Source organism: Actinomadura citrea (assembly GCF_013409045.1).
GTDB lineage: Bacteria > Actinomycetota > Actinomycetes > Streptosporangiales > Streptosporangiaceae > Spirillospora > Spirillospora citrea.
In genome coordinates this window covers 1-53095 of sequence record NZ_JACCBT010000001.1, presented here as the reverse complement: position 1 = coordinate 53095, position 53095 = coordinate 1, and the positions used below count along the sequence as shown (strand labels likewise).

The 53095-nt window shown below is 71.4% G+C and carries 58 protein-coding genes, 2 tRNA genes, 1 other RNA gene and 2 pseudogenes (1 of these 63 cut by a window edge); 32 read left to right on the top strand and 31 right to left on the bottom strand.

Features of this window, described 5'->3' with window-relative positions:
- Positions 1-499, top strand: partial view of an alkaline phosphatase family protein gene (locus tag BJ999_RS00300; RefSeq protein WP_179831378.1) — the final stretch only. It extends 821 nt beyond the left edge of the window; the window shows 499 of its 1320 coding nt (coding positions 822-1320); the start codon falls outside the window, past its left edge; the stop codon is at positions 497-499.
- Between the two features lie 24 nt (positions 500-523).
- Here BJ999_RS00300 and BJ999_RS00295 read toward each other — a convergent pair whose 3' ends face one another.
- Together BJ999_RS00295 and BJ999_RS00290 are read right to left on the bottom strand one after the other, a co-directional pair.
- On the bottom strand, positions 524-1009 hold the full coding sequence (locus BJ999_RS00295) for a tRNA adenosine deaminase-associated protein (protein WP_179831377.1): 486 nt from the start codon (positions 1007-1009) through the stop codon (positions 524-526).
- A gap of 154 nt (positions 1010-1163) precedes the next feature.
- Positions 1164-1490 (bottom strand): hypothetical protein, encoded by a 327-nt coding sequence (locus BJ999_RS00290; RefSeq protein WP_179831315.1) that lies wholly within the window; start codon positions 1488-1490, stop codon positions 1164-1166.
- 77 nt (positions 1491-1567) lie between these two features.
- On the opposite strand from BJ999_RS00290, the gene upp reads away from it, so the two are divergent.
- The 7 genes and pseudogenes from upp to BJ999_RS00255 all read left to right on the top strand — a co-directional run bounded on the left by upp (position 1568) and on the right by BJ999_RS00255 (position 7831).
- A complete protein-coding gene (gene upp, locus BJ999_RS00285; RefSeq protein WP_179831376.1) occupies positions 1568-2206 on the top strand; it encodes a uracil phosphoribosyltransferase in 639 nt (212 codons plus the stop codon).
- Between the two features lie 165 nt (positions 2207-2371).
- A complete protein-coding gene (locus BJ999_RS00280; RefSeq protein ID WP_179831375.1) occupies positions 2372-2632 on the top strand; it encodes a hypothetical protein in 261 nt (86 codons plus the stop codon).
- 101 nt (positions 2633-2733) lie between these two features.
- Complete coding sequence (locus BJ999_RS00275) at positions 2734-2892, top strand: hypothetical protein (protein WP_179831314.1); 159 nt, start codon at positions 2734-2736, stop codon at positions 2890-2892.
- A gap of 7 nt (positions 2893-2899) precedes the next feature.
- A pseudogene (locus tag BJ999_RS00270) lies at positions 2900-3409 on the top strand (PH domain-containing protein); the annotation flags it as partial.
- 654 nt (positions 3410-4063) lie between these two features.
- A complete protein-coding gene (locus BJ999_RS00265; RefSeq protein ID WP_179831373.1) occupies positions 4064-5506 on the top strand; it encodes a helix-turn-helix domain-containing protein in 1443 nt (480 codons plus the stop codon).
- Between the two features lie 213 nt (positions 5507-5719).
- Entirely contained in the window at positions 5720-6418 is a 699-nt protein-coding gene (locus BJ999_RS00260; RefSeq protein ID WP_179831372.1) for a FadR/GntR family transcriptional regulator, read from the top strand.
- A 165-nt stretch (positions 6419-6583) separates the two neighbouring features.
- Positions 6584-7831, top strand: a complete 1248-nt coding sequence (locus tag BJ999_RS00255; protein ID WP_179831371.1) for a CynX/NimT family MFS transporter — start codon at positions 6584-6586, stop codon at positions 7829-7831.
- On the opposite strand, the gene BJ999_RS00250 is transcribed toward BJ999_RS00255, so the two are convergent.
- The 3 genes from BJ999_RS00250 to BJ999_RS00240 form a co-directional block, all read right to left on the bottom strand.
- On the bottom strand, positions 7832-8140 hold the full coding sequence (locus BJ999_RS00250; protein ID WP_179831370.1) for a type II toxin-antitoxin system VapB family antitoxin: 309 nt from the start codon (positions 8138-8140) through the stop codon (positions 7832-7834). It abuts the gene before it with no gap.
- Positions 8141-8279: 139 nt separating this feature from the next.
- A complete protein-coding gene (locus BJ999_RS00245) occupies positions 8280-8669 on the bottom strand; it encodes a cytidine/deoxycytidylate deaminase family protein (protein WP_179831369.1) in 390 nt (129 codons plus the stop codon).
- A 58-nt stretch (positions 8670-8727) separates the two neighbouring features.
- Positions 8728-9666, bottom strand: a complete 939-nt coding sequence (locus BJ999_RS00240; protein ID WP_179831368.1) for an SMP-30/gluconolactonase/LRE family protein — start codon at positions 9664-9666, stop codon at positions 8728-8730.
- Positions 9667-9742: 76 nt separating this feature from the next.
- Here BJ999_RS00240 and BJ999_RS00235 point away from each other — a divergent pair, with 76 nt between their 5' ends.
- Complete coding sequence (locus BJ999_RS00235; RefSeq protein ID WP_229810061.1) at positions 9743-10195, top strand: Lrp/AsnC family transcriptional regulator; 453 nt, start codon at positions 9743-9745, stop codon at positions 10193-10195.
- Between the two features lie 140 nt (positions 10196-10335).
- Here BJ999_RS00235 and BJ999_RS00230 read toward each other — a convergent pair whose 3' ends face one another.
- Complete coding sequence (locus BJ999_RS00230; RefSeq protein WP_179831367.1) at positions 10336-11085, bottom strand: class I SAM-dependent methyltransferase; 750 nt, start codon at positions 11083-11085, stop codon at positions 10336-10338.
- A gap of 136 nt (positions 11086-11221) precedes the next feature.
- On the opposite strand from BJ999_RS00230, the gene BJ999_RS00225 reads away from it, so the two are divergent.
- The 3 genes from BJ999_RS00225 (at position 11222) to BJ999_RS00215 (ending at position 14570) form a co-directional block, all read left to right on the top strand.
- Positions 11222-12427 carry a cytochrome P450 gene (locus BJ999_RS00225; protein WP_179831366.1) on the top strand — a complete coding sequence of 402 codons (1206 nt, stop codon included), beginning with the start codon at positions 11222-11224 and terminating at the stop codon, positions 12425-12427.
- Between the two features lie 41 nt (positions 12428-12468).
- Positions 12469-13212, top strand: coding sequence for a class I SAM-dependent methyltransferase (locus BJ999_RS00220; protein WP_218934876.1), 744 nt, complete (start codon positions 12469-12471; stop codon positions 13210-13212).
- Positions 13213-13823: 611 nt separating this feature from the next.
- Complete coding sequence (locus BJ999_RS00215) at positions 13824-14570, top strand: tRNA-dependent cyclodipeptide synthase (RefSeq protein WP_179831365.1); 747 nt, start codon at positions 13824-13826, stop codon at positions 14568-14570.
- Positions 14571-14727: 157 nt separating this feature from the next.
- On the opposite strand, the gene BJ999_RS00210 is transcribed toward BJ999_RS00215, so the two are convergent.
- The 3 genes from BJ999_RS00210 to BJ999_RS00200 all read right to left on the bottom strand — a co-directional run bounded on the left by BJ999_RS00210 (position 14728) and on the right by BJ999_RS00200 (position 15813).
- Positions 14728-14802, bottom strand: a tRNA-Met gene (locus BJ999_RS00210).
- 568 nt (positions 14803-15370) lie between these two features.
- Positions 15371-15458: transfer RNA gene (locus BJ999_RS00205), tRNA-Ser, on the bottom strand.
- 10 nt (positions 15459-15468) lie between these two features.
- A complete protein-coding gene (locus BJ999_RS00200; RefSeq protein ID WP_179831364.1) occupies positions 15469-15813 on the bottom strand; it encodes a DUF952 domain-containing protein in 345 nt (114 codons plus the stop codon).
- A gap of 58 nt (positions 15814-15871) precedes the next feature.
- Here BJ999_RS00200 and ffs point away from each other — a divergent pair.
- From ffs to BJ999_RS00175, 5 genes are all read left to right on the top strand, one after another.
- An RNA gene (gene ffs, locus BJ999_RS00195) (signal recognition particle sRNA small type) lies at positions 15872-15967 on the top strand.
- Positions 15968-16052: 85 nt separating this feature from the next.
- On the top strand, positions 16053-18332 hold the full coding sequence (locus BJ999_RS00190; RefSeq protein ID WP_179831363.1) for a DNA polymerase III subunit gamma and tau: 2280 nt from the start codon (positions 16053-16055) through the stop codon (positions 18330-18332).
- Between the two features lie 187 nt (positions 18333-18519).
- On the top strand, positions 18520-18888 hold the full coding sequence (locus BJ999_RS00185; protein WP_179831362.1) for a YbaB/EbfC family nucleoid-associated protein: 369 nt from the start codon (positions 18520-18522) through the stop codon (positions 18886-18888).
- Positions 18889-18929: 41 nt separating this feature from the next.
- A complete protein-coding gene (recR, locus tag BJ999_RS00180; RefSeq protein WP_179831361.1) occupies positions 18930-19529 on the top strand; it encodes a recombination mediator RecR in 600 nt (199 codons plus the stop codon).
- Positions 19522-20079, top strand: coding sequence for a DUF5063 domain-containing protein (locus BJ999_RS00175; RefSeq protein ID WP_179831360.1), 558 nt, complete (start codon positions 19522-19524; stop codon positions 20077-20079). Before recR ends, BJ999_RS00175 begins: the two co-directional genes overlap by 8 nt.
- Positions 20080-20095: 16 nt before the next feature.
- On the opposite strand, the gene BJ999_RS00170 is transcribed toward BJ999_RS00175, so the two are convergent.
- Both BJ999_RS00170 and BJ999_RS00165 read right to left on the bottom strand, forming a co-directional pair.
- Entirely contained in the window at positions 20096-20398 is a 303-nt protein-coding gene (locus tag BJ999_RS00170; protein ID WP_179831359.1) for a hypothetical protein, read from the bottom strand.
- Between the two features lie 342 nt (positions 20399-20740).
- Positions 20741-21304, bottom strand: coding sequence for a TetR/AcrR family transcriptional regulator (locus BJ999_RS00165; protein ID WP_179831358.1), 564 nt, complete (start codon positions 21302-21304; stop codon positions 20741-20743).
- Positions 21305-21415: 111 nt separating this feature from the next.
- On the opposite strand from BJ999_RS00165, the gene BJ999_RS00160 reads away from it, so the two are divergent.
- Together BJ999_RS00160 and BJ999_RS00155 are read left to right on the top strand one after the other, a co-directional pair.
- Positions 21416-22585 (top strand): FAD-dependent monooxygenase, encoded by a 1170-nt coding sequence (locus BJ999_RS00160; protein ID WP_179831357.1) that lies wholly within the window; start codon positions 21416-21418, stop codon positions 22583-22585.
- Positions 22586-22627: 42 nt separating this feature from the next.
- On the top strand, positions 22628-23476 hold the full coding sequence (locus tag BJ999_RS00155; protein ID WP_179831356.1) for an LLM class flavin-dependent oxidoreductase: 849 nt from the start codon (positions 22628-22630) through the stop codon (positions 23474-23476).
- Between the two features lie 60 nt (positions 23477-23536).
- Here the strand turns inward: BJ999_RS00155 and BJ999_RS00150 are convergent, their stop codons facing one another.
- Positions 23537-24031, bottom strand: a complete 495-nt coding sequence (locus BJ999_RS00150) for a winged helix-turn-helix transcriptional regulator (protein WP_179831355.1) — start codon at positions 24029-24031, stop codon at positions 23537-23539.
- A gap of 92 nt (positions 24032-24123) precedes the next feature.
- Between BJ999_RS00150 and BJ999_RS00145 the strand changes: the two genes are divergently transcribed.
- Complete coding sequence (locus BJ999_RS00145; protein WP_179831354.1) at positions 24124-25566, top strand: MFS transporter; 1443 nt, start codon at positions 24124-24126, stop codon at positions 25564-25566.
- 77 nt (positions 25567-25643) lie between these two features.
- On the opposite strand, the gene BJ999_RS41630 is transcribed toward BJ999_RS00145, so the two are convergent.
- On the bottom strand, positions 25644-25904 hold the full coding sequence (locus tag BJ999_RS41630) for a peptidoglycan-binding domain-containing protein (RefSeq protein ID WP_229810060.1): 261 nt from the start codon (positions 25902-25904) through the stop codon (positions 25644-25646).
- Positions 25905-25917: 13 nt separating this feature from the next.
- The gene (locus BJ999_RS41625) at positions 25918-27156 is read right to left on the bottom strand and encodes a hypothetical protein (protein ID WP_229810059.1); all 1239 of its coding nucleotides are present in this window, start codon (positions 27154-27156) and stop codon (positions 25918-25920) included.
- Positions 27157-27429: 273 nt separating this feature from the next.
- Here BJ999_RS41625 and BJ999_RS00135 point away from each other — a divergent pair, with 273 nt between their 5' ends.
- Both BJ999_RS00135 and BJ999_RS00130 read left to right on the top strand, forming a co-directional pair.
- Positions 27430-28704, top strand: coding sequence for an aspartate kinase (locus BJ999_RS00135; RefSeq protein ID WP_089310728.1), 1275 nt, complete (start codon positions 27430-27432; stop codon positions 28702-28704).
- 175 nt (positions 28705-28879) lie between these two features.
- Positions 28880-29974 (top strand): aspartate-semialdehyde dehydrogenase, encoded by a 1095-nt coding sequence (locus BJ999_RS00130; RefSeq protein ID WP_179831352.1) that lies wholly within the window; start codon positions 28880-28882, stop codon positions 29972-29974.
- Here BJ999_RS00130 and BJ999_RS00125 read toward each other — a convergent pair.
- A complete protein-coding gene (locus tag BJ999_RS00125; protein ID WP_179831351.1) occupies positions 29964-30383 on the bottom strand; it encodes a nuclear transport factor 2 family protein in 420 nt (139 codons plus the stop codon). The two genes, BJ999_RS00130 and BJ999_RS00125, sit on opposite strands and share 11 nt — an antisense overlap.
- Positions 30384-30476: 93 nt before the next feature.
- On the opposite strand from BJ999_RS00125, the gene BJ999_RS00120 reads away from it, so the two are divergent.
- On the top strand, positions 30477-31145 hold the full coding sequence (locus tag BJ999_RS00120; RefSeq protein ID WP_179831350.1) for a TetR/AcrR family transcriptional regulator: 669 nt from the start codon (positions 30477-30479) through the stop codon (positions 31143-31145).
- Here the strand turns inward: BJ999_RS00120 and BJ999_RS00115 are convergent.
- From BJ999_RS00115 to BJ999_RS00100, 4 genes are all read right to left on the bottom strand, one after another.
- On the bottom strand, positions 31123-31851 hold the full coding sequence (locus BJ999_RS00115) for a hypothetical protein (protein WP_179831349.1): 729 nt from the start codon (positions 31849-31851) through the stop codon (positions 31123-31125). The two genes, BJ999_RS00120 and BJ999_RS00115, sit on opposite strands and share 23 nt — an antisense overlap.
- A gap of 147 nt (positions 31852-31998) precedes the next feature.
- Positions 31999-33762 carry a S9 family peptidase gene (locus BJ999_RS00110; protein WP_179831348.1) on the bottom strand — a complete coding sequence of 588 codons (1764 nt, stop codon included), beginning with the start codon at positions 33760-33762 and terminating at the stop codon, positions 31999-32001.
- Positions 33763-33920: 158 nt separating this feature from the next.
- Entirely contained in the window at positions 33921-35165 is a 1245-nt protein-coding gene (locus BJ999_RS00105; RefSeq protein ID WP_179831347.1) for an SUKH-4 family immunity protein, read from the bottom strand.
- Positions 35166-35271: 106 nt separating this feature from the next.
- Positions 35272-35652 (bottom strand): tautomerase family protein, encoded by a 381-nt coding sequence (locus BJ999_RS00100; protein WP_179831346.1) that lies wholly within the window; start codon positions 35650-35652, stop codon positions 35272-35274.
- Between the two features lie 63 nt (positions 35653-35715).
- Here BJ999_RS00100 and BJ999_RS00095 point away from each other — a divergent pair, with 63 nt between their 5' ends.
- Positions 35716-36204, top strand: a complete 489-nt coding sequence (locus BJ999_RS00095; RefSeq protein WP_179831345.1) for a MarR family winged helix-turn-helix transcriptional regulator — start codon at positions 35716-35718, stop codon at positions 36202-36204.
- A gap of 20 nt (positions 36205-36224) precedes the next feature.
- Here the strand turns inward: BJ999_RS00095 and BJ999_RS00090 are convergent, their stop codons facing one another.
- Both BJ999_RS00090 and BJ999_RS00085 read right to left on the bottom strand, forming a co-directional pair.
- Complete coding sequence (locus BJ999_RS00090; protein WP_179831344.1) at positions 36225-37100, bottom strand: serine hydrolase; 876 nt, start codon at positions 37098-37100, stop codon at positions 36225-36227.
- Between the two features lie 68 nt (positions 37101-37168).
- The gene (locus BJ999_RS00085) at positions 37169-37942 is read right to left on the bottom strand and encodes a MerR family transcriptional regulator (RefSeq protein WP_229810058.1); all 774 of its coding nucleotides are present in this window, start codon (positions 37940-37942) and stop codon (positions 37169-37171) included.
- A gap of 127 nt (positions 37943-38069) precedes the next feature.
- Between BJ999_RS00085 and BJ999_RS00080 the strand changes: the two genes are divergently transcribed.
- Positions 38070-38300: a hypothetical protein gene (locus BJ999_RS00080; protein WP_179831342.1), complete on the top strand. Its 231-nt coding sequence runs from the start codon at positions 38070-38072 to the stop codon at positions 38298-38300.
- Between the two features lie 11 nt (positions 38301-38311).
- On the opposite strand, the gene BJ999_RS00075 is transcribed toward BJ999_RS00080, so the two are convergent.
- The 3 genes from BJ999_RS00075 to BJ999_RS00065 form a co-directional block, all read right to left on the bottom strand.
- Entirely contained in the window at positions 38312-38455 is a 144-nt protein-coding gene (locus BJ999_RS00075) for a hypothetical protein (protein WP_179831341.1), read from the bottom strand.
- A gap of 13 nt (positions 38456-38468) precedes the next feature.
- Positions 38469-38741, bottom strand: coding sequence for a hypothetical protein (locus BJ999_RS00070; protein WP_218934873.1), 273 nt, complete (start codon positions 38739-38741; stop codon positions 38469-38471).
- Between the two features lie 95 nt (positions 38742-38836).
- Complete coding sequence (locus tag BJ999_RS00065; protein WP_179831340.1) at positions 38837-39772, bottom strand: LysR family transcriptional regulator; 936 nt, start codon at positions 39770-39772, stop codon at positions 38837-38839.
- Between the two features lie 88 nt (positions 39773-39860).
- Between BJ999_RS00065 and BJ999_RS00060 the strand changes: the two genes are divergently transcribed.
- Both BJ999_RS00060 and BJ999_RS00055 read left to right on the top strand, forming a co-directional pair.
- Positions 39861-40979, top strand: a complete 1119-nt coding sequence (locus BJ999_RS00060; RefSeq protein WP_179831339.1) for a diaminopropionate ammonia-lyase — start codon at positions 39861-39863, stop codon at positions 40977-40979.
- 136 nt (positions 40980-41115) lie between these two features.
- On the top strand, positions 41116-41568 hold the full coding sequence (locus BJ999_RS00055; RefSeq protein ID WP_179831338.1) for a PucR-like N-terminal domain-containing protein: 453 nt from the start codon (positions 41116-41118) through the stop codon (positions 41566-41568).
- 299 nt (positions 41569-41867) lie between these two features.
- Here the strand turns inward: BJ999_RS00055 and BJ999_RS00050 are convergent, their stop codons facing one another.
- Positions 41868-43844 (bottom strand): AfsR/SARP family transcriptional regulator, encoded by a 1977-nt coding sequence (locus BJ999_RS00050; RefSeq protein WP_218934872.1) that lies wholly within the window; start codon positions 43842-43844, stop codon positions 41868-41870.
- A gap of 33 nt (positions 43845-43877) precedes the next feature.
- Here BJ999_RS00050 and BJ999_RS00045 point away from each other — a divergent pair, with 33 nt between their 5' ends.
- Positions 43878-44741 carry an alpha/beta fold hydrolase gene (locus BJ999_RS00045; protein WP_179831337.1) on the top strand — a complete coding sequence of 288 codons (864 nt, stop codon included), beginning with the start codon at positions 43878-43880 and terminating at the stop codon, positions 44739-44741.
- A gap of 26 nt (positions 44742-44767) precedes the next feature.
- On the opposite strand, the gene BJ999_RS42770 is transcribed toward BJ999_RS00045, so the two are convergent.
- The 4 genes from BJ999_RS42770 to BJ999_RS00030 form a co-directional block, all read right to left on the bottom strand.
- The gene (locus BJ999_RS42770) at positions 44768-44896 is read right to left on the bottom strand and encodes a hypothetical protein (protein ID WP_268247764.1); all 129 of its coding nucleotides are present in this window, start codon (positions 44894-44896) and stop codon (positions 44768-44770) included.
- An 82-nt stretch (positions 44897-44978) separates the two neighbouring features.
- Positions 44979-45764 (bottom strand): N-acetylmuramoyl-L-alanine amidase, encoded by a 786-nt coding sequence (locus BJ999_RS00040; protein WP_179831336.1) that lies wholly within the window; start codon positions 45762-45764, stop codon positions 44979-44981.
- A 110-nt stretch (positions 45765-45874) separates the two neighbouring features.
- Positions 45875-46546: an esterase/lipase family protein gene (locus BJ999_RS00035; protein WP_179831335.1), complete on the bottom strand. Its 672-nt coding sequence runs from the start codon at positions 46544-46546 to the stop codon at positions 45875-45877.
- Between the two features lie 193 nt (positions 46547-46739).
- The gene (locus BJ999_RS00030) at positions 46740-47552 is read right to left on the bottom strand and encodes an AAA family ATPase (protein ID WP_179831334.1); all 813 of its coding nucleotides are present in this window, start codon (positions 47550-47552) and stop codon (positions 46740-46742) included.
- Between the two features lie 202 nt (positions 47553-47754).
- On the opposite strand from BJ999_RS00030, the gene BJ999_RS00025 reads away from it, so the two are divergent.
- The gene (locus BJ999_RS00025; protein WP_179831333.1) at positions 47755-48501 is read left to right on the top strand and encodes an alpha/beta hydrolase; all 747 of its coding nucleotides are present in this window, start codon (positions 47755-47757) and stop codon (positions 48499-48501) included.
- A gap of 32 nt (positions 48502-48533) precedes the next feature.
- Positions 48534-49289 carry an SDR family oxidoreductase gene (locus tag BJ999_RS00020; RefSeq protein WP_179831332.1) on the top strand — a complete coding sequence of 252 codons (756 nt, stop codon included), beginning with the start codon at positions 48534-48536 and terminating at the stop codon, positions 49287-49289.
- 158 nt (positions 49290-49447) lie between these two features.
- Here BJ999_RS00020 and BJ999_RS43940 read toward each other — a convergent pair whose 3' ends face one another.
- Positions 49448-49690, bottom strand: coding sequence for a DUF6411 family protein (locus tag BJ999_RS43940; protein ID WP_360610500.1), 243 nt, complete (start codon positions 49688-49690; stop codon positions 49448-49450).
- Positions 49691-49890: 200 nt separating this feature from the next.
- Positions 49891-50772 (bottom strand): phosphorothioated DNA-binding restriction endonuclease, encoded by an 882-nt coding sequence (locus BJ999_RS00015; RefSeq protein WP_179831331.1) that lies wholly within the window; start codon positions 50770-50772, stop codon positions 49891-49893.
- Between the two features lie 209 nt (positions 50773-50981).
- On the opposite strand from BJ999_RS00015, the gene BJ999_RS00010 reads away from it, so the two are divergent.
- Together BJ999_RS00010 and BJ999_RS00005 are read left to right on the top strand one after the other, a co-directional pair.
- Complete coding sequence (locus BJ999_RS00010) at positions 50982-51887, top strand: LysR family transcriptional regulator (RefSeq protein WP_179831330.1); 906 nt, start codon at positions 50982-50984, stop codon at positions 51885-51887.
- 139 nt (positions 51888-52026) lie between these two features.
- A pseudogene (locus BJ999_RS00005) lies at positions 52027-53095 on the top strand (hypothetical protein); the annotation flags it as partial.

Below are 53095 nucleotides of genomic sequence, written 5' to 3'. Positions count from 1 at the left end.
CCCGCTCGCCGACATCCGCTTCGGCCAGGCGTTCCTCAACGAGGTCTACACCGCGCTCGTCACCTCGCCGAACTGGCCCCGGACCCTTTTCGTCATCAACTACGACGAGTGGGGCGGGTTCTTCGACCACGTCCCGCCGCCGGAGGGACCCGACCCGCGGCCCGACCTCGGCACGGGGCTGCGCGGCTTCCGCGTCCCCTGCCTGCTGATCTCCCCGCGGGCGCGGCGCGGGGCCGTCGCGCACGAGGTCTACGACCACACGTCCGTCCTGAAGGCGATCGAGTGGCGCTGGGGCCTGGAGCCGCTGACCGTGCGGGACGCCGCGGCCCGCAACATCGCCGAGGTCCTGAACTTCACCGACCCGCCCGACACGCACGCGCCCCGCTACGACGCGAAGCGCCCGATCAGCCTCGGCTGCCTCGACCCCCGGCACAGCCACACCGGCGACGACTGGGCGGGTCTGAGCGACTACGCCCGGCGCAACGGCTTCCCCCGCTGACCGCCCGTCATGGCGGCGGGCGGGTCAGGGGACGGCGTCGAGGGCGCGTTCGAAGGCCGGGGCGAAACCGATGCGGCCGGCGATGCTGAGGAGCATCTCGTCCGGGTAGAGCTCCAGGTCGCCGGAGATCGCGCCGAGCTCCATCTCGTCCAGCCCGAGGTCGGCGAAGATCGACATGTCGCCGACCGGGAGGACCTGGTCGAGCTCCTCCTCGTCCGGGATGGGGATGTCCAGGTAGTCCAGCACCTGGCGGGCGAGCGGCCAGTCGACCGAGGCGGTGACGTCCGACAGGAACACCATGACCTCGTCGCCGAGCAGGCGGATCGCGACGAAGAAGTCGTCGCCGACTGAGACCAGCCCGACCGTGCCGCCAAGGCTCGGCTGCTGGCGCAGGGCATGGATCAGCCCCGCGAGGTCCTCGGTCAGCGCGACCGGAAGGATCTCGGCCTCCCAGCGCTCGTCTTCCCGATACACCACAACGGCGAAGTCCGTCGCGTCCACATCCGTCATTTCCACCCCACCGGCACGTCTCCTGCCAGGGCATGGTCGCAGATGCGGCGCGCACGCGCGTGCCCCACCACCAAACTCGCCGCCGCACCCGGAGGTGAGACCGGGAGTCAGCGCCGATCACGGTGCCCGGCGGCATGAACCTAACCGATCCGGATCAATTGATGCGGAACGTGCGGCGGCGAAGTGCCGCGTGGATCCGCGCGCGGCGCGACCGGTGCGGCGTCACGCGGCGGCGCAGCTCGCGGGCCTCGGCGAGTTCGCGCAGGAAGACCGCCCTGCGGCGCAGGTGCTCGCGCACCTGCTCGGGAGAGATGTCGCCCTGGGGCCCGGGACGCCGCGGGGCGCCCTCGGCTGTGACTTCGGTCACCGCGGAGTCGGGGGCCGGGGGGTCGCTGTCGGGAGCCGAGGCGGGAGCGGGCGGATCGGGCGCGGATTCCCGGGCCCGCGAGCCGCTCGGCTGCTGATCGCTCTCGCTGTTCATACCGCCATCCTGCCCAGCTCAGCGGCGACCTATCCTGGCGCCCCGAACCGCCCGGCGGGGTGGGCTACCGTGAGCGCATGCAGACCCTCGCCGTCGACCACCCGCTCGTCGCGCACAAGCTCACCACCCTTCGGGACGTCCGCACCGACTCCCCCACGTTCCGCCGCCTGGCCGACGAGCTGGTCACCCTGCTCGCCTACGAGGCGACCCGCGACGTCAGGGTCGCCGAGGCCACGGTGCAGACGCCCCTGGTCCCGGCGGAGGGCGTCCAGCTCGCGAGCCCGAAGCCGCTCGTCGTGCCGATCCTGCGCGCCGGCCTCGGGATGCTGGACGGGATGACGCGGCTGCTGCCCACCGCCGAGGTCGGCTTCCTCGGGATGATCCGCGACGAGGGCACCCTGCAGGCCCAGACCTACGCGACGCGGCTGCCGGACGACCTGTCCGGGCGGCAGTGCTACGTCCTCGACCCGATGCTCGCGACCGGCGGGACGCTCGCCGCCGCCATCCGGCTGCTGTTCGAGCGCGGTGCCGACGACGTCACGGCGCTCTGCCTCCTCGCCGCGCCCGAGGGGCTGAAGTACCTGGAGCAGGCGTTCACCGACATCTCGGCGCCCATCAAGGTGGTCACGGCCGCGATCGACTCCCACCTCAACGAGCAGGGCTTCATCATGCCCGGCCTCGGCGACGCGGGGGACCGGCTCTACGGCGTCGTCTGACCCCTCCGGCAGGAGTCGGTTTCCCCGACGTGACCTGCGATGTTCGTTCCTGACGGCAGGGGGTACCACCACCTCTACGGAACGCGAGCGCGCGTTCCCCTCCGCCGTCCCGGCACAGGGGACCGTCACGGACCGGGCGGCGCGAGCGAGCTTCGGGGACACATGATGGCTCACCCAGGGGACGGCGACCTGCCGCGCTACACCGAGATCGGGGAACGGCTCACCGAGGAGTTCCACGAGGTCCACAGTGCCGACACGGTGGAACGGTGCGTCTCCGCCGCGCGTTACGGCGCCGAGGAGGTGACCGGATCGGCTCCGCCCGACCTCGTGGAGCGGATCGCGCGCCGGCATCTGGAGGTGCTGGCGACGGTCGCGGCCGAGAAGCGCCGCAAGGCGCGCCGCTCCTCGCTGGACAACGCGCCCTGACCCACGGGCGGGCGCCGCGCGCCGTCGCGCTGCTTTGCCGCCCGTGTGGGCTGTGCGAAACTGAAACCGGGGTCCGTGGGTCAACGCTCCGGGAGGCAGTTGTGCCGGCCAAGAAGTACATCACGTGGGCCGCCATGGCTTTCGTGGCGTTCTACGTCATCACGCAACCGGACGGCGCGGCCCAATCGGTGGAGAACGCGGCAACGGGCATCTCCTCCGCCGCAGACTCCCTCGCCACTTTCGTCAACTCGCTCGCCTGAGGTCGGCATGAGACTCGTGACCCCCGGCGACTCCGCGCCGGCGTCCGTCAACAAGTACCTGCTCCCCCACGAGAACCAGGTGATCACGGTGCGGCGCCACCCGGCCGTGCTGATGGTCCCGGTCGGCCTCCTGCTCGGCGGCCTCATCCTCGCGGGCCTGCTGAGCCAGACGCTCGCCGAGAACGGCGGCTCGGTCTTCAGCTGGGTCTGGTGGGGCTGGCTGATCCTGCTCGCCTGGTTCGTGTGGCGGGTCGCGGAGTGGTCCGTCGACTACTTCGTCATCACCAACCAGCGGATGCTGCTCACCACCGGCCTCATCACCCGCAAGGTCGCGATGATGCCGCTGGCCAAGGTCACCGACATGAGCTTCAAGCGGACGATCGCGGGCCGCATGCTCGGCTACGGGGAGTTCGTCCTGGAGTCCGCCGGCCAGGACCAGGCCCTCACGAACGTGCCCTTCCTGCCCTACCCCGAGCAGCTCTACCTCGAAGTCTGCGAGATGATCTTCCCGAACAAGAACCCGGCTCCCGAGGAGGCGCTCCCCCCGCCCCCGCCGCCGCGCCGGCGTCCGGCGGAGGACGCCTCCGACGCCGACGCGCAGGACGCTCCCACCGCCACGCTGCCCAAGGGCGACGACCCCGACGGGGAGATCTAGCTCCGCGCCGTTCCTGACACGGGAAAGCCGGGCATCACGGTGCCCGCCTTTCCCGTTGCCGCGGGGGCCGATGAGGCGTCTGTGGTGATCTGAGACCATTGAGGACGGCCGGACGCCCCGGAAGCACGTCAGCGACCGGCACGCCGGACCCCGGGCCCCGGCGATCCGCAGGCGGCACCCGTCCGGCACCGGCCGATACCGCTGGGAGCGATCCCAACCTCGCGAAACGTGCGGCCGATCGTCCGGTACTGGCCGGAAAGCGCGGTCGGCTGATCAATATCGGCGGACTCTGCGATCTTGCCCGGACGGTCGGATACCGTCGGCGAATGACAGACGTCGCGATCGACGGGAGGGCCCGCCGGCGCGAACCGGTGAATCTCACCGAAGCGCCGTTCGCGCGGGCCTTCCGGCCGGTCTCTTCTCCTGCCGCTTCCTTGCTCTCGATGTGTGATAACCCGCAATGTGCAATCATGTCGGCACCCCAGCCGCCTGTTTACTTCCGCTAAGTGAGTCCACATGCCGGGTCCAGGCAACGTCGGCGAACGTGTCCGCAACCTGCGGCTGACCAGACGCTTGTCGCAGGCACAGCTCGCCGGTCACGACCTTTCCGACAGCTACATCTCTTTGATCGAGTCGGGCAAGCGCACGCCGACGCCGACCGTCCTGCGCATGCTGGCCGAGCGTCTCGGCTGTACTCCCGAGTACCTCGCCGAGGGCGTCGAGCCGGAGCAGCGCGCCCATCTCGAGGTGCGGGAGCGGCACGCCCATCTGGCGCTGCTGCGCGGCGACCCCGCCACGGCCGAGGCCGGGTTCGACGAGGTGATCGCCCGCAGCGACGACCCCGACCTCACGGCCCGCGCCCGACTGGGCCGCGCCCGCGCCCTTGAGGAACTGGGCCGCACCGACCGCGCGATCGAGCTGTTCGAGGAGCTGCGCGAGCAGGCCGAGCGCGACCCGGGCAGGGCGAGCTGGCTGCCCCCGGTGATCGCGCTGGCCCGGTCGTACCACACCGTCGGCGATCTGGGGCAGGCCGTCGCGCTGGGCGAGCGCGCCCTCGAACGGCTGGAGCGGCTCGGCCTCCACGCCGGCCACGAGTACACCGAGGCCGGACGCATCCTGCTGCTCGCCTATGTGGATCGCTCCGATCCGGTCCGCGCCCACGAACTCGGGCGGCGCCTCCTGCACCCCGATGGGTCCAAGGACGCCGAGCCGCTGAGCGTCCACTACCAGCGGGCCAGCATGCGGGCGCTGGACGAGGGGGCGGTCGGCGACTCCCTGTACTTCGCCGACCAGGCCCTTGCCGCCCGCACGGACACGACCCCCACGCAGGCCCACGCACGCCTCGCCCTCGCAGGAGCCAAGGCGCTGCTCAGGGGTGTCGAGCCGTTCTCCGTAGCCGCGCCGCCCGGCGCCGCACCGTCCGGTGAGTACGGGTTCGAGCGCCCGCGCCAGGAAGGGACCCGCGAAGCGGCCCACGAGGCGCTCACCCTCCTCCAGGACGTGACCGGTCTCGACGACGCCGAATCCACCGAAGGCACCATCGCCAAGGCCCGCGCGCTCGTCCTCGTCGGCGACCTGGACGAGGCGATCGCCGCGCTCGAACAGTTCCTCGACACCGGCATGGCGCTCGCCGCCCCCACGAGCGAACACACCATGGCGCTCCAGCCCGCCAACGAGCTTGGCGTCCGCACCCAGAAGACCGTTCTGGCCCGCTTGGTCCTGGCTCGCGCACGGGTGGCCCAGGGCAACACCACGGCCGCCCAGGTCGTGCTTCGCGCCGCCTCGGAACAACTGTCGACCCTTCCCGAGGGACGTCCCGCGGCGCACCTCTACAGGGAACTCGGCGAACTCTACGAACTGATCGAATCTCCCGACAACGCCGCCACCGCCTACCGTCAGGCCCTGGAGGCGGCCGGTCTGTCGGTCTTCAACCGCGTCGCCCTGAGCGCCCGGCACTAGATCGTTCGCGGGCAGGGCGAGGCGGCCGCGACAACGCGTGCCGCCTCGCCTCGCCGTCGGGTGTGCCATTCGATCACCGAGCGCGGAGCCATGACCGCTGGGATCGGCGCTGCCCGAACGTCTCCATGACCCTGAGCGGTGGGGCCGGAATAAACCGAGGGTCATGGATGTCGTATGATTAAACATGGGATGACTGGTTGACTGGAGGTTCGGGTGACTCTGCGGACGGCACGGCGGTCGTCGCTGGTCGACCAGGTGATCGACCAGCTCAGGGGGGAGATCACCGGGGGCGGGTGGCCGGTGGGCGCCAAGATCCCGCCGGAGCCGGTGCTGTCGGAGACGCTCGGGGTCGGGCGCAACACCGTCCGGGAGGCGGTGCGGGCGCTGACCCACGCGGGGCTCCTGGAGAGCCGCCAGGGCGACGGGACGTACGTGCGCGCGACGAGCGAGCTTTCCGGGGCCGTCCGGCGGCGGCTGGAGACCGCGGAACTCGTCGAGATCCTTGAGGTCCGGCGGGGGTTCGAGGTGGAGGCGGCCAGGCTCGCCGCCACCCGGCGCACGGACGCCGACATCGCCGCCATCGCGGTCGCGCTCGCGCGCCGGGACGCGGCATGGGCGGCGGGCGAGCACTCGGCGTTCGTCGAGGCGGACCTCGAATTCCACACCGCCGTCGTCGAGGCCACCCACAACCGCGTCCTGACGGACCTGTACCGCGACTTCAGCGCGGCGCTCCGGGCCAGCATCGGCGCGGCCGGGAGCCTGCTCGAACACGCCGACGTCCCGCACGGCCCCATCGCCGCGGCCATCGAGGCGGGCGACGCCGACGCCGCCACCCAGGCGACCCACGCGTGTCTCGACCAGATCCTCGCCTCGACCGTCCCCCTGTCCGGAACGGCTCCGCAGGAGACCTAGCGCGGTAGGCGCAAGCCCGCACCATGACCGGGGGCGTGACCCGCCCACCTCATGGGGCGGCCGTCAGGGTGCCCGGCGACCGGCAGGGCACGGGCACCGGAACGCAGCAGAACCAGCTCGGCGCAGCAGAACCTGTGCTCGAAGCGACCGAACAACGAAGGTGACATGAACAGCTCTACGACTCCAGGTTCCCGGGCCGCGGCCGTGTGGTCGCTCGTCGGCCTGGTGCTGCTGACGATCAACCTGCGTGCCGCGATCACGGGGATCTCGCCCGTGCTCGGCGACCTGCGCGACGCGTTCGGGCTGTCGGGCGCGGAGGCGGGCGTCCTCACCACGCTCCCGGTGCTGTGCCTGGGCGTGTTCGCGGCCGTCGCGCCGGTCGTCGCGCGGCGGTTCGGCACCGAGACCGCGATCGCCGGCTCCCTCGTCATGATCACGACGGGGATCGTGCTGCGGGTGGTGCAGTCCCCGGTCTCGCTGTTCGTCGGAACGGTCCTGGCCGGCGCGGGGATCGCGATGGGCAACGTGCTCATGCCGGCCGTGATCAAGCGCGCGTTCCCGTCCCGCCTCGGCTCGCTGACCGGGCTCGCGATGATGCTGATGGCGGCCAGCGGTGCGATCGCCGCCGGGCTCGCGGTGCCGCTGGAGGAGGCGGGGGGCTGGCGGCTCGCGCTCGCCGTCTGGGCCGTTCCGTCGCTGGTCGCAGCGCTCGTATGGGGCCCGCTCGCCCTGCGCGGCCGCCGCGCCCCGACGCCGCCGGTCACCGCCCCGCGCGCCGGAGGATCACTGCTGCGCTCCCCGACGGCCTGGTTCGTCGCCGGGTTCATGGGCCTGGCGTCGCTGATGTTCTACGTGCTGATGTCGTGGCTTCCGGAGGTCATGCGCGACGCCGGCTATCCGGCCGCGACCGCCGGGATGATGGTCTCCACCATGATGATCGTCGGGATCCCGCTGGGCTTCCTGGTGCCGGTGTTCGCGGCCCGCCTGCGCGACCAGCGCCCCCTCGTCCTCGCCGTCGCGGCCACGATGGTCGTCGGCCTGGTCGGGCTGCTGCTCGCCCCCGGGTGGACGTGGGTCGTGATCATCGGCATCGGCACCGGCAGCGCGTTCCCGCTGGCCTTCACGCTGCTCAGCCTCCGCTCACCGACCCCGGCCGCCGCCGCGAGCCTGTCGGGGATGGCGCAGACGGGCGGCTACCTCCTCGCCGGAACCGGCCCGCTCGCGGTCGGCGTCCTGCACGAGGTCACGGGTGGCTGGAACGTGCCATTGGCCCTGCTTCTCGTCCTGGTGGTCCCGGAGGTCGTGGTCGGCCTGCTGGCCGCCCGCCCCGGGTTCGTGCGCCCGGCCCACCCGGCGACGCCGCTGGTCGAGCCCAAGGCCCTCCGAGCACCGGAGCCCGCCCGTTCCCGCTGATCAGGACATGTCGACGGCGTCCAGGTCGAGGACGCGCGCGTGCAGGACGAGCCGCTGGTGCAGCGCCGCCCGGAGCGCCCGGTGCAGGCCGTCCTCCAGGTAGAGCTCGCCCTGCCACTGGACCACGTGGGGGAACAGGTCGCCGTAGAACGTGGAGTCCTTCGACAGCAGCGAGTGGAGATCCATCTCCCGCTTGGTGCTGACGAGCTGGTCGAGGCGGACCTGGCGAGGGGGGATCTTGGCCCAGTCCCGGGACGAGAGACCGTGCTCTGGATAGGGCCTTCCTTCACCCACCGCCTTAAAGATCACCCTTCGAGTCTACGGGCTCGCCAGTGCGCGGAGAAGGCGCGCAACAACATGCGTCACTCTGCTTTCCGGATTCGGTAAACCAGTTACCGCCCAGCTCAATACGTCCGTGACTTAGTACCGAACAGATGGGTGCGGCCGCTCACGACTGGTGGTCAGACCAGATGTAGGCGCCGGGAAGCAGTTCGGTCACGGGCACGGCGCGCAGACCGCCGTCCATGTCCACGATGACGCGGATGGTGGGGAAGTAGTCGAGGAGGATCTGCCGACACCGACCGCAGGGCGACATCACTCCGCGGTCGCCGTCCCCCACCGCGACGACCGTGTCCAGTTGGTGGGCGCCCTGGGCGGCGGCCGCACCGATCACGGCCAGCTCCGCGCACGGGCCGCCGGTGAAGTGGTGGACGTTCATCGCGGTGACGATCCGCCCGTCCCGCGCGCGAGCGGCGGCCGCCACCGTGTGCTCGTCCCCCCGGCTGTTCTCGGCGGCAACGCGCCCGGCCGCCCGAACAAGCTCCTGGTCGACCGTCATGTCCGCCTCCAGATGTCCAGAAGACCAGTATTGCCGGAAACAGAGCGGGACGGCGGGGTCAGCTCTCGATCACTTGCGGGGTTCTCGGGAGGCCGGTCACCGAGGTCACCGCCGAGTACAGGCCGGTCGTCGCGGTGATGAACAGGCGGTTGTTCTTGGGGCCGCCGAAGGTGATGTTGGAGACGGGCTCGGGGACGCGGATGCGCCCGATGAGGGTGCCGTCCGGGGCGTAGCAGTGCACGCCGCCCTCCAGGGCCGCCGCCCACAGCCGTCCGTCCCGGTCCAACCGGATGTTGTCGAACCGGGCGACGCCGTCGCGGGCCGCGGCGAAGACGTCGCCGTCCGAGAGCGTGCCGTCGGCGCCGACGTCGAAGACGCGGATGTGCGCCGCGCGGGTGTCGGACACGAAGAGGCGGCGCTCGTCCAGGGAGAACACGAGGCCGTTCGGCCCGCCGAACCCGTCCGCGACGAGGCGGACCTCGCCGGTCGCCGGATCGGCCCGGTAGACGTTGCAGGCGCCGATCTCGCTCTCGGCGCGGTGCCCCTCGTAGTCGCTGGTGATGCCGAAGTCGGGGTCGGAGAACCAGACCGACCCGTCGGAGCGCACGACCGCGTCGTTCGGGCTGTTGAGGCGCCTGCCCTGGTAGCGGTCGGCGATGACGGTGACGGTGCCGTCCGGCTCGGTCCTGGTCACCCGCCGATCGCCCTGCTCGCAAGTGATCAGCCGGCCCTGCCCGTCGAGGGTGTTGCCGTTGCTGTGCCCGGCCGGCGCGCGGAACGTCGAGACGGCGCCGGTCGCCTCGTCCCAGCGAAGCATGCGGTCGTTGGGGATGTCGCTCCAGACCAGCTGCCGCCAGGCGGGCAGGTAGAGGGGGCCCTCGGCCCAGCGTGCGTCCGAGTGCAGGCGTTCGAGGTGCTGGTCGCCATGGCAGCAACGTCCGGTGCGGAAGCGTTCGTCCAGAACCTCGTACATTCCGTCGGCTGCTTCCTTGGGCATGGTTTCCTCTCGCGCCTACATGACTGAATCTAGTTCAGAGCTACTTCGGGATGATCATACGCGATACAGTCATCCTGTGAGGAACGTGGATGACATCGATCGTCAGCTGCTGGAACTCCTCCAGCAGGACGCCACCCGGTCCTATGCGGCGCTCGGCACGGCGGTCGGCCTGTCGGCCGGGGCCGTCCACGAGCGGGTCCGGAAGATGCGCGAGCGGGGCGTCATCCTGCGGACCAGCGTGGACGTGGAGCCGGCCGCGCTCGGGCAGGGCGTGCTGGCCTTCGCCCTGATCGACTCCTCGGTCTGGATGGGCGACCGCGCAGCCGAGTTCGCCGCCATACCGGAGGTGCAGGAGGCCCATGTCGTCGCGGGCAGCGCGTCCGTGCTCGTCAAGGTGCGGACGTCGACGACCGCGCGGCTCCAGGACGTCCTGCGGCGGCTCTACGACATCCAGGGCGTCAGCGGGACGAAGGCGACGGTGGTCCTGGAAACGTTCTTCGAACGCCCCATCTCCCCGATCGGCCAGTGACGCCGTCCGCCGGACATGCAAGGCCGGTGCCCGCGTCGGGCACCGGCCTCGGTGTGGCGGAGGATGCGAGATCCGAACTCGCGAGCGCCTGCACGCAACACGCTTTCCACGTCTGCGGGCCAGGCTGTTGTTACCCGTAGTCAGGCGCCGGCTTCAAGGATCAGCGCGTGGGGGCGGGCGAGGTAGCGGGCCCAGTAGTCTTCCGGATGGAGCCGACGTCCCTCATCCGACAGGGTCGGACGGACCCAGGTCGCGGCACTGAACCCGCCGGCCCGGAGCGCCCGCTCATGCGTTGGCTTTGACCAGCGGTAGCCGTGCAGCAGGAAGTCGTGATCGTCGATCGACCCCGACAGGTCCACCGGCGCGCCGTCCGCCTCGTCGTCGGGCTCGCAGATGATGTCGAACCCGTACCGCTGGTAGTAGCCGGGTGCTCGGTCGTGGCCCGGATTGAGCACCGCCGCGACGAACCGGCCGCCGGTGGGTTTGAGCGCCTGCCTGGCCGTCCTGAAGATGCCGGTCAGCTCCTCCGCCGTCGCGGCGTAGGGGGTGAGGTAGACGCCGACGACCAGGTCGAAGGCGCCAGAGAGGTCCGGGCCCAGGCCGAGAGAGGCGTCGGCGGCGGCGTAGCGGACACCGAGCGGCTCGACCCGCTCCAGCTTCTCGGCGTGTTCGATCATGCCGGCGGAGGCGTCGACGCCGACCGCGCGGGCGGCGCCGAGGCGCCGGAGCCTGCGGGCGTAGACGCCACTGCCGCAGCCGAGGTCCAGAACCGCCAGGCCGTCGAGCGGCCCGATCTGGTCGAGGAGGCTGTGAGCCTCGATGTGCTCGCGGAACGGGAACCTCCGCGTGGTCTCCTCGTACGCCTCGGCGAGCGTGTCGAACTGGCTCATGATCACCTATCTCCCCCTTCGCTCACGTATAGTATCCCCTTGGCAACTCTAAGTGATAACCTTGGGATGGGATACCCCGCCGCGCCCCCCGATCGCCCCCGACACCATCGGATCACCCCGACGGCAAAGGACGCTGATGGACGACCACGCTCCCCCCGACCTCCCGCTTCGCTATCCCTTCGCCCTCGGCCCGCACGGGACCCCGCCGCCCGTCCTGGCCTGGGCCCGCGAGAACCGACCCGTCTGCCCCGTTACCCTGCCGAGCGGCGATCGGGTGTGGATGATCACGCGCAAGGACGACATCGCCCAGGTCTTCACGGACCGCCGCTTCTCGCGAGACCTGACCTATCCCGGCGCTCCGCGCTTCGTCGGCGCCGACTTCACCGTCGTTCCCGGCGTGATCTTCAACCTCGACCCGCCCGACCACACCCGGATCCGCCGCGTCCTCAACCCCTTCTACACGCCCGCCCGCGTCGAGCGGTATCGGCCGATGATCGAACGGCATGCAGACTCGCTGCTGGAGGCCATGGCTTCAGGCCGCGGCCCCGCCGACCTCCTCCAGGTCTACGCCGCGCCGCTGCCTCTGCGGGTCAGCTGCGAACTGCTGGACATCCCGATCGAGCACCGTGTGGAGTATCTGCACGCCTTCCGGACCCAGATCGCCCTCAACGTCGAGGCCGACCAGGTCGCCGCCGCCACCAAGACCACTCTGGAGTTCACCGAACAGGTCATCGCCGCCAAGCAGGCAGCACCCGGCGGCGACGACCCGGTCAGCGCACTCGTCCGGGCGCATCGCAACGGGACCATCAGCGAGCAGGAGCTCCACGGCACTGTCAGCTACCTGTTAGTGACCGGCTCCGACCCGCTGGTCTCGCCCGTCGCGACCGGAGTCATCACCCTCCTGCGGCACCGCGAGCAACTCGGTCGGTGCATTGCCCAGCCGGAGCTGTGGCCCAAGGCCGTCGAGGAGGTGCTGCGCTTCCACCACAACGGGGTCTTGGGCTATCCGCGCGTGGCCACGGAAGACGTCATGCTCCACGGAGTGCGCATCGTCGAAGGGGACGGCGTCTGCGCGCCGATGCTCGGAGCCACCTGGGACGAACGCCACTATCCCGACCCGGGCAGGTTCGACATCCATCGCACCACCGACGCCACCGCCACCTTCGGCGCGGGCCCCCACTTCTGCCTGGGTGCGGCCTTCTCCCGCCTCTACCTCACCATTTCCTTCCGGGCACTGTTCGAGCGCTTCCCAGGCCTCCGGTTGGCAGTGTCCGAACACGACATTCCCTGGCGGAACGACCTAGGGCAGACCCGTCCCGACCAGGTCCCGGTCTCCTGGTGAGGCACTCGCAGAAGGGCGGATCGATGGGACCGACGAGGCCCATGGCGGACATGCCGCGTGGAGGACCCTGCGCCGGATGGTGGGACCGCCTGTACGAGACGGACCGGCTGGAATACCTCGACCGGCCCGAGACGGCCGACAAGGCACAGCGAGTGCTCCGGGGCCTGCACCGCCTTCAGCGTCTGGGTGGGCTGTACCGAATCTGGGGCCGGTGGATCCAGGCAGAGATCGCCGGGTTGCCGGAACCACGAATCCTGGAACTCGGTGCGGGCTCGGGCGGGCTGGCCGAGCACGTGCTGGCCCGGCACCCGACCGCCCGCTGGACCGCCAGCGACATCTCGGCGCGGACCGTGCAGACCCTGCAGGCCGGACCGCTGGGGCGCCACCCTCGCGCGGAGACGGCGGTGATCGACGCCACCGGCATCGACGCCGAGACCGGATCATGGGATCTGGCAGTGTTCGCCTTCTCCCTTCACCATCTGCCTCCCACCGCGGTCCGGGCGGTCTTGCGGGAGGGTACGCGGGTGGCATCCCGCCTGCTGATCATCGACGGCTGGCGCAATCCGGCGTGCCTGGTCACCGGCATTCCCGTGGGGTTGCTCCTGGGAGGAGGGCAGCCACTCCTGCACGACTGGGTGATCAGCGCCCGCAAGTTCTACAGCGTCGATGCGCTGCACGCCCTGGCCTCTGACTGTGGAGAGGCCGTCACCATCCGCTGCAGTGTCATCATGCCCTTCTGGACGGTGGTCCGCGCCCGGCGGACCGAACAACGCACCGGGCCCTGACCGGCTGTACCTGCGGCCCCTGCAGGGACATTTCGCTGGACCAGGGAATCTCCTCGGGCGGCACCGTCGCCCGCTGCCCGTGCAGCCGTGTGCTCAGAGCCGGCAGAGCGGTGCGCAGGTCGGTACGCGTCAGGTAGACGCCAATGCAGAAATGCGTGCCGGTGCCGAACGACGATGGCCGGAATCGGCGCGGCCGATGTCGAAATCGTGGGGGACGCCGATGTGCCGCGGATCCCGGTCGTTCAACATCCCGGCAAATCCACCAGCCTTGAGATCGTCTGATCGATATCGATCTCTCGTTGGAGGCCGCCGTTCCCAGATACCGGGCGCGTTCGCCACACAGAACGAATGCAGGGAAGACGGATCCGCCACATTAATAAGTCCGCTCGCCGCCACCGATTTCCACAAACACGCCTTACACTACTCACCGTGAACGAGACATCGCGATGGGCATCCGCGGGTGCGCGAGTGCCTCGGGATGGTCCGCGATCAGGCCCCACCACGGCCGATTCGGGACAATTCCACGGGAAGCCGCCACCACACCCCTGCCCATCCGAGGAGAGCCTCGAAACACGCCCGAAAACCTCCGCAACGAACTGGCGGTCCCCCAGATGAACAAGACCTCGTCCACCCCCGCGGTCTCCTGTACGTCCACCCCAGGGATACCGATCGACGCGCAACCGTACATGCCCGCCTGCCGGCGACTGTTCGAGCAGGGCGAGCATATCCTCATCGGTGTGAGCCCAGAGAACAGCTACTTCAGCCGCGAGCGCATCGCGGCCCTGGTGAAATGGGCTCAGCCACGCTTCACCGGAATCGACATCATCTATGTCGACCAGCACATCGACACCATGTACGTCGCCTCCGGTTATACCCCGCAGAAGGCCGCCTCGAGTGCCACCCGGACCATCCGGGACACCCGGCGCCGCGTTCGGCAGGCGGTCGAGAGAGCGGGCGGTCCGGGGCCCCAGGTCCGCGTGCGCGCGCTCTCCGAGTGCATGGACCTGCCCAGCTATCAGGCGACCCGGCGGCGGATCGAGGAGTGCCTCAGCGCGGACGACCAACTCCGGCAGGCGTGCGAAGAGCACGTGCGGTACATCCTGCGGTCGCGGACCGACGACTCGCCGGCCTCCGCTGGAGCGGAGGCTGAGAAACTTCAGGCAGGACTCGCCTACCTGTTCGCGGAGATGCCCGTTCTGTTCAACACCCCGGAAATCCTCGGAGTGTCATCTTCGGTGTTCTGCTACCACAGCATCATGCCAGTCCTGCGGCACCTTTACGACTCCGCCATCCGCCACCAAGCCCAAGGTTACATCGTGGTGAAGCCGATCGAACAGGAGCTGGAGACACGCTCCTGACTCGGCGGCGAGCCCACAACGGAGGCGAATGACCCGGCAAGCAGGAAAAGGGCACGATCTCAAGCCGGCGTGCCTCCCCGCTGGGCCCAGGGTTCGGCGGCTACCGCGCCGACTGCCGAACCCTGGGACAACGGTCAACGACACGCCCGAAGGGAAGTGGCGGAGACGGGATTTGAACCACGCGACCTCTGGATAATGAGTCCAGCGAGCTACCGAGCTGCTCCACTCCGCCTTTGCCGAACACTTCTCACTGTTCGGCCGATGACATCGTATCGTCCCCTGAACTGATCTACCAGGGCCAATCGGCCTCCAAATATCCTTTCGCGTCCAGCGTTGTTTATCCAGCTCGGATAGTACGGAATGCCTAATTTCGGCGGGATGTCGAGAAGGCGGAGTCTTGTTATCCGGCCGACACCACGCTCCGCGCCTTTACGCGAAGCAGTGCCGCACCAGGAGGAGTCCGACTCGCATCCGCCTGGCGCGGACAGCCGGCCGCTCGGGTTTGACGCTGTCTGTTCCGAGACGAGCGGGGACGTCGGGTTGCTGGCACGGGGTCCTCGAACGGAGCCCTGCGCACACCGCCGGACGGCATGATCGACGGGAAGCCCACGCGCGTCACGAGCCGCTTCGTCGTCGCCGCACCTGCGGCGTAGGCGCAAGGCGCTCTGACGGGGCAGGCGTGTGCCGCCGTGCCCAAAGGCACCAGCGGTGACGATCTATTGAGACTGACGCTGTGACTAGATGCGCTGAGGGCGACACCCTCTGGGTGCCGCCCTCAGCGTGTTGTGCCTGGTGAAGCGTGGCGGAGGATACGAGATTCGAACTCGTGAGGGCGTGAACCCAACACGCTTTCCAAGCGTGCGCCCTAGGCCACTAGGCGAATCCTCCACCGGGAATCCTACCGGTTCTCGGGCAGTGACCTGACATCAATAATCGCGTCGACCGGGATCGATCCGTAGACGTGGGGGAACAGCTCGTCGCCGGCAGGCTCGTAGCGGACGGGCGCGTCGAGGCGGGAGACGTCGATGACCAGCAGGACCAGGTCGTCGCGAGGGACGTCGCCGTAGAAGCGGCCCAGGACGCCTTCCACCTGGGCGATATCGGACGAGCAGTGGATGAAGCCCTCCTCGTCCAGGGTCCGGCCCAGGGTGGACATGGTGTACGCCACGCCGGTGCTCTGGGCGGATTCCCAGTGGGTTCGTTCGGCGATGTGCAGGAGCGTGTCCTGGGGAGAGGCGGGCATGGGCGGAGACTACGCCGAATGCGTGGCGCTCCTGGGCCGGGGATGCCATAGACTTTGGTCAGACCCCTCGCACGGCGTCACCCTGTGAACCTCCCCAGGGCCGGAAGGCAGCAAGGATAAGCAGGCTCTGGCGGGTGTGCGGGGGGTCCCTTTAGTTTGACGGCGACCGGTCCGCGACGACCGGTCCACGGCGACACGGCGCTTCTGACGCTCTGCTTCTCGAGGGAGGGCGGACCCCGATGAGTCTGGCTCTGTACCGCAAGTACCGGCCAGCGACGTTCGCCGAGTTGAAGGGGCAGGAACACGTCGCCGAGCCCCTCCAGCAGGCGCTGCGCAACGGCCGGATCAACCACGCGTACCTGTTCAGCGGTCCGCGCGGCTGCGGCAAGACCTCCAGCGCCCGGATCCTCGCCCGCTCGCTGAACTGCGAGGAGGGGCCGACCCCCGACCCGTGCGGCAAGTGCGACTCGTGCGTCGCGCTCGGACCGTCCGGGTCTGGGCACATCGACGTGATCGAGATCGACGCCGCGTCCCACGGTGGTGTGGACGATGCCCGCGACCTGCGGGAGCGGGCCTTCTTCGCCCCGGTCGCGGCGCGCTTCAAGGTGTACATCATCGACGAGGCGCACATGGTCACCCGCGAGGGCTTCAACGCGCTGCTGAAGCTCGTCGAGGAGCCGCCGCCGCACCTGAAGTTCGTGTTCGCGACGACCGAGCCGGAGAAGGTCATCGGGACGATCCGGTCCCGGACCCACCACTACCCGTTCCGGCTGATCCCGCCGGGCGTCCTCCAGGACCTCGTCGAGGAGATCCTGAAGAGCGAGGACGTCCCGTACGAGACGTCCGCGCTGCCGTTGGCCGTCCGGGCCGGGGCCGGTTCCGCGCGCGACACGCTCTCGATCCTGGACCAGCTCCTCGCGGGGTCGGACGAGAAGGGCATCACGTACGCGCGGGCCGTGTCGCTGCTCGGCTACACCGACTCCGCGCTGCTGGACGAGGTCGTCGCCGCCTTCGCCTCCCGGAACGGCGCCGCGGTGTTCGCCGCCATCGACCGCGTGATCGAGAGCGGCCAGGACCCGCGCCGCTTCACCGCCGACCTGCTGGAACGCCTCCGCGACCTGGTGATCCTGTCGAACGTCCCGGAGGCCGGGGCCTCGGGGCTGCTGAACTTCCCGCCCGACGAGCTGGAGCAGATGCGGCGCCAGGCGTCCTCGATGGGGCCCGGAGAGCTGACGCGCGCCGCCGACCTGCTGCACACCGGGCTCACCGAGATGCGGGGCGCCACGTCCCCGCGGCTGCTGCTGGAACTGATCTGCGCCCGGATCCTGCTGCCGGCGGCGTACGAGGACGAAGCGTCCATGTTCGCCCGCCTCGACCGTCTGGAACGCCAGGCCGGCCAGGGCGGTTTCGGCGGTGGCCAGGCCGGATTCGGGGGCGGCCAGGGCGGTGACCCTCTGGCGCAGGCCTTCGCGGCTCCGGCCCCTGGCCAGGGTGGTCCGGGCCAGGGCGGCGCAGGTCAGGGAGCTCCCGCTCAAGGATCTTCGGGGCAGGCCGGCGCGGCGCCCGGAACGTCCGGGCAGGGCGGTGCGACGCAAGGGACGTCCGGGCAGCCGACGCAGGAGGCGTCGGAGCAGCCAGGGGCGCCGGCGTCCCGTGACGGGGGTTCTCAAACGCCCGGAACCCAGTCCCCTCCCTCCCGGGGGGCCGACCCCACTTCCAGTGTCAACCCCACCCCCCGTACGGCGCCCGCGGAGTCCGGTTCTGTGGATAACCGCGCTGCCGCCCCGGCCACCGCCCCCCAGCCCACGGCCGCCCGCCCCACGGCCGCGCCGGCCAACGCGCGCCCCGCCCCCAGCGCGTCACCCGCGCCCTCCAGCGCGCCGCCGGCACCCGCCGCGTCCGGCGGAGGAGGCGGAGGGGCCGACTTCTCCACCATCCAGCGGCTCTGGCCGGACGTCGTCGAGGCCGTCAAGCAGAAGAGCCGCGCCACCTGGATGGTCATCATGTCCGGGGTGCAGCCGATCTCCCTCGACGGCAAGGTCCTCACCCTCGGCTTCGACGCGGAGGGACGCCGCCTCGGCTTCGTCAACGGTGGCCGCGACGCCGTCCTGCGCGAGGTCTTCAAGGAGCGGATGGGCGTCGACTGGCGGATAGAGACCGTCGTCGGCGGAGCGTCCGGCGGGTCTCCCCCAGGGGGAAGGCCGGGCCCTAGCGCGGGGTTCGGTGGGGCGGCCACACCGAACCCGGCACCGCAGCCGCGGCCGCCCTTCCAGCCGTCCGCGCAGTCGTCCGCACAGCCGTCCGCGCCGAGGGCCGACCGGTCCCCGGAGCCGCCTCCGCCGCCGCCGGACGAGCCCCCGCCGCCGCCCGAACCCTCTCCCGTGGACGAGAGCGAGGAGGTCGACCCGGAGGGCGACGCCGACGCCGACGGCACCGAGGCCGAGATGGGCGGGATGGCCCTCATCCAGCGCGAACTCGGCGGTCAGATCATCCGCGAGATCGACAACTCGGCTCTCTGACCCGGCGGCAGGGGGCCTCGGCGGGGGTCCGGTAGGGCGCCGAATCCCGGATGTGCTTCCGAAATGGCGCGCTGGGGGCCTCGCGTACCGAAACGGCCTGGGAACCCGTAGTCTCGTGGGACGGACGTCCGGTGGCTGGCGGAGCGCCAGAGAGAAGGCCCTCGGGGGCCGGAAGAGGGAGTGCACCGTGGAACCCGGTGGTCAGCTGAACATGCAGGAACTCCTCCAGCAGGCGCAGGCCATGCAGGAGCAGCTCTTCAACGCCCAGCGCGAGCTCGCGGAGACCGAGGTGACGGGGACCGCCGGCGGCGGGCTCGTGACCGCGACGGTCAACGGGCAGGGCGAGGTCACGGGGCTGTCGATCGACCCGAAGGCGATCGACGTCGACGACCCGGCCGACACGGCGGAGACGGTCGCCGACCTGGTGCTGGCCGCGATCCGCGACGCCGCCCGCGAGGCGCAGGAGCTCCAGCAGGAGAAGATGGGCCCGCTCGCCCAGGGGCTCGGCGGCGGCGGGGGCATCCCCGGCGGTTTCCCCGGCCTCGGCGGCGCCTGAACCCGGACGCGGGCAGAAGACGACAGTAAAGGAGGGGTCCGTTGTACGAAGGGGTGGTTCAGAACCTCATCGACGAGCTGGGCAGGCTGCCCGGCGTCGGCCCCAAGAGCGCGCAGCGGATCGCCTTCCACCTCCTCGCCGCCGATCCGGCCGACGTCGAGCGCCTCGGCAAGGCGCTCAAAGAGGTCAAGGACAAGGTCCGCTTCTGCAAAACCTGCGGGAATGTCGCAGAAGAAGAGGAATGCCGGATCTGCCGCGACGCGCGCCGCGACCCCCACATCATCTGCGTGGTGGAGGAGTCCAAGGACGTCGTCGCGATCGAGAAGACCCGCGAGTTCCGCGGCCACTACCACGTGCTCGGCGGCGCGATCAGCCCGATCGAGGGCGTCGGGCCGGACGACCTGCGCATCCGCGAGCTGATGCAGCGCCTCGCGGACGGGACAGTGACCGAGCTGATCCTCGCCACCGACCCCAACCTGGAGGGCGAGGCGACCGCGACGTACCTCGCCCGGCTGGTCAAGCCCATGGACATCACCGTCACCCGACTGGCCAGCGGCCTTCCGGTGGGTGGCGACCTCGAGTACGCCGACGAGGTCACACTGGGCCGCGCATTCGAAGGACGGAGGCTGCTCGATGTCTGACACCAACAGCCCGCAGGACTGGAACGCCCTCGCCGAACGCGTGGCGTGCCACGTCGACAACTACCTGAACGGCCTGGAGGCGGTCGCCCGCGGCGACGGCGGGACGCACACCGTCCCGCTCCTCCTGCTGGAGGTGTCGCAGGTCATCCTGGCGGGGGCGCAGCTCGGCGCCAGCGCCGACGTGATCCTTCCGGACAACTGGGAGCCCGAGGTGGGCGACGACCCCGACCTCGACTCGATCCGGCAGGGCCTGGCCGAGCGCCTCCAGGCCATGGACGAGTACGTCGAGGTCTTCGATCCCTACAAGGACACCGAGCCGACCTCCTACCGCCTGTCGGACGACCTTGTGGACGTCGCCAGCGACCTCGTCCACGGGCTCCGCCACTACAACAAGGACCGCCCCCTGGAAGCCCTCTGGTGGTGGCAGTACTCGTACTTCAACCACTGGGGCAACCACGCCGGCGCCGCTCTGCGGGCCCTGCACGCCTTCGTCGCCAACGCCCGCCTGAGCGTCGCCACGGAAGTGGCCACAGAAGCCGCCCCCGCCTGACCCGGCCGTGCCCCGCCTAGCCGGACGTGGCGGGGCCGGTGCGTGCGCCGAGTGCCCACGCGATCAGCTCGGCCGCCTTCTCGACGTCCGAGCCGATCTGGCCGCTTCCCCCGGAGTGCCACGCGAACTGTTCGAGGTCGTCGTCCCAGGCGACCCGGGCCTCCTGACCCCGGTAGGAGATGTGCAGTAAGCCCCCGCCGCCGTCCGGCCGCGCCGTCGCCACCTGCGGAGCCCTCCGCCGCAGCGCCGCGTAGAGGGACGGCAGCGGTCCCCGGCGAACCCTCGGCAACTCGTCGAACCCGCCCATCAGCTCTCCCATCAACTCCCTCACCGCCCGCGCCCGCCCCGGGCCGAGCCGTGCCATGGCACGACACGGCGAACCCGGTGGACGAGATGACCACCGCACCCCGTCGACGCCTGCCTTTACCTAGACGCTTGACCCCGCGTCCGGGAGGTCCGCGGAAATGATCTGTACGGTGACCGAAGAGGCGTCATACCACTTACGACGCAGCAACCCTCGTGTCACCAGCGCCGCAGCGAATCCCAGCACCACCACCGGCATTGGCGGGTTTCGCCCTGGCCTCCGCTCTCGGCCCACCGAGCAGGCGGTGCGCGTCCGGCGCGGGAGCGCCGACGCGCCGGGTGCCCCGCGAAAGCGGGTTCAGGGGGTTCGGGGGGCGTGGAGGGGGATCCTGGCGGCTTGGGCGGCCAAGGCGGCGATCTCGCGTACGTCCATGGAGGCCAGGGGCTCGATGCCCAGCAGGTAGCGGCCGTAGGCGATGCCGAGGGTCTGGCTCAGCAGCAGGGCGGCGCGCTCGCGGACGGCGGGGTCGTCCGGCAGGACCTTCTCCAGGGCGGGGACGATCTCCCTGTCGAAGATGGCCTGGACGCGGGCCGCGGCGTCGGGATGGGTGGGGGCCGTCCGCAGCAGGACGGCCTCGGCGGTGTTCTCGCCTGCCTCCCAGCGGGCCAGGAAGGCCTCGACGTAGGCGGCCGCCGCGTCGTCGGCGTCGCCGAGGTCGGGGACGGCGAGGTCGATGGCCGAGGCGGCGGCGTAGAGCTCGGCCTTGCTGCCGAAGTACCGGATGACCATGGACGGGTCGATGGCGGCGTCCGCCGCGATCGCCCGGATCGTCGCGCGCTCGTAGCCGTCCTCGGCGAACCGGCGCCGGGCCGCGTCCAGGATCGCCGTCCGGGTCGCCGCGGAACGCTCGGTGAAAGCCATGCCCGCCAACCTATGCCATCAAGCGTTGGCAAACACGGTGGCAACGGTCTAGAGTCCATCACAAGTTGGCCAACAGGTGTTGGCAAACGGTCATTGGCGACAGGAGTGATCATGAAGGCTGTTCCGGAGTCCACCGGCGTGCTCGTGGTCGGCGCGGGGCCCGTCGGGCTGTCCCTCGCCGCCTCGCTGCGGCAGAAGGGGGTGGACGCCGTCCTGCTGGACCGGGCGGCGGAGGGTGCGAACACCTCCCGGGCGGCCGTGGTCCATGCCCGCACGCTGGAGGCCCTGCGCGAGATCGACGTGACCGGCGAGCTGGTCGAGCGCGGGATCATCGTGCCGCGCTTCACCGTCCGTGAGCGGGACCGCGTGCTGCTCACCGTCGAGTTCGGCGACCTGCCGACCGACTTCCCCTACACGCTGCTCGTCCCGCAGAACGTCACCGAGGAGATCCTGCTCGGACGGCTGCACGCGGCGGGCGGCCTCGTGCACCGGCCGTTCGAGGTGACGGACCTGGCGCAGGACGAGGACGGGGTGACGGCGACCCTGGCCGATGGCGAGCGGATCCGCGCGGCCTACGCGGTCGGGACGGACGGGATGCACAGCACGGTCCGCGAGCATGCCGGGATCGCGTTCGAGGGCGACGCCTACCCGCAGTCGTTCATCCTCGCCGACGTGCACCTGGACTGGGCCGGCGGCAGCGAGGAGGTCATGCTGTTCTTCTCCTCGGAGGGGGTCACGGTCGTCGCGCCGCTGCCCGGCGGGCGGCACCGCATCGTCGCGACCGTCGACGAGGCGCCCCAGGACCCGACCGCCGCCGACGTCCAGGCGCTTCTGGACGCGCGCGGTCCCAGGCGCCACCCCGCGCTGATCAAGGACGTCGTGTGGAGCTCCCGCTTCCGCGTCCACCACAGGCTGGCGGCGCGCTACCGGGCGGGCCGCGTCTTCCTGGCCGGTGACTCCGCGCACGTCCACAGCCCGGCGGGCGGGCAGGGCATGAACACCGGCATCCAGGACGCCCTCGGCCTGGCGGGAAAGCTCGCCGCCGTGATCAACGACGGCGCCCCCGACTCCGTGCTGGACGAGTACGAGGCCGAACGCCGTCCCATAGCCGAGCAGGTCGTCTCGTTCACCGACAAGATGACCAACGTCGCGACCATGGGCAGCCCGGTGCTGCGCGGGGTGCGCAACACGCTGCTGCGCACTCTCGACTGGATCCCCGCCGTCCACCGCACGATGGCGATGAACCTCTCCGAGCTGTCCACCGACCCCACCCGCCGCTAAAGCGATTTGCCGCGGGCGCGGGGGACGGCGCAGCATGCGGGGATGCGGTACTCGATCAATATTCCGAACTTCGGGGACTTCGCCGATCCGCGGACCGTGGCGCGGGTCGCGGAGGCGGCGGAGCGGGCCGGGTGGGACGGGCTGTTCGTGTGGGACCACGTCGTCCACGTGAAGAGCGATCGCAGGTCCTTCGGGGATCCGTGGATGCTGCTGACGGCGGCGGCGCTGGCGACCAGCCGGATCAGGCTCGGCACGCTGGTCACGCCGGTTCCGCGGCGGCGCCCCGAGCAGTTGGCCCGCCAGGTCGCCACGCTGGACGTCCTCAGCGGCGGACGGGTGGTCTTCGCGGCGGGCCTCGGCGGTCCCGTCGCCGACGAGTACGGGGCCTTCGGGGAGCCCACCGACCCCGTCCTCCTCGCCGAGCGGCTGGACGAGGGGCTCGGCCTGCTCGAACGCTACTGGTCCGGCGAACCGGTCACCCATCACGGGCGGCACTACCGGGTCGAGGACGTGGCGCTGCTGCCCGCGACGGCGCAGCGGCCGCGGCCGCCGGTGTGGATCGCCGGGTTCTGGCCGAACCGGCGGCCGATGCGGCGGGCCGCCCGCTGGGACGGCGCCGTCCCGCTGTTCGGCCCCGGCTCGCACGGCCGTGCGCCCGCCGTCGAGGACGTCCGCGACCTGGTCGCCTACGTCCGGCGGCACCGGGAGGGCGACGGGCCGTTCGAGATCGTCGTGGGCGGCGCCAGCCCGGCCGACGCCCGCGACATGGTCGGCCCGCTGGCCGACGCCGGCGCGACCTGGTGGGACGAGCGCCGGATCATCGGCACCGAGGAGAACGAGCGCCTCGAACCCGTCCTGCGCCGCATCGAGCAGGGCCCGCCGGCGCTCTAGCGCCACAGCCCCGGCCGAGCAGGTTTCCCGTGAAACCGGCGGGGTGATCCTCGCGTGCGATCAGCGGCGGTAGGCGAGGACGTCGCGGGCCACGGCGTCGCGTTCGGCGGCCTCCTGCTCGGCCGCCCGCCGTTCGGCTTCGACGCGGGCGTCGTAGGCGGTCCGGGCGGCGGCGATCGCGCTCTGGTGCTCCTCCGTCCAGACCACGAGCGACCGGATCGTCTCGTGGAGGGTCGCGCCCATCGGCGTGAGCGCGTAGTCGACGCGCGGGGGGACGGTCGGGTGGACGGTGCGGCTGACGAGCCCGTCCCGTTCGAGGTGCCGGAGCGTCCGCGCGAGCATCCGCTGGCTGATGCCGTCGATCCGGCGGCGGAGTTCGGTGAAGCGCAGGGACCGCTGGTCGAGCAGAGCGATGACGAGCAGGGACCACTTGTCCGCGACGCGGTCGAGGATCTGCCGCACCTCGCAGTCGTTGCGGGTGTCCCACTGAAGAACGTCCTCGTCGGCGGCGGTGACTCCGCAGTAACCAGGGGACGCGAAAGTTCCGTCTTCCATGCTTACCGATGGTGTCGGACGATGCTGCCGGTAACAAGAGGGAACCGGCATCCATCAGGGGAACCGGTGCCTCGGAGGAGAGGAGCCGGGTCATGTCCACATCCGCGTCCCGTTTGGACGGCCGCGCCTGGGCGTCCCTGCTGGTCCTGTGCGGTGCGGTCTTCCTGGAGGGGATCGACATGGCGATGCTCAACCTCGCGCTGCCGTCGATCCGGGCGGACCTGGGGTTGTCGACCGGCATGCTGAGCGGCGTCATCAGCGCCTACGTGCTCGGCTACGGCGGGTTCATGCTGCTCGGCGGGCGCGCCGCGGACCTGCTGGGCCGGCGGCGGGTCTTCCTGTTCTGGCTGGCGGTCTTCCTGGTGTTCTCCGGTCTCGGCGGCCTCGCCACCGAGGGCTGGATGCTGCTGGTCGCGCGGTTCGTCACCGGGGTCGCGTCGGCGTTCATGGCCCCGGCGGGACTCGCGCTGGTGACCGCCGCGTTCCCGGCCGGGCCCGCTCGCACCCGGGCGCTCGGCGTCTACGCGGGGACGGCCGCGGGCGGCTTCTCGCTCGGCCTCGTCGCCGGCGGCCTGCTGACGTCGCTCGGCTGGCGCTGGGTCTTCTTCGCGCCGGTCATCCTGTCGGCGCTGCTGCTGGCGGCGGCCGTCCCGCTGGTCGCCGACCCGCAGGCCGCCGGGCCGAGGAGGGGGACGCGCGACTTCGACCTGCCGGGCGCGTTCGCGGTCGCCGGAGCCATGCTGCTCCTCACCTACGGGGTCGTCCGGCTGGAGCACCCCGGCGAGGGCGCCGCGCTCACCGCCGGCGTCCTCGGCGGAGGGCTGCTTCTCCTCGCCGTGTTCACCCTGATCGAGCGCCGGTCGGCGAGCCCGCTCGTCCGCCTCGGCATCCTGCGGTCGGCCGCCCTCGTCCGGACCGATCTGAGCGCGCTGCTGTTCATCGGCGCGTTCGCGGGCTTCCAGTTCCTGATGACCCTGTACCTGCAGGAACTCCGAGGCTGGACGACCTGGCAGACCGGACTGGGCATGCTCGTCGTCGGCCTCGACACCGTGCTCGCGCCGACCCTGACCCCACGCCTGGTGAACCGCTTCGGCAATCTGCGCGTCCTGCTGGGCGGCCTCGTCCTCGCGGCCGTCGCCTACGGGCTGTTCCTGCCGGTCGGGCTGGACTGGGCCTACACCGCCATGTTCCCGATCATCGCGCTGCTCAGCCTGGCGTTCGCCCTGGCCTACGGCCCGTTGACGATGGCCGCCACGGACGGCGTCGACGAGGGCGAGTACGGTCTGGCGGGCGGCCTGCTCTACACGGCGATCCAGTTCGGCGCGGCCCTCGGGCTTTCCGCCGTGACGGCCGTCCAGGTCGCGGCGCTCGGCGGCGACGACTCCCAGGAAGCCCGCCTTGAGGCTCTCCGCACGGCTCTGGCCGTCCCCTTCGCCGCGGCGGCCGGCGCCGCCCTGATCACCGCGTTCGGCCTCCGTGCCCGTGCCGCGAAACCCACCGAACCGGCACAGGACCCCATCAAGACCGCCGTCTAGGAGCGGACGGGAAGAGTCGGCACGGCGACGGGCGTGCCATGGCCGGGCACGCCCGTTCGACGGCAGCGCGAAGAGCGCTACGTGATCGGCGCCTTCCAGGTCGCCTCCCAGGTCCGCGGTCCGACGATGCCGTCGACGTTCAGCCCCTTCTCCTTCTGGAAGGCCACGCAGACCTCCTCGGAGTGGGGGCCGTAGATGCCGTCGACCACGAGGCTCGTCCAGCCGCGCTTGAGCATCTTGTCCTGCCATGTGCGGACGTCATCGCCCCTCAGCAGGGCGAGGAACCGACCCGGCCAGGGCGGGGCCTGGACTGTTTCCTGCACGCTTTGATCGGTCATGCCGATCGCCTCCTCATGGATGGATGGAGTGTTCGCCTGTCCGCGTTCCGGGCTGCCGATCGCCGTCGCTGCTCGGCACCGGTACCGATACCGGCACCGACGTCGTCGGCGTCGCCTGCGGGACAACGCTCTCCCGTGGCGTCCTGGCATCGGCGGTCCCATGAACGCCTTCCAGCACCTGGCGGCCCTGCTTGTCCACGAGGTTGGTGAACAGTTCCTGCGAATAGCCGAGCAGGACCGCCCAGGCGATGATCTGGCCTGAAGAGTCGAGGGCGCTCAACCCCGGAACGAACTCCCCGCGCAGGAGCAGGATCCCGAGGACGGCCACGAGCGCCCCGGTGGGAAGTTTCAGGAGGGCCAGCGCCACGGGGATGCCGAAGGAGACCGAGGATCCCCGGACCTTCCGCAGAGCGGAGGCCGCCGCTATACAGGCCGCGGTGACCCCGGCGATCTCGACGATGGCGTAGTCCCCGGGAGAGGCCACCGAGCCGGGGGAGGGCAGAGGCGACGAGCTCGCGGTCCTGCTGGGGCAGGCGATCTCGTTACCGGGCGTGAAGCACAGCGGCACGGCCGACTTCCAGATGGCACCGGCCACAGCGATGCCGCATGCCAGGCAGAACAGGCCGAATGCCGTGAGCCAGACGAGGCGCGCGAAGTTCACGGCGCGCAGCCTCTCTTTCAGTGAGGCCTCTCGTGCGGCGTCGACCGCGTCCAGCACGGCCGACAACTCCGGGACCGACGGCGTGGAAGGGCCGGCGCCGCGCGTCACCGTCCACCAGTGGTGCCGGCCTGCCGCTTCGTGGGCGGCATCGTTCGCCGCACATGCCTGCTGCAACTCCGACGCGGCCTTTTCGGCGGCGATCCGGCGGGTGTCGTCGTGGGGGAGATGCTGCTTGATGATGGCGAAGAGGTCCGGCAGGTGAGGAGCGAGTTCCTCGGGCGGAAGTGTCCGCAACCACATGGTGCGAGCGGAATTGACGTGCATCTGCGCCGCCGCCACGTGTGACGCGGTCCGGCCCCGCGGATGCTTGCCGACATCGATGACCCGGCACGCATCGTCCAAGGCCAGCGAGGCATGGGAGACGAGTTGCGCGTGCTCGGCGGAGCGCGGCGGCACGTCCTTGGAGGCCAGTTGGGCGTTCAGTTCCCGGACGTTGGCGTGCACTCCCTCGCACAGGACCCAGGAGGTCCGCTCACGGTTCCATTCGGATATCCGCGACGCGAACGGAATCTGCGATAGCCAGCGCCACATGGGCACCCCTCAATACGGCATTCGCCGGTGCATCACCCTCGACTCCAGATTATTCGCGTGCATCGGCCATTAAGAATCCATGGCGCGTACATTCTGGGCCACGGTCGTCCATACCGCCCGGCCCGTCACGCGATCACTCCGGGGCGTGCCCGCCCGGCGGCCGCGTCCGGCGGCCCCGGGGGCAGGAGAGTTACCTGGTCGTGATCCATGGGGTCCCCCTCTGTAGACTCGACGACCAGAAACGCCCGACCCCGATCCGAGGAGCGCCCACTCGTGGCTCTTGTCGTGCAGAAGTACGGTGGCTCCTCCGTCGCCGACGCCGAAGGCGTCAAGCGGGTCGCCCAGCGCATCGTCGCAACGAAGAAGGCGGGGAACGACGTGGTCGTCGTGGTCTCCGCCATGGGCGACACGACGGATGACCTCATCGACATGGCCAAGCAGGTCAGCCCCCTGCCGCCCGCCCGTGAGCTGGACATGCTGCTCACCGCCGGCGAGCGGATCTCGATGGCGCTGCTGGCCATGGCCATCGCGAACCTGGGCCACGAGGCCCGCTCGTTCACCGGCTCCCAGGCCGGCGTGATCACTGACGGCTCGCACGGCAAAGCCAAGATCATCGACGTGACGCCGGGACGGATCCGGACCGCGCTCGACGGCGGCTCGATCTGCATCGTGGCCGGGTTCCAGGGCGTGTCGCAGGGGACCAAGGACATCACGACGCTCGGCCGCGGCGGGTCCGACACCACGGCCGTCGCGTTGGCGGCGGCCCTGGACGCCGACGCCTGTGAGATCTACTCCGACGTCGACGGCGTCTTCACCGCCGACCCGCGCATCGTGCCCGCCGCCCGCAAGATCCCGAAGATCTCCTACGAGGAGATGCTGGAGATGGCGGCCAGCGGGGCGAAGATCCTGCATCTGCGCTGCGTGGAGTACGCGCGCCGCTACAACATCCCGATCCACGTGCGGTCCTCGTTCAGCCAGAAGGTGGGCACGTGGGTCGTCGACAGCAGCGAGATCGAAGGACAGGACATGGAGCAGGCGATCATCTCCGGCGTCGCGCACGACCGGAGCGAGGCCAAGATCACCGTGGTGGGAGTGCCCGACAAGGTCGGTGAGGCCGCCACGATCTTCACGGTGCTGTCCGAGGCCGAGATCAACATCGACATGATCGTGCAGAACGTGTCGGCGGCGTCCACGGGGCGGACCGACATCTCGTTCACGCTGCCGTCCACCGACGGGCAGAGCGCCCTCACCGCGCTGAACAAGCTGAAGGAGAAGATCGGCTTCGAGTCGCTGCGCTACGACGACCGCATCGGCAAGGTGTCGCTGATCGGCGCCGGGATGCGCTCGCACCCGGGCGTCACCGCCTCGCTGTTCGGCGCGATCGCCGAGGCCGGGGTGAACATCGAGATGATCTCCACCTCGGAGATCCGGATCTCGGTCGTCGTCGCCCAGGACGACATCGACACCGCGGTCGCCGCGGCGCACCACGCGTTCGACCTGGACGCCGAGCAGGTCGAGGCCGTCGTCTACGGGGGCACCGGCCGCTGACCGCACGCCCCAGCGGGCCGCACGGATTCCGTGCGGCCCGCTTTGTCGTGTTCGTCCTGTGGCACACGACGCTGACGCCGGCCGCCGGGCGTGGCAGGGTCGCTGAGGGAACCGGCCGCACGCGGCGGGAGTTGGACGTGCGGACACGACTCGACGGCGAGAGGGTGGCGCGACCATGGCCCCGAATGCCCGGCCGGCCGGCACGAGGACCAGGGCGACGGGCGGGCCGACGCTCGCCGTCGTCGGAGCCACGGGGGCCGTCGGGACCGTGATGATCGACCTGCTGTCCACCCGCCGCGACGTGTACGGGGAGATCCGGCTGGTCGCCTCGCCCCGTTCGGCGGGACGGACGCTGCCGCTGCGCGGCGCGGACGTCGAGGTGGCGCCGCTGACGCCCGAGGTGTTCGACGGCGTCGACATCGCGATCTTCGGCGTGCCGGACGCGGTGGCCGCGCGGTGGGTGCCGGTCGCGACGGACCGCGGCGCCGTGGCGGTCGACAACTCCGGGGCGTTCCGGATGGCGCCGGACGTGCCGCTCGTCGTCCCGGAGGTGAACCCGGAGCGGGTGCGCCGGCGTCCGCGCGGGATCGTCGCGAGCCCCAGCTCCACCACGCTGTCGATGATCATGGTGATCGGGGCGCTGCACCGCCGGTACGGGCTGCGCGAGCTCGTCGTGTCGTCCTACCAGGCCGCGTCGGGCGTCGGGCTGGAGGGCGTCGACACCCTGTACGAGCAGATGGAGAAGGTCGGCGGCGACCGGGCGCTCGGCAACCGCGCGGGCGACCTGCGCTGCGCGGTGGGCGAGTTCGGGCCGTTCCCGGCGCCGCTCGCGATGAACGTGGTGCCGTGGGCGGGCGAGGTCCGCGACGGCGGCTGGAGCTCGGAGGAGCTCAAGATCCGGGAGGAGTCGAGGAAGGTGCTCGGCCTGCGCGACCTGCGGGTGACGGCGACCTGTGTCCGCGTCCCGGTGGTGACGGCGCACTCGCTGTCGGTCCACGCGGTGTTCGAGGACCGGGTCGACCAGCGGGAGGCGCAGGCCGTCCTCGCCGGGTCGCCCGGCGTCGTCCTCTGCGACAACCCGGAGACGCAGGAGTTCCCCACGCCCGCGGACGTCGTCGGCACCGATCCCGCCTGGGTGGGGCGGGTGCGGCGCTCGCTGGACGACCCGCGGGCGCTCGACCTCTTCCTGTGCGGCGACAACCTCCGCAACGGCGCAGCGCTCAACACCGCCCAGATCGCCGAGCTGGTCGCCGCCGAACTCACTCCCTGAGAGCCGCGAGGATGGCGGCGGTGTCCAGGTAGAACGGGCGGAACTCGCTGACCAGGTCGTCCCGCACCGTGATCCACTGCAGGACGGACGTGTCCACCTCCCGCCCGGTCGCGCGGGCCCGGAACACGCAGTCGTTGCGGACCGTGACCGTCTCGCCGTCCACCGCGTAGTGCTGCTCGCGGAACGTCAGATCCGACCACAGCCCGCTCATCACGGCCATGAACCGCTCCATGCCGTCGTGGCCGCGCCACGTCCCGCCGTAGGGGAGGCTGGGCGCCTGGTACATCACGACGTCCGGGGTGAGATGAGCGGCCATCACTGAGAAGTCCCCCTTCCCGGGGCCGCCGGCGGCCAGGTAGTCCGCCTCCGCGGCGTAGAAGCGTTCGAGCGTTTTCAGGGCGTTGGTCATGCTCGGTCAACACCGCTCACCGGCGCCGGGTTGCACCGCGCGGCGGATGTTGGCATGAGCGGGAGGTCGTACTCGGGCTTTAGGGTGGCATGCGTGACCGAGACGAAGGCCGTGAAGTCCGAGCAGACGCGCGCCCTGATCGTCGAGACGGCGCTGCGCCTGTTCCGGGAGCGCGGATACGAGCAGACGACGATGCGGGCGATCGCCAAGGAGGCGGGTGTCTCGGTCGGCAACGCCTACTACTACTTCGGGTCCAAGGAAGAGCTGATCCAGGCCTACTACGACGAGCTGCAGGACGAGCACGTCGCCGCCTGCCGGGCCGTCCTGGACGCCGAGCGCGAGTTCGCGCCCCGGCTGCTGGGCGTCCTGAAGGCCCGGGTCGACACGATGGTCCCGTACCACGAGTTCGCCGGGAAGTTCTTCAAGTTCGCCGCCGAGCCGACCAGCCCGCTCAACCCGTTCAGCGCCGAGTCCGGACCCGCCCGCGACTCGGCGGTGGCGATCTACCGCGAGGTCGTCGAGGGCTCCGACCTGAAGATCGACAAGGAGTTCCGGGCGGAGCTGCCCGAGCTGCTGTGGATCTACTCGATGGGCATCGTGCTGTACTGGGTGCACGACAGCTCGCCCGGCTGCCGCAAGACCTACCTGCTCGTCGAGCGGACGGTCCCGCTGGTCAACCGCATGGTCGCGATGTCGCGCATCCCCGGGTTCAAGTCGGTGACCCGCGAGCTGGTGGGCATCATCCGCGAGGTCCGCGCCTGATCGTGATGTCCCAGTGGTCCTTCTCGCGGGCGAACACGACGCCCTCGGGGGACCGGTGGAGCCGCGCGCCGTCCCCCCGCACGCCCGTGAACGGGTAGCGCCGCACCGCCTCGTCGACGCAGATCCCGGTCGCGATGTCGACCTTGTAGCCGTTCGCGTGGCTGTGGACGCCGCCCGCGTGGCCGTGCTCGGTGCCGCCGGTGACGGTGACCTCGCAGCCGCTCGACTCCGCGAACTCGATCAGGCTCCTGATCGTCCCCCACCGGATGCCCTCGAAGGACGTGCAGGTCGGCACCGTCCGGTCGGAGCAGCCGCCGGTGGAGCGCCAGCCGATGCCGCTCGCCCGCAGCGCGTACTCGGCGAACTGCTGGTCCAGGCGCTGCGAGTTCGGCAGGTCCGGCAGGACGTCCCGCGGTGGGACGGTCCGTTTGCGAGCGGCCTGCAACCCGACCTCCGGACGGGACGCGGGCGCCGGGCTGAGCAGGCGCCTGGCCGGGGACGGCGGTCCGGCGTCGGGTGAAGGCCGCGACACGAGTGAAGGGTGCGTCGCGGCGGACGCGCGGGGCGGGATGAGCGCGAGCATGGTGCCGGCGATGGCGAGGGCGGTCGCCCCTGCGGCCAGGCGGAACGCCGGGCGGTGAGCCAGGCCGGGCGCCCGGCGGCGCCCGGACGGCATGACGCAGTGGATGCTGCACGGCCGTGGCATGTGCGATCCCCCCGATCGGTGATGTCCGGGGGGCGAGAGCCGGTCCTCGCTGGACCGGTGGTGCGTTCGGCCGATCGGAGGGATGCCCGAAGGGGCGATCTTGTAAACCCGGGACGGGCGAGGCGGCCCGCCCGTCCCGGGGAAAGATCACGACATGCCGAGATGTTTCCGGGCGAAGCCGATCTCGGCGGCCATCTGGGTGATGCGCTCCTCGACGACGAGGGAGCCGTGGCCCGCGTCGTACCGGTACACCTCGTGCGGGTGCCCCAGTTCGGCGAGCCGCGCGAGGTAGTTGTCGATCTGGCGGATGGGGCAGCGCGGGTCGTTCTCCCCCGCCAGGACCAGCACCGGCGCCTTGACCTGCGCGACGTAGGTGATGGGGGACGACTCGCGGTACCGCTCCGGGACCTCCTCCGGCGAACCGCCGAACAGGGACCGGTCGAACGCCTGCAGCCCCTCCATCTCGTCCTCGAACGCGGCGACGTAGTCGGCCACCGGAACGGCCGCGACCGCGACGCTCCAGTCGTCCGGCTGGGTGCCGATGCCGAGCAGGGTGAGGAACCCGCCCCATGATCCGCCGGTCAGGACGAGGCGCGCGGGATCCGCGAGACCCGACTCGACCGCCCAGTCGCGGACGGCCTTGACGTCCTCCAGTTCGGTGATGCCGACGCGTCCCTCGATGGCGTCGCGCCATTCGGAGCCGTAGCCGGTCGAGCCCCGGTAGTTCACGCGGACGACCGCGAACCCGTGGTCGACCCACGCGGCGACAGTGGGGGCGAACGAGTCGTCGTCCTGCGCGGTCGGCCCGCCGTGGATGTCGAAGACGGTCGGGAAAGGGCGGTCGCCTTCCGGCTTGCTGACCAGCGCGTGGATGCGGCCGGCCAGGCCGTCCACCCACACGTCCTCGACCGGGACGGACGGCGGCGCCGTGGACCCGGGCGGGGTGAGCACGACCGCGCCGGACGTCGAGCGGATCACCGGCGGCTCGGCGGCGGACGACCAGGAGAACTCGACCGTCCCGTCCGGCCGGACGTCGGCCCCGCCGAGCACCCCGCGCGGCGTGTCGATCCTGGTCAGGTCCCCGTCGGTCAGGTCGTAGCGGTAGAGCTCGTCGCGCGCCTCGTGCGAGTGGGAGATCAGCAGCGCCGCCCCGTCCGGGTACCAGCTCGCACCGATCTCGCCGGGCAGGTCGAGCACGATCTCCTGCTCGGTGCCCGCGACCGGGTCCCAGATGAGCATCTCGTCCCGGCCGCGTCGCTCGTGGTTGACCAGCAGCCGCGAATCGCCGTCGACCGGAGCGAAACCGGCGCCGTAGACGCCCTTGCCCGGTCCGTCCCAGAGGTCGGCGATCGGGGAGCCGTCCTGCCGCACGACCCGCAGCGCCATGTGGCGGCTGTCGCCGTGCTCGCTGTGCCCGATCGCGATCAGGGACTCGTCCCGTGAAACGCCGGCGACGTGGGCGTCCTCCGCGTGGTGGTAGAGCACCTCCGGCGCGGCGCCCGCCCGGCACAGGTGGACGGTGTTGCCCTCCTCGGTCGTCCGCCCGATCACGGCGAGGCCGCTGCGGCCGAGGGCCAGCCCCGCCGGATACGACGGCTCCAGCTCCGGAACGGCCGGTGCGCTCTCGGTCTCCCCGAACGGGACGCGCTTCCACACGCCGAACTCGTCGCCGTCCGTGTCGGCGAACCACCACACCCATGCGCCGGACGGGTCGACGGTGCCGTACCACGTCCCGTTGGGGCGGTCGGTCACCTGGCGCTGCTCACCCGTCTCGCGGTCCCACGTGTAGACCTCCCACGTCCCGCTCACGTTGGAGCGGTAGATGCTGCGGCTCGGGGCGTCACGCGCCCATCGAGGCAGGCTGATCCGCGCGGCCCGGAAACGCGCCTTCCAGCGCTCGTCGTCGACCATCCCCCCAGTATCGCCGAGCCCTGGGCCGCGGGCAGCCGGTCACGGGGGTCGGCCGTATCTTGAAAACTCGGCCCCGGAGCCGCCTACCGGCTGCTCGGTGGCCGAGCACCTGGCGCGAACGCTGCCGCCACCCCTGCGACGCCGTCCCGGCCGGTCCCTCAGGTTCGGCGGTCGGCGGGAGCGAGGATGAAGGTCGTTCCCTCGTCTTCGGGGGTCTTCACCGCGAGCTGCGTCTCCGCGAGGGCTGCGGCGATCTCCTCGCGGTCGCCCGCCCAGCCGAGGTACAGCTCGTCGACCAGGTCGCCCCTGGTGTCGAAGGCGTCGTCATGGCTCTGGGTGTTCCAGAAGACGGCCTTGAGCGACTCCGCGTCCTGGGCCTGCTCGGCGACGCGTTGCCAGCATCCCGACGTGGTGGGCCAGAGGGCGGGCTCGGCGACGTAGCCGTTCGCGGCCAGGCGTTCGAACGCCCGCACGATCCGGCACAGATCGGAGGTCTCCCCGGGGACCAGGCAGGTCACCGTGCCCTCGCCCGGCCCCTGGGTGTCCTCGACCGCTGCCATGAGCCGTTCCATCGCGGCGTCGTAGTCGTCCTCGTCCTGCGGTTCCTCCTCAGGGACGCGGACCACGAGCCCCTCCCGGGCGAAGACCGCCTGGATCTCCGACGGAAGGCCGCCGCGCCAGCGGACGTCGACGTCCCGGAGTTGAACGCCGTCGCCCGAGAACGCGTCCGAGAAGTCTTCCGGCAGGGCCAGCAGTCCGTACTCGTCGGTCGCGGACGCGAACTCCTTGGCCGTGACTTGCCGCCACCCCTTCTCCTCCAGCCGGTCGAGGGCCCGGTCGAGGGACTCGCTGTGCGACTCGGCGGGCGAATGCGCCCGCTCCCGCCTGGCCGCCTCCCGCCGGAGACGGGCGACCGCCATCGCCCACCAGCTGTGCGGATGGCCGAACGCCTCGGGATCGAGCTCCGCCAGGCCCGCGGCGATCTCCGCTAGGCGGGCCTTGTCGTCCGCGGGCCGCTCCGCCCAGGGCGAGTACACGTACGCGCCCAGCCGGGAGACGAACTCGGCGAAGGACCGCAGCGTGGTGTTCACCATCTCGAACTGGGGCTCCTCGTCGCCCTCTCCCGGGGAGAAGAGCACGACGACGCCCTCGTTCACGTCGAGGAAGTACAGCATGTCGCCGTCGGGCCCGGTTCCGCCCAGGATCAGAGCCCGGTTGTCCTCGTTCAGCGGGAGGACGGCGAACAGCCCGAGCGGCCCGTCGGGGATGTCCGTGCAGAAGTACCCGCCCGCGTCTCTGGGCAGCCCGGTCCCGGTGAGAAGCATGAGGTCGTCCTCGGACAACCCGAGTTCGCTCCCCGTCGCGACGTCCAGGGTGACGACGCCCTCCTCGCCTGCGGCCACGGCGTTCCCTCCAGAGAGATGAGTTCCGGCTAGGAAGGGACCGTAGTGACCCGCTCGCGCCGTGTCTCCGGATCGCCGACATTGACGATCATGCCGCCTCCGCCGGTCAGGGGGCGGGGGCGCCCGCCACGAAGGTGCGTTCCTGGGGGGACGCCACCAGTTCCACCGTGGTGCCGGGGCGGAGGTCCTCGCCGAGGACATCGGTGATCGCGTCGGTGAGGGCGGCGGCCAGGGCCGCGGTGATCTCGGCGGCGTCGGGGCGGTCGAAGGCGGCGGCGCGGACGCCCATGAGCAGCGAGATGGTCGTGTCGACGGCCTTGCCGCCCTGCGCGAAGCGGCCGGCGGGGACGCCGGACAGGCGGATGCTCGCCAGGTCGCGGGCCCACTCGCCGTAGACGCCGACGATCGCCTCGGTCAGCGCGGTGATGAGCTCGGACTCGTTGCCCGCCAGCTTGTCTTCTGGCAGGTGGACGGTCAGATGCGGCACAGTGGTCCCCGTTCTCTTTGGCCTCAAAGGCTTTGACCTCAAAGATACTTGTGGAGGGTGCCGATGTCCACCGAATCGGGCGGTCCGGCCGTCGACGAGGCCGTCCGCACCCTGCTGCTGCTCATGCCGCGGCTCGTCGGCCGCGCCAAGCGCCTGCCCATTCCCCCGGCCCTCCAGGGGCTTGACCTGGCGCCGCGCCATCTCGCGCTGCTGGCCCATCTGGAGTACGACGGCCCGGCCGGCGTCAACGAGCTCGCCGGCCGGCTGGAGGTCGCCCCGACGACCGTCAGCCTCATGGTGAGCGACCTGTCGCGGCCGGGCGTCCTGGAGCGCACCGCCGATCCCGCCGACCGCCGCCGCCGCATCGTCGCCATCGCGCCGGCCTTCGCAGCGCCGATCGCCGAATGGCTCTCCGGCAGTGCCTCGGCCTGGGAGCGCGTCATGCGCGACCTCGCCCCCACCGAACGCGCCACGGTCGTCAACGCCCTGCGTGCTTACGAGGCCGCCCTGGAGCAAGGCCCCGCCGAGCGTCCGGACATGGGGCCGCAGTAGCGGCTCCTGTGCGGCACCGATCAGGCGTTGCGGGCGTCCTGCGATCGGCCGGGCGGCGTCGGGCGCTTCGTCCTGGCCAGGCTGTGGTGGACGGTGCGGGCCACGCGTTCGATGGTGGCGATTCCGTAGCCCATGGACGGGGTGTCCTGCGTGAGCACCACGATCATGTAGTCCTCGCCGTGCCCGTCGAAACCGCCGATGCTGTGGACGCGCCAGTGCCGTCCCGGGCGCGGCAGCCAGCCGTTCTTCACGTGCCAGGTGACGTCGGCGGGACGTCCCGCGGGGGTCCCCCACCGCTGCGCCGGGACGACCTCGTGCATCAGCCCCAACGCGTACGCGCGGGCCTTGGCGGGCAGGAGCCCGCTCGGCGAGGTGAGCTGTTCCAGCAGCTCGACCTCGTCGTGCGCGGTGATCCGGGTCAGCCCCCAGTGGCCGCCGGGATCCAGTTCGGTCTGCGTCATCCCGGCCCGGTCGAGGAAGTTCGCGATGCGGGCGCGTCCCAACGAACGCCACAGGGCGGACGTCGCGCGGTTGTCCGAGCGGGTGATCATCCTGCGGGCCCGGATCCGCTCGGTCGCCGTCAGCGGGCGGTCCTCGTCGGCCGCCCGGCGCAGCAGCGCGCCGAGGACCGTGACCTTGACGACGCTCGCCGAGTCGTAGTGCCGCCCGGCCGCGACCGCGCAGCGGATGCCGCGCCGGCGGTCGTAGACCGCGACGGACTCGGTTCCGGCGCGACCGCGCAGCGCGTGCCTGATCCGCGCGCCGAGCCGGTCGGCGGCCTTCGGGTGCCGGGACGACGAGCAGGGGCCGTCCGGGGCCGCGGCCCGGGCGGGCGCGGCGGCCGGCAGCAGCGCGGCCGCGAGCGCGAGCGCGAGCGCGGCGATGGATCGTGCCATCCGGCCACGCTAATGATCATGAAAGCCGGGGCGGGGCGTCTGACGGCCGTGCTTCGGTAAAGGACGGCTCAGGGAGTGGCCAGGCGGCCGAGCAGCTCGTCGATCGCGGCGCGGACCTGCCGGTCCATGGCCCGCGCGAAGCCGGCCTCGACCGTGACCTGGGCCCCCGGCCGCAGCCGGGCGATGGTCTCGGTGAGGGCCCCGAGGTCCCGGTCGTCGACGGCCTCGTCCAGGTGCCCGACGACGTGCGTCGTGATCAGCCGGACGAACATCGCGGCGAGGTCGTCCATGCTGCGCTGGAGCTCCTGGCCGGCCGCGAGCACGGCGTCCAGCGGCACCCCGACCCGGACCAGCGTCACCGTCGCGTCGAGCTGGCGGCGGCTCCAGTGGGTGACGCGGTCGCCGTCCACCTCGATGTGGCCGAGCTCGACGGCCCGCTCGACGGCCTCCGGGCCGACCTCGCCGGGGAACAGCGCGGCCAGCTCCTCCAGTGTCATCGTCACCGGGACCTCGTTCGACCACGGGGTCGTGACCGCCTTCTCGACGCCGAGGACGGTGCCGATGTCGCGGCCCTGCTCCCACGCGGCCAGCAGCTCGCGGATGCCCTCCAGGGTGTGCCCGCGGTCCAGCAGGTTCCCGATCATGCGGAGGCGAGCCAGGTGGTCCTCGGAGTACAGGCCGATGCGTCCCTCGCGGCGGGGCGGCGGCAGCAGCTTGCGCTCCTGGTAGTACCGCAGAGTCCGCACCGGGACCCCGGCGGCCGTGGCGAGTTCGCCGATGCGGTACTCGCGGGCGTCGGCGCCGGGACGGCCGCCCTGTTCCTCCGTCGGCTCTTCGCTCACGGCGGCCAGCATAGTTCGCGGCCGGTCCAGGCCACGTCCCGTATCGCGCGACGACGGAACGCCGGCGCGGTCGCGCACGTCAGATCCCCCGTCGTTGTCGACACCCCTGCCGGAGAGAAGGCAAAAGATGGTGAAATCCCGTTCCGCGGCCCTTGCGCTCGTCGGTCTGGTCGCCGCGTTCGGGCTGACCGCCTGCGGTCAGGACCGGTGGTGCGAGCATGACGCGACCGACACGAAGGTGAGCGATCGCTTCTGCAAGAACAACACCCCCGGGTACGAGTGGGAGTCGGACGGCGGAGGCCACAAGAAGAAGTCCTCCAAGCACAAGACGACCAAGAAGACCAAGTCGCGCCACTGACCACCCGCGGGTCAGGTGACGCGCCGGACGGTCCTGGTCCTGCGCTGCCGGCGCCGGGGCGGCTCGTCGGCGGCGTGGGACGCCTCGGCGGCGAGCAACTCGGCGAGCGAGCGGGGGAGGATGTCCTCGCGGCGGTCGGCGAACGGTGAGCGCATGATCCCTCCCGGGTCAGGCGGCGGTGGTCAGGTCGGGGTAGATCGCGTGCACGGTGCTGAGCGCCCAGCGCATCCGGGCCAGGTAGGTCTCCGGGTGGTCGCCGGCCTCCTGGGCGACGGCGGCGACCCACGCGGCGCTGTCTCCCCCGCAGGCCCCGAGCCGGGCGTTGATCGCGGTGCGGACCTGCTCGGCGGAGGGACGGTCGGACTCCTGCAGCGGGGAGGTGAACAGGATCTCGGCGAGGTCGGAAGCGTTCATCGTGGTGAAGCTCGGCGTGGTCGACATCGGACTGCCTTCTTCCTGCGGGAGACTTCCTCGTCACCCTTCTGCTGACTACGACTCTGCCTTCCTGCTGAATTCATCGCCATAGGGGAAAACCCCTATTCACGGTGGAGTCTTCCCCCTGGCCATCCCTGATCCGGACCCTGGGGACGGGCGGAGAAGGCGTCCGCGAGGGCTTCGCGGAAGGCGCGTACGGCCGGGTGGGAGCCGCCTCCTCGGCGGGACGCCGTGAACAGGTGCCGCGTGCGGTGCCCCTCCGGCAGCCGGACGACCGGCACGGCAGGCGGACCGTCCTGCCACACCAGGCCCGGCAGCAGCGCGGCGGCATGCCCGCGCTCGACCAGCCGCAGATGCAGCAGCAGGTCGGTCGACTCGAACCGCACGTCCGGCTCGAACCCGGCCTCCCGGCACAGCCGCGTCGCCCACCGCCGGGACGCCGTGCCCTCCGGCTCCATCGCCCACGGGCTCCCCGCCAGGTCGTGCAGGGCCGCGTCCGGCGACCGCGACGGGAGCGCGAGGCGGATCTCGTCCGTCCCGAGCTCCGCGTGGTCGACGCCCGCCGGGCGCGGGCTCGGGTCGCCCGGGTACTCCTCGGTGATCACGAGGTCGAAGTCGCGCGCGAGCAGGGCGGGCAGGGCGCTCTCCGGCTCCCGTTGCGTGACCTCGATCCGGAGCCGCGGATGGGCGCCGCGGAGCGCGCTGAGCGCGTCCGGGACGAGCGCGAGCGCGGCCGTCTGGAACGCGGCGACCCGCAGCACCCCCGTGATGCCGTGCAGGGACGCGGCGAGGTCGGCCTCCGCCAGCTCAAGGCGCTCCAGCACCGCCTCGGTGTGCGCGACGAGGATCTCGGCCTGCGCGGTCAGCCGGACGCGGCGCCCCACCGGCTCCAGCAGCGGCACCCCCGCCTCCTTCTCCAGGACGGACAGCTGCTGCGAGATCGAGGACGGGCTGTAGGAGAGGGCCTCGGCGACGGCGGCGAGCGTCCCCCGGTGCTTCAGCTCGCGCAGGAGCCGGAGCCGGTGCAGGTCCAGCATGACCGCTCCATTCATCGGCTTGAGTGATGATTATCGCTCGGAAACATTCGCTGGACCGATCAGATTCCGATGCGGCACGGTGTTCGCCATGGTCACGGCTCCCGCCTCGCTTGATCGGTCGTCCTGGTTCGCCCGTCCGGCCGCGCGGGACTGGACGTGCCCGCCCGCGCCGCGCGACGTCGCCGCCTTCCATCGGACGCTCCCCGGCCACGCCCCGACGCCGCTGGTGGAGCTGCCCTCGCCGGCGGCCGAACTGGGCGCCCGGCGGCTGTTCGTCAAGGACGAGTCGGCGCGCCTCGGGCTGCCCGCCTTCAAGATCCTCGGTGCCTCGTGGGGCGTCCACCGGGCGCTCTGCGACCGTCTGGGCCTCGCGCCCGGCGCCACGTCTCTCGCGGTTCTGCGGTCCGTGCGGCCGGACGTCCGGCTCGTGACGGCGACGGACGGCAACCACGGGCGCGCGGTCGCGGCGATGGCCCGGCTTCTGGGGCTGCCGGCGGACGTCCACGTCCCGCACGGGGTCCACCCCGAGGCCGTGGCCGCGATCAAGGCCGAGGGCGCGGCCGTGACCGAGATACCGGCGCCCTACGACGAGGCGGTGCGGGCCGCGGCCGATGCCGCGGCGTCCGACCCGTCGGCGCTGCTCGTCCAGGACACGGCGTGGCCCGGCTATGAACGCGTGCCGCAATGGATAGTCGAGGGTTACTCCACCCTCTTCACCGAGATAGACGAACAACTCGCTGAGGCAGGGGCCGCCCCAGCGGGCCTTGTGGCGATTCCAGTCGGGGTGGGGTCGCTGGCCCAGGCGGCTGTGACTCACTACCGCTCGGGACGATCCGCCCCCACGTTGCTCTCCGTCGAACCCGATGCGGCGCCCTGCGTGCTGGCGAGCCTCCACCAGGACAGGCCGCTGACCGTCGAGACGGGGTCGACCACCATGGCGGGCATGAACTGCGCAACTCCGTCGACTCTCGCTTGGCCCGTCCTACGTGCCGGCCTGGACGCCGCCGTGGCGGTCACCGATGCATCCACGGCCCGCGCGATGCGTGACCTGGCCGACCTCGGCGTTCCGGCCGGACCGTGCGGCGCCGCCTCCCTCGCCGGTGCCCGCGCGGCGCTGGCGCCGGACCGCCGTCCGCTTCTCGCGTCCGGGCACGAGGAGACGATCGTCCTTCTGATCACGGAGGGCCGGGCCGCCAACCCCGCTTAACGACATTTCGGAAAAGGGGGCAGCGCATCCGACCTACGCGCCGGTAACATAGCCCCACCGCATCCGCCTGGATCGGTGTGCTCTCGGCCAACGCTCCCGGTCCCGCCCGGGGACGAGCAACGAGAGGGGACGCGCCATGCAGCCCACTCTGGACCAGTTCCTCACCGACCGCCTCGACGAGATCACCGCAGAGGTCGCCGGTGAGATCGCCGAGCGCGTCCCCGCCTACACGCACCTGAGGGCACGCGAGATCCTCGCCCTCGTCCGGGACGCCCTCGCCGCCTACACCGGCGCCCGCGAGACCAGCACCGTGCTCGACGCGTTCCGCGCCCTCGGCGCCTGCGAGGCCCGCGCGGGGCACGACGTCCGCCACTTCGAGTCCGCGCTGCGCACCGGCGCCCGCGTCCTCATCCGCCGGACGGCCGGCGCCGCCGCGCGCCTCTACCCGCCGACGGCCGAGTACATCACGGTGATGGAGCAGGCCTTCAGCGCCGAGGGCCGGATCGTCCAGGCCGCCGTCGAGGGCCACCACCGAGCCGGGCGGCGCGACGGCACGCGGCGCCTCCCCACCCTCATCTCCGAGAACTAGGCTGTGTTTCACAGTCCCGGCCCACTTCGCTCGCCTGGCGGCTCGCTACGTGACCGGACCTGGGCGAACGCGGCATCGCTTCGCGATCAGCCCGGTTTCGCTCGCCTCCGGCTTCGCCGCACCGGGCAGGTCACGCGTTCGCGCGCGTGCCCGAGGCCACTTCGAGACAGGCCCTAGCCCGGAGCCCTCCCACGCACGCCATCATCGGCGTCCGGCTCACGGCGCGGGAGACCGACAACCCCTACGCCGAGCGCTCCGTGCTCATGGCCACCGCCGTCGTCCCTGGGCGGCTGAGCGGGTCATTCGCCGAGCGCGGTGGCGAGGTCGTCCAGATGGCGGGAGACCGGGCCCAGGGTGAGCAGCCCGCTCTGCGCGCCGGCCGACTCGCCCGCGGCCGGAAGGAGCTCGTCGCGCGCGCGTCGCATCGCCGTCCGGTCGCCCACGGCCACGGCGGCCTGGGCGGTGAGGCCCCACAGAGCTTCGAACAGCAGGTCGCGGGGCGGGTCGGGGACGTCCCGCAACGCTGCGGCGGCCTCTTCGGGACGCCCGCGCGCCAGCAGCACCAAGGGACGGGCCCAGGGCAGGTACGGCCCCCAATCGGCGGGCTCGGTCTGTGCGGGCAGCCGGTGCAGGACGCGCAGGCAGAGGAGGGCAAGCGGCAGCAAGCCGACCTCCAAGCCGGGCATACCGCACCCCTTCATGTGCGCGGCGGCACCGCGGTAGGCCTCCTCCGCCTCCTCGAACGAGGGCTCGCCGGACGCGGCGAGCCGCAGAGCCCGGTACCAGGTCGTGAACACGCCGACCAGAGGGCGTTCGTGCCGCTCGGCCAGGCGGTCGGCGGCGGCCGCGTGCCGGTCGGCCCCGCCGAAGTCGCCCAGCGCGCTGTGGGCCTGGAGCCGGATGAGGTGCCCGAGCACCTCGTAGCTCGACAGGTCGCCCCGCGCCGACAGGTCCACCAGTTCGGCGCCGATCTCGTCCCGCAGCGGCGCCAGTCCCGCCCGGTCGAACGCCTGCATGAACGCGCCGTTCAGCGCGAACGCCAGGAGCGCCGGGTCGTCCAGCTCGCGGGCCGTCCCCACCGCCGCCCGCGCCGCCTCGCGCCCCCGGTCATCGCGGGCGCCGCGCGACTCCAAGGCGATCGTGGCCAGCAGACGGGCCCGCGCGGCCTCGTGCCCGTCCGGCGGCAGCGCGGCGAGGGCGCGCTCCGCCGCCGCCACCACTCCGGCCGCCTGGCGCGGATCGTCCGACCGGGTCCAGATCGCCGGGACGTCGAACGCGCCGATCACCCTGGCGGTCAGCTCCGCGTCGCCCAGCTCCTCGGCCGCCGTGATCGCCGCCAGGCGCTGCTCGCGGGCCGCCTCCAGGCCCTCGGCGCCGGTCACCGCGAGGCTCCGCAGGAGGCCGACCGTCGACTCCAGCCGAGCGCGCGCGCCGGACGCCACCGTTCGGTCGTACGCCTGGGCCGCCTGCGCCCACACGCGCGACGCCGCATCCTGTGAAGGTTCCAGGTGGTCGGCCTGGCGGAGGATGTCCTCCTCTAGGCGGCGCAAGGCCGGACCAGGGTCCAACCCCAGCTCCTCGACCAGAAGGCCGCGCGCCCTTTGGAGGACGGCCAGCGCGTCACCCTGGCGGCCGGTTCGGTACAGGGCGAGCGCCAGCAGGCGCCAGGCGTCCTCGCGCCAGGGATGGTCGGCGACATGCGCGTCCAGGTCCGGTATCGCCTCGGCGGCCAGGCCCAGCGACAGTCGCGCCCCGGCCTTCCGTTCGACGGCGCGCAGCCGCAGTTCGGCCAGCCGGGAGTGCTCCGCCCGGGCCCACGGCTCGTCGGCGAACTCGGCGTAGGCGGGGCCGCGCCACCAGCTCAGCGCCTCGTCCAGTGCGCCGGCCAGCTCTGCGGCCGGACGCTCCGAGGCCACGACCCGCTCGAAACGCCAGGCGTCCACGGCCTCCGGCCCGGCGCGCAGCGCGTATCCCGGACCCTCGGTGACCAGCAGCCGGGGCGGAGTCCTCGGCGGACGACCCGGTTCGAGGACGCGCCGCAGGGCGGCCACGAAGGTGCGGACGGCGCCGACCGCGTCCGACGGCGGATCGAGCCACAGATCGTCCACGATCCGGGAGACCGGCACCACGCGCCCGCGCGCGACGATCAGGCGGGCCAGGACGGCGCGGTGCCGCGGCCCCTTCAGGGCGATCGCGTTCCCGGACCCGTCCCAGGCGGTCACCGGCCCCAGCACCCCGAACAGGACCTCCACGCCACCACGGTATAGCGCGCTCATCGGATGCTCATCCGCGCCCGGCAGCCTGGACGCATGCCAACGATCAGCGATTTCGACTACCAGCGCGTCCCCGTCGCCGAGGGCGTGTCCCTCAACGCGGCGGTCGGCGGATCGGGCTCCCCGATCGTCCTGCTGCACGGCTTCCCGCAGACCCACCTGATGTGGCGGCACGTCGCCCGCGACCTCGCCGCCGACCACACGGTCATCGTCCCCGACCTGCGCGGGTACGGCGAGAGCGACAAACCGTCCGACGGCTACTCCAAGCGGACCATGGCCGCCGACACCGTCGCCCTCGCCCGCGCCCTCGGGCACGACCGCTTCGCCCTCGCCGGCCACGACCGCGGCGCGCTCGTCGCGTTCCGCGCCGGCCTCGACCACCCCGGCACGATCACCCACCTGGCCTGCCTGGACGTCCTGCCGACCCTGGACATGTGGGACGTCCTGCACGGCGCGTCGGCCGCCGTCGGCTTCCACCTGTACCTGATGGCGCAGCCGCCCGGCCTCCCCGAGCAACTGATCGCCGGGGCCTCCGACGCCTTCTTCGGCCACTTCCTCGACGTGTGGACGAACGACCCGTCCGCGATCCCGCCCGACGTCCGCGCCGCCTACCTGGACGCCTGCCGCGCCGCCGTCCCCTCGATCGTCGCGGACTACCGCGCGTCCGCCGGCGTCGACGTCGAGCACGACAAGGCCGACCGCGACGCGGGCAACCGCCTGCGGATGCCCGTCACCGTCCTGCAGCAGGACTGGGGCGCCGCTCTGGGCTACGACGCCGTCGCGCTGTGGGACGCCTGGGCGGCCGACCTCCGGCACCAGACCGTCACGTGCGGCCACTTCATGGCCGAGGAGGCGCCTTCGGAGGTGGCGAAGTCCCTCAGGACGCTCCTGGACCGTTAGGGCGGGACGTGCGGGCGGCCCTGCGGCTACCAGAAGGGCGGGCCGCCCTGCGTCGCCGCCCACACCCACACGTAGATGAGGAAGCCGGTCGCGGCCAGTCCCACCAGGAGTTCCCAGTTGGGCGGCGACGCGCTCCGTCCGTTCCTACGGTTCATGGCGATCGTCCGTTCGTCCGGTGTGCCTCGTTGTGACTGGCCTAGCCGGAGGCGTCCCGGACAATCCCAGCGGCGGGCAAACTCAGCGGAGGTAGTCCTCGAAGCCCTTCGCCAGGGACTCGGCCATGAGCTGCCTGAACGCGGCGCTCGACATCTTGGCCGCGTCCCCCGCGTTCTTCATGTTCCCGCATTCGATGAACACGGCCGGCACGGTGGACAGGTTCAGCCCGCCGAGATCATCCCGCCGGTCGAGGCCGTCCTTCCCGAGGTAGTCGGCGTAGGGCATGTTCGTCCCCGACCGGTAGGCGTCGCGGATCGCCGTCCCCAGACGGGCGGACGGGGCGACGATCCCCGTGTTCCCTCCCACGGGCAGCGGCAGGATGACGTGGAACCCGTGCTCGGCCGCCGCCGCCCCGTCGCCGTGGATGGACAGCGTCGCGTCGGCGTGCGCCCGGTTCCCGATCGCCGCCCGCTCCGTGACGCAAGGCCCCACACCCCTGTCGCCGGCGCGCGTCAACGTCACCATGGCGCCCCTGGCCCGCAGCGCCTTCGCCAGCCGGTTGGAGACGTCCCAGGTGAAGGCGTGCTCGGCGTAGCCGTCCGCGGTGGCGGTACCGGTCGTGTTGCAGGGCTTGTAGCCGTTCCCGACCCACACCGGCTTGCTGATCACCTCCGGATGGGCCGCGTTCCCGCCGTTGTGGCCGGGATCGATCACGATCACCTTCCCGCCGAGCCGTCCCGGCGCGGCGGACCCGCTGCCCTTCGCGGTCGGCGGCGGCTCGTTCCTCGTGGCGGGCGAACCATGACAGGCGACCATTCCCAGGCAGACCAGACCTGCCGCCACGGGCCATCCCGCACGATTTTCCATGGGCGGCCTCCTCCTCGACTCCCTCCACCCTGATCTTGCGCCGGCCCCGGTGGCGCCAAACGGAACGGGCGGGAGGTCGTCCCTCCCGCCCGCTTCGTCCAGCGCCGGACTCAGCTCTTCGTGAACTGGGCGATCGCGCCGAGGACCACCGTGTCGGTGAGGTAGCCGATGTGGGTCTGGCAGGCCACGTAGTGGTTGTTCGCGCCGTTCAGACTGGTGCTGGTGTAGGGGATGATGATGCCGTCGCACGGCGAGTACCAGGTGGCGTACTGCGTGCTGCCGGGCGTCTCGTCCCCCGCGGTGATCTGCTGGACGAACGTCGACCCTGGGAGCATCTGCCGGCACGTCTCGTAGATCGTGCAGGCGCTGGCGTACGTCGTCCCGTGGTTGGCGCCCGCGATGGACGCCAGGTGCGCGACGTTCGGGTTGCCGTTCAGCACCTTCAGGTAGTACTGGCTGACCAGGCCGCCCATGGAGTGGTTGACGATGTCGACCTGGGAGGCGCCGGTCCGCGACTTCACCTGGTTCACGTACGAGGCGAGTCCCGCCGCGTTCTGCTTGTTGTCGCCGTAGGAGTTGTACTCGTAGGCGTACAGCTGGTCGCTGCTGTAGCCCGCGGCACGGAACACCGACATGGCGGTGACCCAGTTGGACGCGTTGCCGGTGTACCCGTGCACGAACACCACGGGCCGCGGCCCCGCAGCCTGCGCGGGGGCGAGGCCGACTCCGAACGCGGCCAGCGCCGCGAGCAGCGCGACGAGGGAACCGAGGACCTTTCTCATGGAACCTCCAGGGGTGGGACAGCCAACGCCCGGAGTCTGACCCCCGCCGTTCCGGCGGGCATCGGCGAAATCACCGGCCTTCGTCCGCGCGCCCATGGGCGGAGACCTGGGAGGCCCGGTCAAGGTGCGCAGGCGCGACGAGACGTCGGCCATGCGGTGCGGGAGCCTCCGGTTCGCCGGGGGCCGTCAGCGCTCACCGGTGGCGCCGCTCCGCCAGCAACCGCCGCGTCTTCGCCGGCAGATCCGCCAGCCGCCGGTAGACCTCCTGGAGCCTCCCCGCGAGCGCCCCGACGTCCGGCACCCCGAAGCCGCCCGCGATCTGCTCCAGGGTCGACTCCTTGGGGAGCTCCAGCAGGGCCAGCGGGTTGCCCCGCGTCTCGGCCACGAACCGGTCGAGGACGCGCTCGTCCAGCGGGCCGGGGAGGGACGTACGGAGAAGCTCCCGGGCGTCCTCCTCTGGAAGGCCCGTGACGGCCATGTCTGGCAGTCCGGCCAGATCCGTCATGTCCCCGGGTTTGCGGGCCGCGAAGACCAGCGCGACCGACTCCGCGCGCAGCCTGCGGGCCGCGAACGCCAGCGCCTGCACCGAGGGCCGGCCGAGCCACTGCACGTCGTCCACCAGGCAGATCAGCGGACGCTCACGGGCGGCCTCGGAAAGCAGGTCGAGGACGGCCAGTCCGACGAGGAACCGATCGGGAGCGGGTCCCGAGGTCAGCCCGAGCGCCGCGCGCAACGCCTCGCGCTGAGGGGCGGGGAGTGTGCCGAGCCCGTCGGACAGCGGAGTGCAGAGCCGGTGCAGCCCCGCGAAGGCGAACTCCGTCTCAGAGGGGACACCCGTGATTCGCACCGTCCGCAGCTTGGGCGCCCGCTCGACCAGATAGTGCAGCAGCGCCGTCTTGCCCACGCCGGGCTCACCGTGCAGCACCAGCGCCCGGCTCTCACCGCCGCGCACGCCGTCCAGCAGCGCGTCCAACTCCGCGCACTCGCCGCGTCGACCTCGTAGCACCTGGTACCCATTCGATCGGTTCCGCCCCTCCCCGTCATACCTGGTCGGGCGGGGTGGCCGGGAGTACGAAGATCACCCGCTTCAAAGAGTCGTCGCTTTGCCGTCCCCGGGGAAGGCCAGGGAGAAGGCCAGGGTCACACCCTGGTCCCCCTCCAGACCTCGTCCGGTGAAATGGATGTGAAGTCGACAGGAGGAAGCGCCCATGAGCAGGCACATTCTGGAGCCCGCGGCGCAGGAGTTCGCCGAAGCGGCCGCCAAGCCGCCGCTGCTGTACGAGCGGGGCGTGGAGGGCGCACGCAGGCTGCTGGACGACGTCCAGGCCGCCCCAGTGGAGATGCCCGACGTGGACGAGAAGTGGATCACCGTCCCGGCCGCCGCGGGCGACGTGCGGGTCCGCCTGGTCAGACCGCCCGGCACACCCGGGGCCCTGCCGGTCGTCCTCTACGTCCACGGCGGCGGATGGATCCTGGGCAATGCCGGCACCCACGACCGCCTCGTCCGCGAACTGTCGGCCGGGGCTCGCGCCGCGATCGCGTTCGTGGAGTACGACCGCTCACCCGAGGCCCGCTACCCGGTCGCGATCGAGCAGGCCTACGCCGCCGCGCAGTGGATCACCGGCAACGGCGCGGCCGAGGGGCTGGAGGCGTCCCGGATGGCGGTCGCGGGGGACTCGGTGGGCGGCAACATGGCCGCCGCCCTGGACGACCTGGCCGGCCTGCCGCCCGCCCTGGTCATCGTGGACGAGAACGACGTCCTGCGCGACGAGGGCGAGGCCTACGCCCGCCGCCTCACCGAAGCGGGCGTCCCCACCATTAGCGTCCGCTGCAACGGCACCCTCCACGACTTCATGATGCTCAACCCCGTCCGCGACACCCACGCCACCCGAGCCGCCGCCACCCAGGCCATCACAGCCCTCACCACCGCCCTGCACACCCGTCCGGCCGCCTGACCGCGCGGCCGCATTCCACGAAAGGCTGTCCCATGAAGATCGTCGTCATCGGCGGCACCGGCCTGATCGGGTCGAAACTGATCGCGAACCTCACCGCGCAAGGCCACGAGGCCGTCCCCGCCTCCCCGAACACCGGTGTCAACACCCTCACCGGCGAGGGCCTCGCGGAGGTCCTCCCCGGCGCCTCGGTCGTGATCGACGTGTCGAACTCGCCGTCCTTCGAGGACGAGGCCGTCCTGAACTTCTTCGAGACCTCGACCGGCAACCTGCTCGCCGCCGAGGAGGAGGCGGGCGTCGGCCACCATGTCGCCCTGTCGATCGTGGGCGTCGAGCGTCCCCCGGAGCGCGGCTACTTCCGCGCGAAGATCGCCCAGGAGAGCCTGATCGAGAAGTCGCCGATCCCCTACTCGATCGTCCACGCGACGCAGTTCTTCGAGTTCACGAAGGCCATCGCCGACGAGGCCACCACCGACGGCAAGGTCGGCATGCCCCCGGTCTTCTACCAGCCCATCGCGGCCGACGACGTCGCGGAGCAGGTCGCTCGGGTCGCGACGGCGCCCCCGCTGAACGGCCGAGTCGAGATCGCGGGCCCGGACCGCTACCGCATGGACGAGTTCTTCCGCGAGGCCCTGGCCATCCGGAACGACTCGCGCGAGGTCATCGTCGACCCGGACGCCCACTACTTCGGCGCTCCCGTGGAAGAGTTCAGCCTCGTCCCCCTCGGCGACGCCACCCTCGGCAAGGTGCACTACGACACCTGGCCCGGCCGCCTCCAAGCCCCGAAGTAGCCGCCACTCCGGCCAGGCTACGGACCCCACCTCGGAGAACCCCTGAACCGCCTGACCGTCAGACCCGAGCCCACGACGAAGGGCGGGTGGACAGGCGCGCCGCCCGCCTCATGACATGAGGCGGGCGGCGAGGGATGTCGCGGCTGTGGGGGTCGGGATCAGAAGGGGGAGCGGCTGCGAGCGCGCCGTCCGGCCTCCCCGCTGCGGCCGACGGCACGCGACGAGCTGCGGAACGGCTTGCTCAGCAGCCGCCCGAGCCCGCCAGGGGCCGAAGAACCCGCACGTGAGCCCACCCCCAGCACTCGCTGGGTACCTCGCTGCGGATGCCGCGAAAGCCTCGGCAGCAGGAACGCCAGAACCAACAGAACCGCACAGACGCCCACGATGGCGACAATAATCATGAAACCCGCCCTTTCTGCCGCTTACGGTCAAAGGCGCTCTACCCTCACTTGACCGAGCCATGCGGCCCATCCCCTCGGACGCCCAGCGGGCGATCACGGTCCGGGAGCCGGCCGTCCACCGTCGCCTCGGGCGGCGAGATCGAGGCCCGACGTGAATCTGACCTCGGCCATGCCGGCGGTAGACGGCCTTCTGGCGGATCTCATGCCGCCCGGGCCGGGGAGCGGAAGACCTCGCGGGCGTGCCAGGCGATGTGCTCGCCGTCCACGGTGGGGAAGGCCGTCTGGGGCGAGCTGACAGGGCGTCCGGCCAAGGCGTGGACCTGTTCGCGGGCGGCCGGACCGCGTCCGACGAAGCGCGCCGACACGGTGACCTGCCGGTCGTCGGTGATGCCGAGCGCGCCCTTGTCAAAGAGCTTGTGATGCAGCGCGCACAGGCAGATGCCGTTGGTGACGTCGTCGGGCCCGTCGAAGGCCCACCACCGGACGTGCGCGGCGTCCAGACCCACCGCGGTCCCGTTCAGCCAGCCGTCATAGCCGCAGAACGCGCACCGGTACTCGTAGGCGACCATGATCTGCTCGCGGAAGGCACGGTCGCGCCGCCGCGGCGCCACCGCGCCCGCGGCCTCGGCCGACTCCAGGTCGATCCCGGCGGCCGTGCAGATGTCGTCGTGCAGCGAAGGTTCGAAGTTGACGTCCAGAATGGCGCGGCACAGCTGCGGCAACAGGCGCGGTTCGCGGCGCAACGCGGCCGTCAGCTCACCGCTCAGCCGACCGCGGGCGGCCTGAGCCCGCAGGACGCCGACCTGGGGCCCGGGACTGCCCCCTCCATCGACGGTCCGCACCTCCCACAACCCATCGCTGGTCAGGTAGTGAAAGGGGTAGGCGGGACTGGTCTTCCGCGGCGGCCCGAATTCCCGCAGCAGTCCGGCGAGATGCTCCTCGACCTCGCCATAGAACATCGGAGCATCGCCGCACCGCTGGAAGTGCCCGAGGGCGTACAGCAAGAGCAGCGGCTTGTGCGGCGCCCGCTCCCCACCCCGCGACCACCGGCGGACTCCCGTAACCCGCTCGACCCAGTCCACCCCGGCACCCTACGGGACCGGCAATGGCGAGATCATGCCGGTTGATCCGGCGATTCGGCTTCGCTCCTCGAAGGCCGCTAATGATCAGAGGGCCTCCGCGGACGGGTGACGGCCGCTGCCGGACAAACTTCCCTTGTTCTCCGGGACCGGAGGAGCCGAATCGTAGAATCGCTCTGTCGGCATCGGGCGGCCCGCCTCCTGGAGACGAGATGGAACTGCGGCATTTCCGGTACTTTCTGGAGGTCGTTGAGCAGGGCTCGTTCACGCGGGCCGCTCAGGCCCTCCACATATCGCAACCGACGCTCAGCCAGCAGATCCGCGTCCTGGAACGCGAGGTGGGCGCGACGCTCCTCGTCCGGGAGCCGGGCGGGGTCTCGCCAACGCCGGCCGGAGTGGTCTTCCACGAACACGTCGCCGCCATCCTCGCCGCCACCGCGGACGCGGTCTCGGCGGCGCGCCTTCGAGCCGGCGGCCCGCGAACCCTGCGCATCGGCATCGCCGGGCCCTTGCCGGGTGACATCCAGATGCCTGTGATCAGCGCGTTCAAAGAGGCATTTCCGGATGTGCGGACCGCCTGGCGGGCCCTGGAACTCAACGAACTGGACCGACCGCTCCTCGACGGAGACGTGGACGTCGCCTTGATCCGCCTCCCACTCGACCCTGAGCGGCTCGACTGGGAAGTCCTCGTCGACGACGAACCCCGTGCGGTCCTGGTGCCGATCGGACACCCGCTGGGGGAAGCCGAAACGATCACGCTCGACGACGTCATCGACGCGTCCTTCGTCGCGATCGCCGACAGCGTCCCCCTGGCCGCGCAGCGCTGGTGGACCTTCTACGACGAGCGCAACCGCGAGGACGCGCGGTTCGTCGGCGAGCCGGTGGACACCGTCGCCGCCGCCGCGCTCTCCATCCGACTGAACCGCGTCCCCTGCCCCGGGCCGTTCGCGCTGCGCGACACCCTGGCGCTATCAGGAATCACGACCTTGCCGATGACCGGGCTCTCCCCGACGGTCACGGTCGCAGCCCGGCGACGCTCCGACGAGGGGCTCCCGGAGGTCTTCTGCGAACTCGCCGCACGAACCGTCCGGGAACTACGCGCAGCGGGCGCGGTATAGGCAAGCCCTATAGCCGCATAGAAAAAGAGTCTTGGCCCCCGAAAACCGATGCTCAGTAAATTTCGCCTGAGCACGAACGGGGGATCCTGTGGGAGAAATAAGAATCTCGGAGATAGGCGGGGACCTTAGCGGGACGGTGGTGAACGGCGACCACGCCCTGGTCGTCAGCGGCCACGGCTCCACGGTCAACTACGTGGGCACACCGCCCGACCCCGCCCCGCGGAACCGGCCTCACGGACGTCCCCTGCCGCGTGGTGAAGAACCACTCGGGCGCGAGCGCGAACTCCGCCTCCTGGAAGAAGGCCTTACGGACCGGGGACGCGTTCAGGTCTACGGAGAGCGCGGAGCCGGCAAGACGACACTGCTCTGCGAACTCGCCGCCAGACAAGTCAAAGCGGGCCGGAGCGTGGTGTACCTGCCGGTCGCCGACGTTCCGGCGGAAGACGTCATCCAGGAAGTGTTCAAGGCGTGCTACGCCATCTCCGGCTACCGGCCCGCCGAGGACGTCCTGGTCCGGCTGATGTCGTCGATCGAAGCGCTCCTCGTCCTGGACGACTTTGCGGGGACGAGTTCCGACCTGGCCCAACTGCTTGCCGCCGTCCCGTCCTGTGACATCGCTGTGGCAGGACCGGAACGCCTGCTGTTCGGCGAGGGCGTCGCACTCGAACTGAGCGGCCTGGACGCGGACGCCGCGCGGAACCTGCTCGTCCGGAAACTCGGCCGGGACCTCCAGGAAGACGAACTGGCCCCCGCCGACGACCTGTGGCGTGCCACAGGAGGCCGTCCACTCGCCCTGGTCCGCGCCGCGACGGCACTGCGGGCGGACGGCTTACCCTCCGCCCTCGACCCCGGCGCCCTGACCGAAGCTCTAGCCACAGCCCTCGACGCCCCGGCCCGAGCCGTCCTGGGCCTGCTGTGCGCTGTAGACGGGATCCCGATTCCGGCCCCCTTGCTCACGACCCTCCTAATAGACCCACCCGACGAGCACCAGGCCCGCGGTGACAGAACCGACACAACACCCAGCTCCAGCGGTCCCCACACGCACGCCGACGCCGCCGCGAATGCGGAGCGGACAACGCGAAACGGCGAAGGGGTGGCCGAAGCGCTGACGATGCTGGAACACGCCCGGTTGGTAAGCGAAGGACCCATCGGCTACACCACGACCGACAAAGCGGCAGCCGAAGTGGCCGCGCTGGCGGGAAGCGAAT

Coding starts and splice junctions, on each gene's coding strand:
- BJ999_RS00295 (WP_179831377.1), bottom strand. CDS start 1,009: ATGACGGATGTGGACGCGACGGACTTCGCCGTTGTGGTGTATCGGGAA.
- BJ999_RS00290 (WP_179831315.1), bottom strand. CDS start 1,490: ATGAACAGCGAGAGCGATCAGCAGCCGAGCGGCTCGCGGGCCCGGGAA.
- upp (WP_179831376.1), top strand. CDS start 1,568: ATGCAGACCCTCGCCGTCGACCACCCGCTCGTCGCGCACAAGCTCACC.
- BJ999_RS00280 (WP_179831375.1), top strand. CDS start 2,372: ATGGCTCACCCAGGGGACGGCGACCTGCCGCGCTACACCGAGATCGGG.
- BJ999_RS00265 (WP_179831373.1), top strand. CDS start 4,064: ATGCCGGGTCCAGGCAACGTCGGCGAACGTGTCCGCAACCTGCGGCTG.
- BJ999_RS00255 (WP_179831371.1), top strand. CDS start 6,584: ATGAACAGCTCTACGACTCCAGGTTCCCGGGCCGCGGCCGTGTGGTCG.
- BJ999_RS00245 (WP_179831369.1), bottom strand. CDS start 8,669: ATGACGGTCGACCAGGAGCTTGTTCGGGCGGCCGGGCGCGTTGCCGCC.
- BJ999_RS00240 (WP_179831368.1), bottom strand. CDS start 9,666: ATGCCCAAGGAAGCAGCCGACGGAATGTACGAGGTTCTGGACGAACGC.
- BJ999_RS00230 (WP_179831367.1), bottom strand. CDS start 11,085: ATGAGCCAGTTCGACACGCTCGCCGAGGCGTACGAGGAGACCACGCGG.
- BJ999_RS00225 (WP_179831366.1), top strand. CDS start 11,222: ATGGACGACCACGCTCCCCCCGACCTCCCGCTTCGCTATCCCTTCGCC.
- BJ999_RS00220 (WP_218934876.1), top strand. CDS start 12,469: ATGGCGGACATGCCGCGTGGAGGACCCTGCGCCGGATGGTGGGACCGC.
- BJ999_RS00215 (WP_179831365.1), top strand. CDS start 13,824: ATGAACAAGACCTCGTCCACCCCCGCGGTCTCCTGTACGTCCACCCCA.
- BJ999_RS00200 (WP_179831364.1), bottom strand. CDS start 15,813: ATGCCCGCCTCTCCCCAGGACACGCTCCTGCACATCGCCGAACGAACC.
- BJ999_RS00190 (WP_179831363.1), top strand. CDS start 16,053: ATGAGTCTGGCTCTGTACCGCAAGTACCGGCCAGCGACGTTCGCCGAG.
- BJ999_RS00175 (WP_179831360.1), top strand. CDS start 19,522: ATGTCTGACACCAACAGCCCGCAGGACTGGAACGCCCTCGCCGAACGC.
- BJ999_RS00170 (WP_179831359.1), bottom strand. CDS start 20,398: ATGGGAGAGCTGATGGGCGGGTTCGACGAGTTGCCGAGGGTTCGCCGG.
- BJ999_RS00165 (WP_179831358.1), bottom strand. CDS start 21,304: ATGGCTTTCACCGAGCGTTCCGCGGCGACCCGGACGGCGATCCTGGAC.
- BJ999_RS00160 (WP_179831357.1), top strand. CDS start 21,416: ATGAAGGCTGTTCCGGAGTCCACCGGCGTGCTCGTGGTCGGCGCGGGG.
- BJ999_RS00155 (WP_179831356.1), top strand. CDS start 22,628: ATGCGGTACTCGATCAATATTCCGAACTTCGGGGACTTCGCCGATCCG.
- BJ999_RS00150 (WP_179831355.1), bottom strand. CDS start 24,031: ATGGAAGACGGAACTTTCGCGTCCCCTGGTTACTGCGGAGTCACCGCC.
- BJ999_RS00145 (WP_179831354.1), top strand. CDS start 24,124: ATGTCCACATCCGCGTCCCGTTTGGACGGCCGCGCCTGGGCGTCCCTG.
- BJ999_RS41630 (WP_229810060.1), bottom strand. CDS start 25,904: ATGACCGATCAAAGCGTGCAGGAAACAGTCCAGGCCCCGCCCTGGCCG.
- BJ999_RS41625 (WP_229810059.1), bottom strand. CDS start 27,156: ATGTGGCGCTGGCTATCGCAGATTCCGTTCGCGTCGCGGATATCCGAA.
- BJ999_RS00130 (WP_179831352.1), top strand. CDS start 28,880: ATGGCCCCGAATGCCCGGCCGGCCGGCACGAGGACCAGGGCGACGGGC.
- BJ999_RS00125 (WP_179831351.1), bottom strand. CDS start 30,383: ATGACCAACGCCCTGAAAACGCTCGAACGCTTCTACGCCGCGGAGGCG.
- BJ999_RS00115 (WP_179831349.1), bottom strand. CDS start 31,851: ATGCCACGGCCGTGCAGCATCCACTGCGTCATGCCGTCCGGGCGCCGC.
- BJ999_RS00110 (WP_179831348.1), bottom strand. CDS start 33,762: ATGGTCGACGACGAGCGCTGGAAGGCGCGTTTCCGGGCCGCGCGGATC.
- BJ999_RS00095 (WP_179831345.1), top strand. CDS start 35,716: ATGTCCACCGAATCGGGCGGTCCGGCCGTCGACGAGGCCGTCCGCACC.
- BJ999_RS00090 (WP_179831344.1), bottom strand. CDS start 37,100: ATGGCACGATCCATCGCCGCGCTCGCGCTCGCGCTCGCGGCCGCGCTG.
- BJ999_RS00080 (WP_179831342.1), top strand. CDS start 38,070: ATGGTGAAATCCCGTTCCGCGGCCCTTGCGCTCGTCGGTCTGGTCGCC.
- BJ999_RS00075 (WP_179831341.1), bottom strand. CDS start 38,455: ATGCGCTCACCGTTCGCCGACCGCCGCGAGGACATCCTCCCCCGCTCG.
- BJ999_RS00070 (WP_218934873.1), bottom strand. CDS start 38,741: ATGTCGACCACGCCGAGCTTCACCACGATGAACGCTTCCGACCTCGCC.
- BJ999_RS00065 (WP_179831340.1), bottom strand. CDS start 39,772: ATGCTGGACCTGCACCGGCTCCGGCTCCTGCGCGAGCTGAAGCACCGG.
- BJ999_RS00060 (WP_179831339.1), top strand. CDS start 39,861: ATGGTCACGGCTCCCGCCTCGCTTGATCGGTCGTCCTGGTTCGCCCGT.
- BJ999_RS00055 (WP_179831338.1), top strand. CDS start 41,116: ATGCAGCCCACTCTGGACCAGTTCCTCACCGACCGCCTCGACGAGATC.
- BJ999_RS00050 (WP_218934872.1), bottom strand. CDS start 43,844: ATGAGCGCGCTATACCGTGGTGGCGTGGAGGTCCTGTTCGGGGTGCTG.
- BJ999_RS00045 (WP_179831337.1), top strand. CDS start 43,878: ATGCCAACGATCAGCGATTTCGACTACCAGCGCGTCCCCGTCGCCGAG.
- BJ999_RS42770 (WP_268247764.1), bottom strand. CDS start 44,896: ATGAACCGTAGGAACGGACGGAGCGCGTCGCCGCCCAACTGGGAACTC.
- BJ999_RS00040 (WP_179831336.1), bottom strand. CDS start 45,764: ATGGAAAATCGTGCGGGATGGCCCGTGGCGGCAGGTCTGGTCTGCCTG.
- BJ999_RS00035 (WP_179831335.1), bottom strand. CDS start 46,546: ATGAGAAAGGTCCTCGGTTCCCTCGTCGCGCTGCTCGCGGCGCTGGCC.
- BJ999_RS00025 (WP_179831333.1), top strand. CDS start 47,755: ATGAGCAGGCACATTCTGGAGCCCGCGGCGCAGGAGTTCGCCGAAGCG.
- BJ999_RS00020 (WP_179831332.1), top strand. CDS start 48,534: ATGAAGATCGTCGTCATCGGCGGCACCGGCCTGATCGGGTCGAAACTG.
- BJ999_RS43940 (WP_360610500.1), bottom strand. CDS start 49,690: ATGATTATTGTCGCCATCGTGGGCGTCTGTGCGGTTCTGTTGGTTCTG.
- BJ999_RS00010 (WP_179831330.1), top strand. CDS start 50,982: ATGGAACTGCGGCATTTCCGGTACTTTCTGGAGGTCGTTGAGCAGGGC.